56 protein-coding genes, 1 pseudogene and 1 riboswitch (2 of these 58 running past the window's edge) are annotated in these 57,671 nt (G+C 49.3%); of the genes and pseudogenes, 49 read left to right on the forward strand and 8 right to left on the reverse strand.

Going from position 1 to position 57,671, the window contains the following annotated elements; all coding sequences use genetic code 11:
• From ACFVRY_RS09040 to ACFVRY_RS09070, 7 genes are all read left to right on the forward strand, one after another.
• On the forward strand, positions 1–1,079 hold the 3' portion of the coding sequence (locus tag ACFVRY_RS09040; RefSeq protein ID WP_387499374.1) for a CocE/NonD family hydrolase. It extends 901 nt beyond the left edge of the window; 1,079 of the gene's 1,980 nt are visible here — the last part of the coding sequence; its start codon lies off the left edge, out of view; the stop codon is at positions 1,077–1,079.
• A 21-nt stretch (positions 1,080–1,100) separates the two neighbouring features.
• On the forward strand, positions 1,101–1,799 hold the full coding sequence (locus ACFVRY_RS09045; protein ID WP_387499376.1) for an HAD family hydrolase: 699 nt from the start codon (positions 1,101–1,103) through the stop codon (positions 1,797–1,799).
• A gap of 81 nt (positions 1,800–1,880) precedes the next feature.
• Positions 1,881–3,509, forward strand: a complete 1,629-nt coding sequence (locus ACFVRY_RS09050; protein ID WP_387499378.1) for an ABC transporter substrate-binding protein — start codon at positions 1,881–1,883, stop codon at positions 3,507–3,509.
• Positions 3,510–3,529: 20 nt separating this feature from the next.
• On the forward strand, positions 3,530–4,471 hold the full coding sequence (locus tag ACFVRY_RS09055; protein WP_387499380.1) for an ABC transporter permease: 942 nt from the start codon (positions 3,530–3,532) through the stop codon (positions 4,469–4,471).
• Between the two features lie 13 nt (positions 4,472–4,484).
• A complete protein-coding gene (locus ACFVRY_RS09060) occupies positions 4,485–5,303 on the forward strand; it encodes an ABC transporter permease (protein WP_387499382.1) in 819 nt (272 codons plus the stop codon).
• Positions 5,304–5,307: 4 nt separating this feature from the next.
• A complete protein-coding gene (locus tag ACFVRY_RS09065) occupies positions 5,308–6,420 on the forward strand; it encodes an ABC transporter ATP-binding protein (RefSeq protein WP_387499384.1) in 1,113 nt (370 codons plus the stop codon).
• Positions 6,323–7,342, forward strand: coding sequence for an ABC transporter ATP-binding protein (locus ACFVRY_RS09070; RefSeq protein WP_387499386.1), 1,020 nt, complete (start codon positions 6,323–6,325; stop codon positions 7,340–7,342). The genes ACFVRY_RS09065 and ACFVRY_RS09070 overlap by 98 nt, the downstream gene beginning before the upstream one ends.
• A gap of 217 nt (positions 7,343–7,559) precedes the next feature.
• Here ACFVRY_RS09070 and ACFVRY_RS09075 read toward each other — a convergent pair whose 3' ends face one another.
• Positions 7,560–8,120 carry a TetR/AcrR family transcriptional regulator gene (locus tag ACFVRY_RS09075; protein WP_387499388.1) on the reverse strand — a complete coding sequence of 187 codons (561 nt, stop codon included), beginning with the start codon at positions 8,118–8,120 and terminating at the stop codon, positions 7,560–7,562.
• A gap of 166 nt (positions 8,121–8,286) precedes the next feature.
• Here ACFVRY_RS09075 and ACFVRY_RS09080 point away from each other — a divergent pair, with 166 nt between their 5' ends.
• The 3 genes from ACFVRY_RS09080 to ACFVRY_RS09090 all read left to right on the forward strand — a co-directional run bounded on the left by ACFVRY_RS09080 (position 8,287) and on the right by ACFVRY_RS09090 (position 9,937).
• Positions 8,287–8,907: a GNAT family N-acetyltransferase gene (locus tag ACFVRY_RS09080; protein ID WP_387499390.1), complete on the forward strand. Its 621-nt coding sequence runs from the start codon at positions 8,287–8,289 to the stop codon at positions 8,905–8,907.
• Positions 8,908–8,922: 15 nt separating this feature from the next.
• Complete coding sequence (locus tag ACFVRY_RS09085) at positions 8,923–9,456, forward strand: GNAT family N-acetyltransferase (protein ID WP_387499392.1); 534 nt, start codon at positions 8,923–8,925, stop codon at positions 9,454–9,456.
• A gap of 130 nt (positions 9,457–9,586) precedes the next feature.
• Complete coding sequence (locus tag ACFVRY_RS09090; protein ID WP_387499394.1) at positions 9,587–9,937, forward strand: hypothetical protein; 351 nt, start codon at positions 9,587–9,589, stop codon at positions 9,935–9,937.
• A 338-nt stretch (positions 9,938–10,275) separates the two neighbouring features.
• Here ACFVRY_RS09090 and ACFVRY_RS09095 read toward each other — a convergent pair whose 3' ends face one another.
• Complete coding sequence (locus tag ACFVRY_RS09095) at positions 10,276–10,599, reverse strand: hypothetical protein (protein WP_387499396.1); 324 nt, start codon at positions 10,597–10,599, stop codon at positions 10,276–10,278.
• A 196-nt stretch (positions 10,600–10,795) separates the two neighbouring features.
• A riboswitch (guanidine-I (ykkC/yxkD leader) is annotated at positions 10,796–10,903 on the forward strand.
• Positions 10,904–10,989: 86 nt separating this feature from the next.
• Here ACFVRY_RS09095 and ACFVRY_RS09100 point away from each other — a divergent pair.
• The 7 genes from ACFVRY_RS09100 to ACFVRY_RS09130 all read left to right on the forward strand — a co-directional run bounded on the left by ACFVRY_RS09100 (position 10,990) and on the right by ACFVRY_RS09130 (position 18,337).
• The gene (locus tag ACFVRY_RS09100) at positions 10,990–11,334 is read left to right on the forward strand and encodes a DMT family transporter (protein ID WP_387499398.1); all 345 of its coding nucleotides are present in this window, start codon (positions 10,990–10,992) and stop codon (positions 11,332–11,334) included.
• Positions 11,335–11,649, forward strand: a complete 315-nt coding sequence (locus tag ACFVRY_RS09105) for a DMT family transporter (protein ID WP_387499400.1) — start codon at positions 11,335–11,337, stop codon at positions 11,647–11,649.
• Positions 11,650–11,757: 108 nt separating this feature from the next.
• Complete coding sequence (locus ACFVRY_RS09110) at positions 11,758–12,660, forward strand: aldo/keto reductase (protein ID WP_387499402.1); 903 nt, start codon at positions 11,758–11,760, stop codon at positions 12,658–12,660.
• A 438-nt stretch (positions 12,661–13,098) separates the two neighbouring features.
• Positions 13,099–14,562, forward strand: a complete 1,464-nt coding sequence (locus tag ACFVRY_RS09115) for a PTS mannitol transporter subunit IIBC (protein WP_387499404.1) — start codon at positions 13,099–13,101, stop codon at positions 14,560–14,562.
• A 109-nt stretch (positions 14,563–14,671) separates the two neighbouring features.
• Entirely contained in the window at positions 14,672–16,738 is a 2,067-nt protein-coding gene (locus ACFVRY_RS09120) for a BglG family transcription antiterminator (RefSeq protein ID WP_387499406.1), read from the forward strand.
• A 16-nt stretch (positions 16,739–16,754) separates the two neighbouring features.
• On the forward strand, positions 16,755–17,189 hold the full coding sequence (locus tag ACFVRY_RS09125) for a PTS mannitol transporter subunit IIA (protein WP_066373444.1): 435 nt from the start codon (positions 16,755–16,757) through the stop codon (positions 17,187–17,189).
• Positions 17,189–18,337, forward strand: a complete 1,149-nt coding sequence (locus ACFVRY_RS09130) for a mannitol-1-phosphate 5-dehydrogenase (RefSeq protein ID WP_387499408.1) — start codon at positions 17,189–17,191, stop codon at positions 18,335–18,337. Before ACFVRY_RS09125 ends, ACFVRY_RS09130 begins: the two co-directional genes overlap by 1 nt.
• A gap of 106 nt (positions 18,338–18,443) precedes the next feature.
• Here the strand turns inward: ACFVRY_RS09130 and ACFVRY_RS09135 are convergent, their stop codons facing one another.
• Entirely contained in the window at positions 18,444–19,517 is a 1,074-nt protein-coding gene (locus ACFVRY_RS09135) for a M42 family metallopeptidase (protein WP_387499410.1), read from the reverse strand.
• Positions 19,518–19,680: 163 nt separating this feature from the next.
• Here ACFVRY_RS09135 and ACFVRY_RS09140 point away from each other — a divergent pair, with 163 nt between their 5' ends.
• The 16 genes from ACFVRY_RS09140 to ACFVRY_RS09215 all read left to right on the forward strand — a co-directional run bounded on the left by ACFVRY_RS09140 (position 19,681) and on the right by ACFVRY_RS09215 (position 32,756).
• Positions 19,681–19,836, forward strand: coding sequence for a hypothetical protein (locus ACFVRY_RS09140; protein ID WP_387499412.1), 156 nt, complete (start codon positions 19,681–19,683; stop codon positions 19,834–19,836).
• 170 nt (positions 19,837–20,006) lie between these two features.
• Entirely contained in the window at positions 20,007–20,471 is a 465-nt protein-coding gene (gene spoVAC, locus ACFVRY_RS09145) for a stage V sporulation protein AC (protein ID WP_387499725.1), read from the forward strand.
• A 2-nt stretch (positions 20,472–20,473) separates the two neighbouring features.
• The gene (spoVAD, locus tag ACFVRY_RS09150; protein WP_387499414.1) at positions 20,474–21,508 is read left to right on the forward strand and encodes a stage V sporulation protein AD; all 1,035 of its coding nucleotides are present in this window, start codon (positions 20,474–20,476) and stop codon (positions 21,506–21,508) included.
• Complete coding sequence (gene spoVAE, locus ACFVRY_RS09155; protein WP_387499416.1) at positions 21,505–21,855, forward strand: stage V sporulation protein AE; 351 nt, start codon at positions 21,505–21,507, stop codon at positions 21,853–21,855. The genes spoVAD and spoVAE overlap by 4 nt, the downstream gene beginning before the upstream one ends.
• Before the next feature lie 193 nt (positions 21,856–22,048).
• Entirely contained in the window at positions 22,049–23,005 is a 957-nt protein-coding gene (locus ACFVRY_RS09160) for an AAA family ATPase (RefSeq protein WP_387499418.1), read from the forward strand.
• A gap of 1 nt (position 23,006) precedes the next feature.
• Entirely contained in the window at positions 23,007–24,251 is a 1,245-nt protein-coding gene (locus tag ACFVRY_RS09165) for a DUF58 domain-containing protein (protein ID WP_387499420.1), read from the forward strand.
• A 1-nt stretch (position 24,252) separates the two neighbouring features.
• A complete protein-coding gene (locus ACFVRY_RS09170; protein WP_387499422.1) occupies positions 24,253–26,484 on the forward strand; it encodes a DUF4129 domain-containing transglutaminase family protein in 2,232 nt (743 codons plus the stop codon).
• Positions 26,485–26,575: 91 nt separating this feature from the next.
• On the forward strand, positions 26,576–27,103 hold the full coding sequence (locus ACFVRY_RS09175; protein ID WP_387499727.1) for a YqeG family HAD IIIA-type phosphatase: 528 nt from the start codon (positions 26,576–26,578) through the stop codon (positions 27,101–27,103).
• On the forward strand, positions 27,100–28,227 hold the full coding sequence (yqeH, locus tag ACFVRY_RS09180; RefSeq protein ID WP_387499424.1) for a ribosome biogenesis GTPase YqeH: 1,128 nt from the start codon (positions 27,100–27,102) through the stop codon (positions 28,225–28,227). Before ACFVRY_RS09175 ends, yqeH begins: the two co-directional genes overlap by 4 nt.
• 17 nt (positions 28,228–28,244) lie before the next feature.
• Positions 28,245–29,114, forward strand: a complete 870-nt coding sequence (aroE, locus tag ACFVRY_RS09185) for a shikimate dehydrogenase (RefSeq protein ID WP_387499426.1) — start codon at positions 28,245–28,247, stop codon at positions 29,112–29,114.
• Positions 29,115–29,171: 57 nt separating this feature from the next.
• The gene (gene yhbY, locus ACFVRY_RS09190) at positions 29,172–29,465 is read left to right on the forward strand and encodes a ribosome assembly RNA-binding protein YhbY (protein ID WP_066373463.1); all 294 of its coding nucleotides are present in this window, start codon (positions 29,172–29,174) and stop codon (positions 29,463–29,465) included.
• 50 nt (positions 29,466–29,515) lie between these two features.
• Positions 29,516–30,106, forward strand: a complete 591-nt coding sequence (locus ACFVRY_RS09195) for a nicotinate-nucleotide adenylyltransferase (RefSeq protein WP_387499428.1) — start codon at positions 29,516–29,518, stop codon at positions 30,104–30,106.
• Positions 30,090–30,668, forward strand: coding sequence for a bis(5'-nucleosyl)-tetraphosphatase (symmetrical) YqeK (yqeK, locus tag ACFVRY_RS09200; protein ID WP_387499430.1), 579 nt, complete (start codon positions 30,090–30,092; stop codon positions 30,666–30,668). Before ACFVRY_RS09195 ends, yqeK begins: the two co-directional genes overlap by 17 nt.
• The gene (rsfS, locus tag ACFVRY_RS09205; RefSeq protein WP_387499432.1) at positions 30,665–31,012 is read left to right on the forward strand and encodes a ribosome silencing factor; all 348 of its coding nucleotides are present in this window, start codon (positions 30,665–30,667) and stop codon (positions 31,010–31,012) included. The genes yqeK and rsfS overlap by 4 nt, the downstream gene beginning before the upstream one ends.
• A complete protein-coding gene (locus tag ACFVRY_RS09210; RefSeq protein WP_387499434.1) occupies positions 31,009–31,956 on the forward strand; it encodes a CvfB family protein in 948 nt (315 codons plus the stop codon). Before rsfS ends, ACFVRY_RS09210 begins: the two co-directional genes overlap by 4 nt.
• A 29-nt stretch (positions 31,957–31,985) precedes the next feature.
• Positions 31,986–32,756 carry a class I SAM-dependent DNA methyltransferase gene (locus ACFVRY_RS09215; protein WP_387499728.1) on the forward strand — a complete coding sequence of 257 codons (771 nt, stop codon included), beginning with the start codon at positions 31,986–31,988 and terminating at the stop codon, positions 32,754–32,756.
• A 400-nt stretch (positions 32,757–33,156) separates the two neighbouring features.
• Here ACFVRY_RS09215 and ACFVRY_RS09220 read toward each other — a convergent pair whose 3' ends face one another.
• Together ACFVRY_RS09220 and ACFVRY_RS09225 are read right to left on the reverse strand one after the other, a co-directional pair.
• Positions 33,157–33,315, reverse strand: coding sequence for an asparagine synthase (locus ACFVRY_RS09220; protein WP_066373475.1), 159 nt, complete (start codon positions 33,313–33,315; stop codon positions 33,157–33,159).
• Positions 33,316–33,523: 208 nt separating this feature from the next.
• The gene (locus tag ACFVRY_RS09225) at positions 33,524–34,054 is read right to left on the reverse strand and encodes a hypothetical protein (protein ID WP_387499436.1); all 531 of its coding nucleotides are present in this window, start codon (positions 34,052–34,054) and stop codon (positions 33,524–33,526) included.
• Positions 34,055–34,275: 221 nt separating this feature from the next.
• Here ACFVRY_RS09225 and ACFVRY_RS09230 point away from each other — a divergent pair, with 221 nt between their 5' ends.
• Together ACFVRY_RS09230 and ACFVRY_RS09235 are read left to right on the forward strand one after the other, a co-directional pair.
• Complete coding sequence (locus ACFVRY_RS09230) at positions 34,276–36,951, forward strand: YhgE/Pip family protein (protein ID WP_387499438.1); 2,676 nt, start codon at positions 34,276–34,278, stop codon at positions 36,949–36,951.
• A gap of 148 nt (positions 36,952–37,099) precedes the next feature.
• A complete protein-coding gene (locus tag ACFVRY_RS09235; protein WP_387499440.1) occupies positions 37,100–38,497 on the forward strand; it encodes a helix-turn-helix domain-containing protein in 1,398 nt (465 codons plus the stop codon).
• A gap of 198 nt (positions 38,498–38,695) precedes the next feature.
• Here the strand turns inward: ACFVRY_RS09235 and ACFVRY_RS09240 are convergent, their stop codons facing one another.
• The gene (locus ACFVRY_RS09240; RefSeq protein WP_387499730.1) at positions 38,696–39,478 is read right to left on the reverse strand and encodes a DeoR/GlpR family DNA-binding transcription regulator; all 783 of its coding nucleotides are present in this window, start codon (positions 39,476–39,478) and stop codon (positions 38,696–38,698) included.
• Positions 39,479–39,733: 255 nt separating this feature from the next.
• Between ACFVRY_RS09240 and ACFVRY_RS09245 the strand changes: the two genes are divergently transcribed.
• The 14 genes and pseudogenes from ACFVRY_RS09245 to ACFVRY_RS09310 all read left to right on the forward strand — a co-directional run bounded on the left by ACFVRY_RS09245 (position 39,734) and on the right by ACFVRY_RS09310 (position 55,740).
• Positions 39,734–41,500 (forward strand): L-fucose isomerase, encoded by a 1,767-nt coding sequence (locus tag ACFVRY_RS09245; RefSeq protein WP_387499442.1) that lies wholly within the window; start codon positions 39,734–39,736, stop codon positions 41,498–41,500.
• A 27-nt stretch (positions 41,501–41,527) separates the two neighbouring features.
• Complete coding sequence (locus ACFVRY_RS09250; protein ID WP_387499444.1) at positions 41,528–42,979, forward strand: rhamnulokinase; 1,452 nt, start codon at positions 41,528–41,530, stop codon at positions 42,977–42,979.
• 80 nt (positions 42,980–43,059) lie between these two features.
• Positions 43,060–43,710, forward strand: a complete 651-nt coding sequence (locus ACFVRY_RS09255) for a class II aldolase/adducin family protein (protein ID WP_387428263.1) — start codon at positions 43,060–43,062, stop codon at positions 43,708–43,710.
• 19 nt (positions 43,711–43,729) lie between these two features.
• Complete coding sequence (gene fucU, locus ACFVRY_RS09260; protein ID WP_387499446.1) at positions 43,730–44,158, forward strand: L-fucose mutarotase; 429 nt, start codon at positions 43,730–43,732, stop codon at positions 44,156–44,158.
• A gap of 450 nt (positions 44,159–44,608) precedes the next feature.
• Positions 44,609–45,541 (forward strand): alpha/beta fold hydrolase, encoded by a 933-nt coding sequence (locus ACFVRY_RS09265; RefSeq protein ID WP_387499448.1) that lies wholly within the window; start codon positions 44,609–44,611, stop codon positions 45,539–45,541.
• Positions 45,507–45,955 (forward strand): annotated as a pseudogene (locus tag ACFVRY_RS09270) (GNAT family N-acetyltransferase). Before ACFVRY_RS09265 ends, ACFVRY_RS09270 begins: the two are co-directional and overlap by 35 nt.
• A 68-nt stretch (positions 45,956–46,023) precedes the next feature.
• The gene (locus tag ACFVRY_RS09275; RefSeq protein ID WP_387499732.1) at positions 46,024–46,410 is read left to right on the forward strand and encodes a histidine phosphatase family protein; all 387 of its coding nucleotides are present in this window, start codon (positions 46,024–46,026) and stop codon (positions 46,408–46,410) included.
• The gene (locus tag ACFVRY_RS09280) at positions 46,382–46,729 is read left to right on the forward strand and encodes a nuclear transport factor 2 family protein (protein WP_387499450.1); all 348 of its coding nucleotides are present in this window, start codon (positions 46,382–46,384) and stop codon (positions 46,727–46,729) included. Before ACFVRY_RS09275 ends, ACFVRY_RS09280 begins: the two co-directional genes overlap by 29 nt.
• 250 nt (positions 46,730–46,979) lie before the next feature.
• Positions 46,980–47,924 (forward strand): ABC transporter permease, encoded by a 945-nt coding sequence (locus ACFVRY_RS09285; RefSeq protein ID WP_387499734.1) that lies wholly within the window; start codon positions 46,980–46,982, stop codon positions 47,922–47,924.
• Between the two features lie 27 nt (positions 47,925–47,951).
• Entirely contained in the window at positions 47,952–48,839 is an 888-nt protein-coding gene (locus ACFVRY_RS09290) for a carbohydrate ABC transporter permease (protein ID WP_387499452.1), read from the forward strand.
• An 82-nt stretch (positions 48,840–48,921) separates the two neighbouring features.
• On the forward strand, positions 48,922–50,598 hold the full coding sequence (locus ACFVRY_RS09295; RefSeq protein WP_387499454.1) for a type 2 periplasmic-binding domain-containing protein: 1,677 nt from the start codon (positions 48,922–48,924) through the stop codon (positions 50,596–50,598).
• 100 nt (positions 50,599–50,698) lie between these two features.
• Positions 50,699–52,585 carry a sensor histidine kinase gene (locus tag ACFVRY_RS09300; RefSeq protein ID WP_387499456.1) on the forward strand — a complete coding sequence of 629 codons (1,887 nt, stop codon included), beginning with the start codon at positions 50,699–50,701 and terminating at the stop codon, positions 52,583–52,585.
• Positions 52,578–54,086 (forward strand): response regulator, encoded by a 1,509-nt coding sequence (locus ACFVRY_RS09305; protein ID WP_387499458.1) that lies wholly within the window; start codon positions 52,578–52,580, stop codon positions 54,084–54,086. Before ACFVRY_RS09300 ends, ACFVRY_RS09305 begins: the two co-directional genes overlap by 8 nt.
• A 25-nt stretch (positions 54,087–54,111) precedes the next feature.
• Positions 54,112–55,740, forward strand: a complete 1,629-nt coding sequence (locus ACFVRY_RS09310; RefSeq protein ID WP_387499460.1) for a glycoside hydrolase family 5 protein — start codon at positions 54,112–54,114, stop codon at positions 55,738–55,740.
• Positions 55,741–56,002: 262 nt separating this feature from the next.
• Here ACFVRY_RS09310 and ACFVRY_RS09315 read toward each other — a convergent pair whose 3' ends face one another.
• Positions 56,003–56,791 (reverse strand): ABC transporter permease subunit, encoded by a 789-nt coding sequence (locus ACFVRY_RS09315; RefSeq protein ID WP_387499462.1) that lies wholly within the window; start codon positions 56,789–56,791, stop codon positions 56,003–56,005.
• 20 nt (positions 56,792–56,811) lie between these two features.
• On the reverse strand, positions 56,812–57,671 hold the 3' portion of the coding sequence (locus tag ACFVRY_RS09320; RefSeq protein WP_387499464.1) for an ABC transporter ATP-binding protein. Its footprint extends 28 nt past the window's final position; the window shows 860 of its 888 coding nt (coding positions 29–888); its start codon lies beyond the right edge, outside the window — the gene reads right to left on this strand; the stop codon is at positions 56,812–56,814.

A 57,671-nucleotide genomic window follows, 5' to 3' on the forward strand; every position in this document is an offset into this window, starting at 1 on the left:
CGGAAGCGACGAACCGGATTGATGCGTTGCAGCTTCAGTGGTTCGACAGATGGCTGAAGGGCGAGGCGACGCAGGAGCATGATACAGTTGAAGTATTCGCGGCATCTGAAGCGTACGCGGTGCATGGGGTATCCAAAGCACTTAAGTCGCACGTAGTACCGATCGGGCATGAATCGTTCGAAGAGCATAAGTCACCCGTAGCACTCAACGGACATGAATCATCTGAAGCTCCTAAGCCGCATGTAACATCCAATGGACATGAATCTTCCGAAGCAACTAAGTCGCACATAGCATCGGGTGCGCATGAATCGTCCGTAGCACCTAATCCACCCGAGCCCTCCCAATCCCCCATACAGTTTTTCCTAATGGGGAGCAACAGCTGGCGGCAGGCGGAAGAATGGCCGTTGCCTGGGACACGAATTACGGAGTACTACTTACATAACACGCATAAAGCTAACTCCATCAATGGCGATGGGCGACTGGATACCCTACATCCAGCGGATGAGTACCCGGATGTGTATGTCTACCATCCTTCCATTCCGGTGCCTGCGCTTGGCGGGAGGTCGGGGGCCGTACCGGACCTTACGCCGATGGGGCCGAAGAATCAAATCCCGGTGGAATTGAGGAACGATGTGCTTGTTTATACCTCAGAGCCGCTGACCCGGGAATTGACCGTCATCGGAGAAATTGTCGTCGTGCTCTTCGTTTCCTCCAGTGCCGAGGATACCGATTTTGTCGCCAAACTGGTTGACGTTCACCCGGATGGTCGGGCGTTCAACGTTGCAGAAGGGATTCTGCGGGTCAGTTACCGGAACGGGCTGGAGCGGCGCGAGCCGATTGTTCCGGGTGAGGTGATGGAGCTTCATCTCTCGCTCGGGCCAACGGCGATCGTATTTTTGCCGGGGCATGCTATAAGGCTGGATGTGACCAGTTCGCTGTTCCCTACCTTTGACCGGAATCCGAACCGGTTGCTGAATCCCGGAGAGGTGACAGAAGGGGACTTCGTTACAGCGACACAGACACTTTTTCACGATAACAATTATCCATCGAGGCTCAAGTTGCCTATCATCGGAGAATGAAGAACAAAAGAGGTGCAGGGGATGACAGTAGCTTATATCTGGTTCGATCTTGGATACACGCTGGTTTATTTGGAAAGAGAGGCGGCGTACCGTGAATTTTTGCTCGAACAAGGCATAGAGAGGCCACTTTCCGACATTGAGGAAGCCTATCACCAAACCGACAAGCTGTTCATGCGCCAGTATCCGGGAGCGCTCGGCAGAGGCACGGAAACCTTCTATCCGTGGTACATCGGTGTCTTGAATTACGCGCTGAACGTGCATTTCGATCTGGTTCACCAATGCCGGAGGCTGCGGGAAATTGAGGCCAGACAACAGAGCGGGTGGCGTGCTTTTCCCGAGACGCTGGAGGTGCTGGGGCTGCTGAAGGAGCACTCCTACGGCATCGGATTAATTAGCAATTGGGACTTTACAGCTCGAACGGTACTGGAGGAGAACGGGCTGCTGCACTTCTTTGATCAGATCGTCATTTCTTCGGAGGTGGGTGTGGTAAAGCCGGATGAAGCGATTTTTAAGAAGGCTTTGAAGTTGGCGGGAGTTAGCGCCGGGCAAAGTCTGTATGTAGGCGACAATTATTATGATGATGTCATTGGCAGCCAGCGCGTGGGAATGGAAAGCTGTCTTATCAATCGGTTTGGCAGACTTGGGATTGAGGAGATTGGGCCGGTGCCGACGCTTTCATCCATTAAGGAGCTTCCGCAGCTGCTTGGCGCATCATCGTAGAAGACTTCACAAGGGCTAACGATTTTCATGATCTCAAGGGATTAACGATTGCACATTACTAAGATAAAGGTGGGGAAGAAGATGACGAATACGAAGATAACGAACTCAAAGAAGTCCTTATATGTCCTGTCTCTGATTACGGCTGTACTCATGGTGCTGGTGTTATCGGCATGCGGCAAAGATACAGCGAATACGAACACCTCACAGTCAAAGTCTCAGCCCACCAACAGTGCCGAAGCATCGCAGGCCCCTGAGCGTACAGAAGCACCGAGTGCTGAACCGAAGAGCGGAGGCAAAGTCGTCGTCATTATCCCGCAGGATCTGGATTATCTGGACCCCCATCTGGCGGTAGCGGCTGGAACGGCCGAGGTGCTGTTCAACGTGTTTGAAGGTCTGCTGAAACCGAATGACAAAGGCGAGCTGTATCCGGCTGTGGCTGAATCCTATGAGGTATCCCCGGACGGCTTGACCTACACCTTCAAAATTCGCAGCGGTGTAAAGTTCCATAACGGTAAAGCCGTTACTTCTGCAGATGTGAAGTATTCCTATGACCGCCTGGCGGGTACCGCCACAGGCAAGCCGCTGTCTACAGCGTATGAGAGTGTAGCCTCCATTGAGGCGCCAGATGCTTCAACGGTTGTTTTCAAGCTGAAGGAGAACAACTCTTCGTTCCTGACCTCCCTGACGGCGGCGAGCGGAGCGATCATTCCGGACGGTTATGAGGACAGCAACAAAACGCCTATTGGCACAGGCCCGTTCAAGTTCAAGGAGTATCTGCCCGGACAGCGTCTTGTCGTTGAAAAGAATTCCGATTATTACGTGAAGGATATCCCTTCGTTAGATCAGGTGGAATTCCGGATTATTACGGACAGCGAAGCTGCGCTGCTGGCTCTGAAATCAGGCGAGGCGGATATTTATCCGCGGATCGGGACAGAACGGCTTGAAGAGGTAGCCGATAAGTTCAATGCGGTCAGCGCTCCGCAAAATCTGGTGCAACTCGTGACCTTTAACATTGCCAAGAAGCCATTTGGTGATATCAAGGTGCGTCAGGCGATCAACTATGCTATTAACAAAGACGAGATTATTGCAGGGGTTGCACTGGGGAAAGGAACTAAGCTAGGTTCCAATATAAGCCCTGTACTCGCTAAATATTATCAGGAAGGTCTGGAGGATAAGTACGCCACTGATATTGAAAAGGCTAAGAGTCTGCTTGCCGAGGCCGGTTATCCGAATGGTTTTGAAACTACCTTGTCGGTGCCGTCCAACTATCAATTCCATGTTGACACTGCACAGGTCTTTGCCCAGCAGCTGGCGCAGATTGGTGTTAAGGTCAAGATCGAGCCTGTGGAATGGGCAGTCTGGCTGGAACGGATTTATAAAGGGCGCGATTACGATCTGACGATTATCGGGCTGGATGGCAAGCTGGACCCGTACTCCATTCTGAACAAGTATCTGTCGGATTCGCCGAACAACTTCTTCAATTATAAAAATCCGGAATACGATGAGACGCTGAAAGCTGCCGTCAAGGAAGTGGACGATGCTAAGCGGGTAGAGTTGTATAAAAAAGCCCAGACCATTCTGGCTGACGATGCCGCAGCTGTGTATATTATGGACCCTAACCTGAACGTAGCGATCAGCAAAAAGCTCACCGGATACAAGCAGTATCCGATCTATGTACAGGATCTGTCGACCGTGCATTTCACGGAGTAACCTGCGGGAGGATTCAAGGCATGAACTATTACGCACGCCGGTTAGTCACACTTTTCTTGACGGTATTGTTCGTCGTAGTATTGACGTTCACCGCCTTTCGCATCATCCCTGGTAATCCGGCGTTGGCCATTCTGGGCACGGAGGCGTCGAATGAGCAGATTGCCCTGCTTGAAGCGAAGCTCGGCACCGACCGTCCCCTTCTGGTCCAATTCGGTCATTGGCTTGGCAACGCGGCTCTGCTCGATTTTGGCGAATCACTGCGATTCTCGGAGCCGGTGCTGAAGCTGATCGTCAGCCGTGTTCCTGTCACGTTATCACTAGCGCTGCTCGCGCTAGTGATTTCCGTGTGCACGGCGGTGCCACTTGGTATTGTGGCAGCCAAATCGCACGGCAAGAAATGGGATGCTCTCATCTCGATTGGCACACAGTTCGGGTTAGCCATTCCATCTTTCTGGATGGGAATCATCCTGATTCTTGTGTTCGGACTAACGCTGAGGTGGTTCTCGGTCAGTAGCTATGTACCGTGGTCAGAGAGCCCAATCCTGGCGCTAAAGTCGATTGTGCTGCCTGCTGTTGCACTGGCGATTCCGCAGATTGCAGTGATTGTCCGGTATTTGCGTACTACAATGCTGGAGCAGTTAAATCTGGACTATGTTCGTACTGCCAGAAGCAAAGGTCTGTCTGAACGATCGATCCAATATATTCATGTGCTCAAAAATGCGCTGCTGCCGGTTATCACCATCGTTGGCATTAATTTTGGCGAACTGCTAGCCGGCAGTCTTGTCATTGAACAGGTCTTCACACTGCCGGGCTTCGGCAGCCTGTTGATTACCGCCATCGGCAACCGTGATTATCCGCTGGTGCAGGGTCTGGTGCTGCTAATCGCTGTTACGGTTATTATCATTAATTTTATTGTCGATCTGTCCTACCGTTGGTTGGACCCGAAAATTCGCTTAAAGTAGAGGGCTCTTAAGGATGAGGATAAATAAAAGCTTCAGTCTGGTGCTCGGCAGTCTGTTCGTAGGGCTGTTGCTTGTCATTATGATAATCAGCCTCTTCTATACCCCTTATGGGGAGAATGTCATGAGTATAACCGAACGCTTGCAGGCACCGGGCTCAGCGCATTGGCTGGGAACGGATAATTTCGGGCGGGATGTGCTTAGCCGCATTATGGTCGGGGCACAGACAGCTTTTCTGGTCGGTTCTATATCCGTTGCGATTGGCCTAACATGTGGCTTCATAGTAGGCACCTTAGCCGGGTATGTGGGAGGCTGGGTCGACGAGCTGTTGATGCGGGCTACGGATGCACTGCTGGCTTTTCCCGGCATTCTGCTTGCCCTGTTGTTGGTTTCGATCTTCAAGCCAAATATGTTCCAGACGATTATCGCTATAGGTGTGTTATCCGTCCCATCCTTTGCCCGGGTGATTCGTAGCGGTGTATTGCAGCACCGGGAAGCGGACTATGTGCGGGCCGCGAGGGGAATGGGCGCAGGGCATTTCAACGTCATTTTTATTCAGATCCTGCCTAATATTATTTCTTCTATTATAACAACGGCAGCACTCAGCTTCTCGACGGCGATTTTGGTGGAAGCCGCGCTTAGCTATCTGGGACTTGGCGTCCAGCCACCCGATCCGAGCTGGGGCAGGATGCTGAACGAAGCGCAAGGATATTTGAACAAAGCGCCTTGGTATGCGCTGGCACCGGGACTGCTGATCACCTTGTCGGTGCTTGGCTTTAACCTGCTCGGCGATGGCATCCGCGATTTGCGCGATAACGTGAACAGAGGGGGATGACTAAGTGGCTGAAAGGGAAGCAGGACGTCAGAAGATACTGGACATCCGCAATCTGCGAATAGAACTGAAAGGCAGACGGGAACGGCTGGCTGTGGTGGATGGAATCTCACTGTCGGTATCTCGGGGAGAGACATTGGGGATTGTCGGCGAATCGGGGTGTGGGAAGAGTGTGCTCTCCCTCTCGATGCTTGGACTGCTGCCTAAGGCGATGGAAATCAGCGGCGGAGAGATTTGGTACGGGGAGCGGGGAGGTGAGGCGCAGCCGTTACATCTTTTGAAACCAAAGGAACTGCGGAAAATCCGCGGCCGGGAAGTAGCCATGGTCTTCCAGGACCCGATGAGCTCACTGAATAACAGCTTGACGATAGGCTATCAGGTGACGGAAGGACTGCGCCTCCATCTGGGCTATTCCCGCCAGGAGGCTGCCGCACAAGCTATTGAGCTATTCCGTAAGGTGGGTCTGGCGCGGCCGGAAAAGCTGCTGAAGGAATATCCGCATCAGCTCTCGGGCGGCATGCGGCAGCGGGTGATGATTGCCATTGCTATCGCTTGCAATCCCGGGCTGTTGATCGCAGATGAACCGACCACTGCGCTGGATGTGACCATCCAGGCGCAAATTCTGGAGGTTATGCGGCAGATCCGTGATCAGGACGGGACATCGATCGTGCTGATCTCACATGATCTGGGTCTCATTGCCGAGATGTGCGACCGGATTGCCGTAATGTATGCGGGACGAATCGTAGAGGAGGGGACGGTGGCGGATATATTTGACCAGCCGCGCCATCCTTATACGATTGGGCTGCTGAATTCTATTCCGTCACCATCTTATAAAGGCCACAGGCTGTACTCCATCCCGGGTGTCGTTCCGGGTCTACATGAGCGCTCGGTCGGCTGTACTTTCGCTCCCCGCTGCCAGTATGCCATGGACCGCTGCCGCACAGAGCAGCCTAAGCTGTCGCCGGTTGGAATCGGACATTCAGCCAGCTGCCTTCTGATCGCAGAAGAGGGGGTGAAGAAGGGTGACAACCGAAATACCGCTGATCGAGCTGCGGGAACTGGAGAAGTATTATACGAAACGAGTGTGGCCGCAGAAGGGACAGGTGCTGCGAGCCGTTGACGGCGTCTCTGTTACGATACGTAAAGGAGAGACGCTGGGATTGGTCGGTGAGAGTGGCTGCGGCAAGTCGACATTAGGCCAGATAACGGCCCGGCTACTCGAGCCCACAGGCGGTGGTCTTTTCTACAAAGGGAAGGACATCTCCGGTTCAGGAAGCCGGAAGCAGCAGGATCTGCGGCGCCGGATTCAGTATGTGTTCCAGGACCCGTTCACCTCCCTGAATCCACGCTTCAAGATTGGACGGCTGCTGGAGGAACCGCTGAAGCTGAACCGTCTGGGTAAGGCAGAGTCACGGTGGAGTAAGGTTAATGACATGCTGGAGAGCATCGGTCTGGACGAGTCGTACTGGAACCGGTATGCCCATGAATTAAGCGGGGGGCAGCGTCAGCGGATCGGCATTGCCCGGGCACTTATGCTCAGCCCGGAGTTTCTCGTGCTCGACGAACCGGTGTCCGCACTGGATGTCTCTGTCCAAGCCCAAGTGCTCAATCTGTTAAAAGACCTTCAGCAGGAACTATCGCTAACCTATCTGTTCATCTCACATGATCTGAATGTCGTCCATTATATGAGTGACAGAGTGGCTGTCATGTATCTGGGCAAAATCGTCGAGATTGGCGAGATGGAGGAGGTGTACAGCCATCCCTTGCATCCATATACGCAGGCGCTGGTCTCCTCCATTCCGGCAGAGCGTGCCGCACAGAAGCGGGAACGAATCGTACTCCAGGGGGATCTGCCAGACCCTTCCGCGATTCCATCAGGCTGTGCGTTCCGCACGCGCTGCATGCACGCCCACGACAGATGCTTCTCGGAAGTCCCCGCGCTTGCGGATGTGAGGGAAGGTCATGCGGTCAGTTGTCATTTGTGGTCAGAGGATCGTTATAGTGCGAATGTGATTAGAGAAGTTAGAACTGCCTCCCTATAAAATCGGAAAGAAAGTCAGATTCTCCAAAGGGATCTATATATTTTTAGGAGAGCGATAAAAGGGCTGATTGCACATGTAATCATAGTGTGCCTATCAGCCATTTTTATTGTAATAACCTAGAAAATTCTGGTACAATTATTGGGATTTACATAGACTGACGGGGTGCATCCTACGGGAGATCGGCGTTGTGATGCAGGACCCTAATATTTTCAGCATGTCAATCTTCTATTTTCATTAAAATCAGATGAATTAGATGTGAGATCTGTTTCGGAGATTGTTCCATTCCCCTGCTTACCCATTTCTCCAGTACCCCAACTACGCCGCACACGGTAAACGTAGTCTCAACTTCATCATACTCGGAGATGGGATGATCGGTAGGCATGTTCGCCCGCAGTTCCTCAGAAATCTTGATATGAAAGAAGTCTTTAAACTTCTGTAAGGTTAGCAAATTCCTACCCGGGTGGAACAGTAGAGTGATTAGCAGCTTATTATCATAAATGTACTCTGTCGTTTTTTCCATAAATAATAATAGATCAACGGGGTCATTGCTTGGGAAGGAAGCATTATAGAATTGGCTGAGCTGTTCAAACAGGTCGTTCTCTATCTGCTCGTATAAATCATAAACGTCTTTATAGTGAAGATAGAAGGTACCTCGTCCCAAATCAGCGATCCGGGAGATCTCCGCTACTGTTATTTTGTTGATGTCCTTATCATTCAAGAGTTCGAGAAAAGCATTTCTAATGACCTTCTTCGTTCGGATGGAACGTCTATCCTTCATGGGTGAATCCTCCATTCATAAACAGATTGCTGTCAGCTGTTCATAAATGAACACCGCCGCCGGGATTGTTGATTGAAATTGTGATTATCGGAAATTATAGTATACACATGTTTATTAGTCGATTGGTGTTCATAACAATGCGGCTGTACGAAATGGAGGCATTACGATGGTTCGTTATAGATTAGCAGAAGAGCATGAATTAACACAAATAGCGGTACTGTTTGATGAAGCCTTTAAAGGATATCCACTCTTTAGCGTTATGGGAAGCAACAACAAGAGTGATGAGGATTTCTTTTATCAGCTGCATCTTGTAAATACAAAAGCATATTATCGTCAGCATTGCTGCCTGGTAGCGGTTGATGGAGAGCAAATCGTATCTGCAGCTTTATTGAAGCATCGTGATAAACCTGATGTTGGACTTTGGAACTTTGTGCTTGCTGGAGGCCTCAAGCTATTGTGGAGTGCGGGGATCTCGCGAATTCGGAATCTCTTGGAGGTGATGGATGAGGCCAAGCAAGCATTTGCCGATTTAAAAGCACCCTATTGGTATTTGGAGTCCTTTGCGGTAGCGCCACAGTATCAAAGCCAGCATTTGGGCAGCAAGATGATAGCAGACTGTATCCTCCCTTACATTGCGAAAAACGGCGGGGGCGACTTGACCTTAATTACCAATACGGATAGCAATCGAATATTTTATACTAAACGCGGGTTCTCGGAGTTCGGTGCATCTGTTATTAGCAGATATGGTCTTGAAGTAGGCAATTGGAGCTTTATCATAAAAGTTTAACCTCGGAGGGATACCATGCTTTTTCAAAGTGGTAGCTTAGCGGTGCGTACACTAGAGCAAATGGATAATGCCTTGTTAGCGAAATGGCTTTCTGACCCTACAGTTCTGGAATTTTATGCAGGAAGGGACGACCCTCATGACCTGAATAAGGTGAATGCAGCATTTTACGCCCAGGAAGACGATGAGGTTAGATGTATTATCGAGTATGATGCTAAAGCGATCGGATACATTCAATTTTATCCGCTAGATGACGAATCAAAAAGGGAATATGGCTACAAGGATAAGGATGAGAATATATACGGTATGGATCAATTTATAGGCGAAGTCGATTATTGGAATAGAGGCATCGGAACGCTGCTTGTTACATCTATGGTTAATTACTTAACAGCTGATAAACAAGCGGATATGGTAGTTATGGACCCACAGACAAGAAACGCCAGGGCTATCCGGTGTTATGAAAAATGCGGGTTTAGAAAGGTGAAACTCTTACCGCAAAGTGAGCTACACGAAGGGAAGTATCAGGATTGTTGGTTGATTGAGTACCGATAAGCCTTATGTTGTACCATAAAAAAGGTCGAAGCATCCAAGCCAAGCATCCGAATCTTGCATACACTATATCAAAATTCTTCCTGATATTTGATAGGGAGAACTTTTGAGATGTAGGAGAGGAGCAGACAAAATGGCAATTTTAACTACCGGCCCGATTGTGAATACTCCCGTCAACGGGGTAAGGCCGACGCAAACGGTAACAATCAAGATCGTGAACAACGATCCGGTGAACACTTCCACAGTGTTGCTAGAAGGCTATTATCTGAATGGTACAAGAACTTTATATGTACTTGAGGATTTTTCAGTAAGCCCTAATCAGGTCATCACCCACAATAATTACGCTAATTTTGACGGGTATGAGTTTTTGTTCTTCATCGATGATGATATTGCTCATCAGACTGAAATTTCGGTATGGGGCAAGAACGCTAACGGAGAACTGGTGGATGCACATCGACTGGTATCTTCTGAGGTGAAGTTCTAAGCTAAGTATGTTGTCAGTTTGATATCCATAGAGAAACAGCCCTGCGTTGTCTGATTCCGGTCAGAAGTGTGCAGGGCTGTTTTTCCTAAAACACTTTGAACCCATAGGGGGAAGGTTCAGCGAGAGAGAAGGTTATGTTTCTAACATATGAACAAATGCTTCTCTCTCTGTTATAGTATAACGCAAATTAGAACATTAGATATAAATAATAGGATATATTTATATAATATTCACATTTATCAAAATTTTGTATGTTGATTCATTCACAAAAAAACGCCCGGCACAATGATGGTGTCGGACGCTTGCAATAATCCCTGCAGCTGCAGGGTTTCTCTACATCAATCAACACTACTGCCCGAATCGCTTCCGCCGCAGTCAATCACCGAGTCGTTGCTTTCGCTGGAATCGACGTTGTTAGGGCTGTATCCATCATTCGACTCATGGCCGCCCGGGTAGGATGAGCCATCATGAACAGGACGGTCCTCCTCATGCGGCCTTGTGTAGTCCTGAAATAAATTTGGTTCGGAAGCCGCTATGAAGCCTGCAGAATCATTATTGCTGTATTTTGCTGATTTTCTGCTGGTTTTCTTGCTGTTATCTCGTAAAATGGTTTGCATAATGATAAACACCAGCACACCAATTGCTAAAATCCCAACGCCCATTCGATCGCTCCTTTTAAAAAGGACTCCAAGGTCTTCTTCAGAATTGTACCACATTCCCTGAAGCGTTGGAGCCGAAATGTGCAGAAAGGGCCATGCAGTGCTATATTTATCTGTACTTGGAAGTGCTGTGTAGGATGCGTGGTGAGGGCTTGCGTTCTAGCTCCCAATTTGCTAACATGTAATGTAACTTAATCATTGTTTGGTTTTCTAGGGTTCCGCAGCTTGTTCAAGCTGGTCAGGTCCGAGGGAAAACGCACGAATCAAGAGATTCGTGTTCACACGGAGGGATAAAAGCCCGGGAGGAATCGTCAGTTATTGACGAACGCCTCCCGGGCTTATTTTATTGTGGCGCAATGAGAAAGTTAACTACTAATTAAGGGGGAGTAACAGGTGAAGAATAATCTGGATTGGATCAAGGTTGTGGTCGCTGCCTGCTTTGAGGTGATCTGGGTCATCGGCCTGAAGCATGCCTCCGCTCCATGGGAGTGGCTGGTCACGATCATTGCGATCGTTGTTAGCTTCTATGGCATGATTTCGGCCAGTCAAAAGCTGCCTGTAGGTACGGTTTACTCTGTATTCGTCGGGCTTGGCACAGCGGGCACGATTATGGCGGAGATGATCTGGTTCGGAGAACCGTTCAAACTGCTGAAGCTGGTGCTCGTGCTGATTTTGCTGACGGGTGTTGTGGGGCTGAAGCTCGTTACCAAGGAAGAACCCAGCAAGGAGGTAGCTTAAATGGCGTGGTTATTTCTCGTAGTAGCCGGAATATTGGAAATGTTCGGTGTAACGATGATTAACAAATTGAACAAGGACCGCAACTGGCAGGCCTTGTGTCTACTGCTGCTTGGTTTTGGCGGAAGTTTTATTTTTCTGGCACTGGCGATGGAGAGTCTCCCCATGGGTACGGCCTATGCAGTCTGGACGGGAATCGGAGCTTCAGGGGGGGCCATTCTGGGCATGCTGCTGTACGGTGAGCCGAGAAACTGGAAGCGGATTGTCTTTATCGTGATGATTCTCGGTGCGGCGGTAGGTCTGAAGGCAATAGCGTAGTCTCGTTATCTTTAATATTATAAATTTAGACATGTTCCCCAGGTTTCGATCGTTCCTATGGGGTAAGTATAATAAATATACAACTCACTTATTAAGGGGACTTCAAACATGAACTGGCAGGTCAGTGAAGAAGAATTAGAAGCTATCCGGCAGGCCAACCGGAAAGGCCGTATCCTGCTTCCGGATGGCGCCTCGGTGCCCAGAATCGGACAGGGTACCTGGAATATGGGTGACTCGTCTTCATCAAGGGAAGAAGAGATTGCCGCGCTGAGGCTCGGCGTGGAACTGGGTCTGGATCTCATCGATACGGCCGAGATGTATGGCGACGGTAGATCGGAAGAGATGATTAGCAAGGCGATTAAAGGAATACGCGATAAGGTCTTTCTTGTCTCGAAGGTATATCCGCATAATGCCGGCAAGGAACGGCTTGCCCGGAGCTGCGAGGAAAGCCTGAAACGGCTAAACACGAACCACCTCGACCTTTACTTGCTACACTGGCGTGGGGAAATTCCGCTGGAGGAGACGGTGGAGGGCATGGAAGCCTTGGTAGCTGCCGGCAAGATTGCCAGATGGGGTGTATCCAACCTGGATCTTGAGGAGATGCAGGAACTCCAGCGCGTTGCGAAGGGAAGCCGCTGTGCGGTGAATCAGGTGTTGTATCATCTCGGCTCGCGGGGCATCGAGAATGATCTGCTGCCCTGGATGAGCGGGCACAAGATTCCGCTGATGGCCTACTCGCCGCTTGCGCAGGCGGGAGCTCTCCGCAAGGGGCTGGTAGAGAACGAGGTTGTCCGTGAGATTGCAGACCATCATCAGGCAACACCCCTTCAAGTGCTGCTGACTTGGAGTATCCGTGAGGATCTGGTCATGGCCATTCCTAAGGCGTCCTCGCGGAAGCATGTGATTGAGAATGCAGCAGCTGTAAGGATCAAGCTTAGTAATGACGAACTGTTGAAGCTCGATTTTGCGTTCCCGCAGCCTTCCTGGAAAGTGCCATTGGATATGGTTTGACTATCCATTAAAAGGAAGGATTGATTTCCAATCGGCCTGTAAGTGTCGCCCCTACTGGGTAGCGACACTTGCAGGCTGGTTTTGTTTGTGTAAGCCTTGCTTCAAGCTGGTATTCTGTTATTGGGGTGTATGATTTCCCCAGTGTTTGGAGAAATTAACGACAATCTTATGCTGCCAATAGCAGGGAGATCAGGTTGAGAACCGTGAATATCTGGAAGACTGCGGGTAGGGATATTCTGTGCAGTTCTACGGTTTTCGGGCCTTTGATGCCAAATGGCAGGAACTCTTAAATGTTGTCAACAATGTTCATGCCGAAACCGTGTTTTCAATTTGGTGACAAAGAAAGCGCTTTGATTTACGATGTGGTCATAGGGGATTTCCTTCACACAGAAGACGTGAAGGTGTTCTGCTTGAATAACTTTAAGGGGGCTTATTACAATGGCCACAGAAACAAAACAATCTTCATCCGGTGGTGCACGGGTGAAAGTCCAACAATTTGGCCGTACCCTTAGCGGTATGGTTATGCCGAATATCGGAGCATTCATCGCTTGGGGCTTGATTACGGCTTTATTCATTCCAACCGGCTGGTGGCCGAATGAGAAGCTGGCAACCTTGGTTGGCCCGATGATTACTTATCTACTGCCACTATTAATTGGTTACACTGGCGGAACGATGGTTCACGGCAAGCGCGGTGGCGTAATTGGCGCAATTGTCACTATGGGTGTCATCGTGGGAGCAACAATCCCAATGTTCCTTGGAGCAATGGTTGTTGGACCTTTGTCAGCCTGGGTACTTAAGCAGTTCGATAAGGCTGTGGAAGGTAAGATCAGAGCAGGCTTTGAGATGCTGGTCAACAACTTTTCGATTGGTATAATCGGTGGTATTCTGGCTATCGTGTCTTTCAAGGGGATTGGGCCGCTGATTGAAGCCTTGACGAACGCACTGTCCTCAGGTGTAGAATTTTTGGTGAACCATCACCTGCTGCCACTCGTTAACATTATTATCGAGCCAGCAAAAATCTTGTTCCTGAACAATGCTATCAACCATGGTATTCTTACACCAATTGCTGCTGAGGAATCCATAAGACTGGGAAAATCCATTCTCTACATGCTGGAATCCAACCCGGGTCCGGGCCTCGGTGTTCTGCTGGCCTACTGGCTGGTTGGACGCGGTTCCGCAAAGGCTTCCGCACCAGGCGCAGTTATCATTCATTTCCTGGGTGGTATTCATGAGATCTACTTCCCGTACATTCTGATGAATCCTCGCCTGATCCTTGCGGTTATCGGTGGTGGTGTGTCTGGTACGTTCACGTTCCAGATGCTCGGTGCTGGTCTGACAGGTGCAACTTCTCCAGGCAGTATCATTTCTTACATCGCCATGACGCCTAAAGGTGGTTACCTGCCGATGTTTGCCGGCGTCATTGTAGCAACGGTTGTATCCTTCCTTATCGCTTCTGTTCTTCTCAAGACAAGTAAGAAGAATAACGAAGAGACTGATATTGAAGAAGCGACAGCTAAAATGAGAGACATGAAAGCTGCCGGAACCACTGCAGCTCCAGTTTCAGCAGCTCCAGCAGCAGTGACTGCAAACGCAAGTGCGGCTAATGCAGGAAACGTTCGCCGCAAAGAAGATGTGAATAAGATCGTCTTCGCTTGTGACGCAGGTATGGGTTCCAGTGCTATGGGAGCCTCCGTGCTGAGAAAGAAATTGCAGACCGCAGGGGTTAACATTACAGTTGTGAACTCTGCAGTCAGTGAGATTCCGGCGGATGCTGATATTGTTGTCACTCAAAAAACGCTGACCGAACGCGCGATTGCCAGCAATCCGAAGGCGGAGCACATTTCTATCGACAACTTCCTGAAGAGTCCGAAGTACGATGAACTTGTCGAGCGTTTGAAGTAAGTGATAAATGTGTAAGATAATCAATCAAGAGTAGTTTAGGATTAAATAAGGGAGACGCTGGCGGCATTCATGCCAGCGTTTGTCTCCATGTAGGCGAGGGTTCCGGGAAATGAGGAAAATGACCGCCAGACAGCGACAAATGATAGGACTTCTCCTTGGGGTGAGCGAAGAGATCACCGCTGCCGAGATCGCTGCGGATACGGGTGTCAGTGTACGCACCGTTCACCGGGAGATGGAGGATATTGAGGGCATCCTGAAGGATTTCGGTCTCGATTTGAGCCGGAAATCCGGCAAAGGCATCCAGCTCAGCGGGCCAGAAGGTGGCCTTGAGGAGCTGCGGATTTACTTGCGGGAAGAGAAGCCGGCGGAATATTCCGGGGAGGATCGCAAGATCTATGAGCTGTGCTCCCTGCTGGAAGCTGAGGAGCCAGTGAAGCTCTTTGCGCTGGCCCATTCGCTGAAAGTCACCGTAGCAACCATTAGCTATGATCTAGATGAACTTGAGCCATGGGTCCGCAAATTTGGCCTGAAGCTCGTCCGAAGGCGTGGTTATGGCGTGGAAATTACCGGCACCGAAGTGGATAAACGCCGGGCCATCGGCCGACTGGCTGCTGAGCATCTGGACCAGTCGGATCTAGTTGGCCATATGCTGCCTGCACAAGGCAATCCGGTGTTTAATATGCTGCTATCCAGCGTGGGCAAGAATAAACTGATGGATGTAGAGAATACGCTCTGGGACATGGAGTGGAAATGGACAGCGGAGCTGCCGGAAATCGTGTATATGGAGCTGCTGCTGGGTCTGTCTGTATCTGTACGACGGATCTGTATCGGCAGGGAAATTGATCTCACGGAAGATGTGGGGTACCCGCGAATGTCCGACCATCGGAATATTGCTGCTTCGGAGCAATTCGTCCTACAACTGGGTCATACCCTGGGTATGACATTTCCGAGAACAGAAATTCTCTATATCGCGGGACTGTTCGACAGGGTGCAGGAGTCATTCTCTTCGACTGGTTTTGCTTACGGGGACATCGAGCTGGTGGAGATTGTCTACAGACTGACGGATAGCATCGCAAAGCGTACTGGGGTTCCATTCCTGCGCGACCGTTCCCTTCGGGAAGGCGTGATAGAGCATATCAATCCCGCTCTGAAGCGGATCCGTGAAGGAACCCGCATCCGCAATCCGCTACTGGGTCCGATTCGTAAGGATTACGAGTATTTGTTTCAGACCGTCCGCGATTCTGTAGAAGATTTGAACCTGGATCTTGTTATTCCCGACGAGGAGATTGGCTTTCTGGTGATGCACTTCGGCGCCTCCATGGAAAGACTGAATCAGCTCAGACGCAGTGTTCGGGCCATTCTGGTCTGTGCCAGCGGACTGAGCTCTTCACGGCTGCTGGCCACCAGGCTGAATAAGGAGTTGCCGCAGATTGAGGTCATGGGCAATGTCTCTTGGTATGAGGCAGCCCGTCTGCCGGAAGAAGATTATGACCTTATTATCTCCACTATTGATTTACCCCTGCCGGGTGATCGATATATCAAGATCAGCCCCCTGCTAACAGGGGAAGAAATAGAGAAGCTGCTGAGCTATATACAAAATACTGTGCCGAAAGAACGTGAAGAACCTCCTACAGGTGAATCAGGGACTGTTGTTCGGGAAGAAGCTGCTTTCGACCGAATGAAGAGTTATAGCGTCATTTTGGAAGAGATGATCAGTCTGATTGAACGCTTCCGTCTCTATTCGCTCGACAATAGCGGAATGAATCTACCGGCCACCTTGGCGGTCATGCTCGACATGATTGCTGATTTCGGTGTAATCGGCGACACGGGGCTGGTACTGGACCGGCTGCTGGAGCGGGAACGAATGGCCAGTCAGGTCATTCCAGATACCCGGCTGGCTCTGTTCCATACGCGGAGCAGCCATATTCATAAGTCTTCCCTGACCCTGTACCGGCTGGAACAGCCTGTACAGCTGGATGGCGAGACGGAAGTCAGGGTTATCCTGCTCATGCTTGCCCCGCGCAAGCTGTCCAAGGAAAGCTTGGAGGTCCTGAGCGAGATCAGTGCTATGCTACTCAATACAGAGCTGGTAAAGCTGCTGGAGGAACGGGCGGAGCCGGAAATCCGGCGGTATCTGTCGTCCGAACTTTTACGTTTTTTCGAAAATAAACTTTGAAAGTGAGAGAAACCATATGAGTATACTGTCTGAAAATAAAGTAATGATGAACGCCACTGCCAAGGATAAATATGAAGCGATTCGAATGGCCGGGCAGCTATTGGTAGATGCAGGTCATGTAACCGAAGAATACATCCCGAAAATGTTGGATCGCGAAGAGGTAGTCTCCACTTATATGGGTGAAGGCTTGGCTATTCCGCACGGCACGAAGGAAGGCAGACCATTTATCAAGTCCACTGGACTGTCGATTCTGCGCTTCCCGGATGGGGTGGACTTTGGCGGCGATGAGCCAGCATTTGTCGTAATTGGTATTGCCGCAGCCGGTGACGGACATATGGAGATCCTAACCAATGTGGCGATGATCTTCAGTGAAGATGATGCCATTGAGCGTGTCATGAGCGCAGCGACACCGGCCGACGTTCTTGCCATCTTCGAAGGAGGCCTCGAGTAATGAAGGCCGTACACTTTGGCGCAGGCAATATCGGTAGAGGGTTTATTGGCCTTCTGCTGTCCCAAGCAGGGTATGAGGTTACTTTCGTCGATGTGAATGAGGCGTTCGTCTCGCAGCTTCAGCAGCGTGGTGAATATCCTGTTACCTTGGCCAGTGAAGGTCAGGAGACAGTGATTGTTCGCAACGTTACTGCACTCAGTAGTGTCACACACGGTGATGAGGTAGCGGCAGCTATTGCCGATGCTGATCTGGTGACTACTGCTGTAGGTGTATCCATTCTGAAACATATTGCGGGTGCCGTTGCCGAAGGGATTACCCGGCGGCTGGCGGGTTCCTTCGCCCCTCTGAATGTCATCGCCTGTGAGAATGCTATTGGCGGCAGTGCACAGCTCAAGGAGCTGGTGTATGCCAAGCTGGACGAAGAGACCAGAACCAAAGCAGATGCTTCGGTTGCATTTCCGAATGCCGCTGTGGACCGGATTGTCCCACTGCAGCAGCATGAGGATATCCTGAAGGTGGTTGTCGAGCCGTTCTATGAATGGGTTGTGGATGCTTCGCAAATGATTCCGGGCTACAAACCTGTGAACGGGGTTCATTATGTAGATAACTTGGAGCCGTACATCGAACGTAAACTGTTTACAGTGAACACTGGTCACTGTTCTGCGGCGTACCTGGGATACTTGAAGGGCTACGAGACCATTCAGCAGGCGATGGCCGATGTTGAATTGACTGGACGCGTGCGGGAAGTGCTGGAGGAGACCGGAGCTGTTCTTGTGAACAAGCATGGGTTTGATAAGGCCGAGCATGGCAAGTATATTGATAAAATCCTGGAGCGCTTCCGTAATCCGGCGCTGACGGATGAAGTCTCTCGTGTCGGACGTTCCCCGATCCGCAAGCTGTCCCCGAACGATCGTCTCGTTTCTCCGGCGGTTCAGGCGTATGAAGCAGGGTTGTCTTTCTCAGCATTAACCCGTTCGATGGCAGCTGCGCTGCTGTTTGATGTTAAGGATGATCCAGAAGCAGTTGAGCTTCAGGCTTCCCTCGCAGATATCGGACTATCAGAGGCGGTGGCTAAATACACGGGTCTTGCCGCTGATCACAAGGTACATCAGTCGGTCTTGGCGGAGTATGATAAGTTAAAGGCCTAACTAAACTTGGCTCTGTCTGTGTATCAGGAAAATAAAGGGAAATAAACAAAGACGGCTGGGATATTCTCCCGGCCGTCTTTGTTTATTTCATATGTGTTTGTCCTGATTAGCTGTTCTCCAGGATGGTCTGCAAGGTGGTCCGGTCAAGTCCTTCTACTAGCTTGATCAACAGCTCCTTGGCTGCTGCGTAATCATCGCTGTGGATGACAGAGGAAGCCGTGTGGATATAACGGGAGCAGATTCCGATCACCGCAGAAGGAATTCCGATGCCGCTGACATGCACCTGACCTGCATCAGTTCCGCCTTGGGAGACAAAATACTGATATTTGATCCGATGAGTGTCGGCGGTATCCTGTACATACTCGATCAGGCCGCGGTGGGTGATCATGGTTGGATCGTAGATGCGCAGAAGCGCTCCTTGTCCAAGTTGGCCGAAGGCCTGGCGATCACCGGTCATGTCGGCAGCTGCGCTGGCGTCCAGACCGAAGAAAATATCCGGATTGAGCAGGTTGGCAGCTGTACGGGCGCCCCGCAGGCCGACTTCTTCCTGCACGGTGGCACCAGCGTACACGGTGTTCGGGAGTTTTTTGCCGGATAGCTCTTTGACAAGCTCCAGGGCCAGTCCAACACCGTAGCGGTTATCCCAGGCTTTAGCCAGGATCTTCTTAGGATTGGCCAGTGGAGTAAACGGGCAGATCGGGACGATCTGCTGACCTAGTGATACGCCGAAGCTTTGGGCCTCCTCACGGCTGTCTGCACCAATGTCGATGTACATTTTGCCGATATCGCTTGTCTTGGTGCGCTCCTCATTGCTCAGCAGGTGGATAGGGGTGCTCCCTACAACACCTGTCAGCGGACCCTTCGGTGTAATGATGTGCAGCCGCTGTGAAGACACCGCTGAGGAGAGCCATCCGCCTAGTGGCTGGAACTTGATCATTCCGTTGTCGGTGATGCCTGTAACCATAAAGCCGACTTCGTCGAAATGTCCGGCCACCATGATCTTAGGACCGTTCTCTTCGCCGCGCAGCACGCCGAACAGGCTGCCGAGGCGGTCCTGGACGAATTCGTCAGTATAAGGGGACATAGCCTCTTTGACATAGGCGCGCAGCTCACGCTCGAAGCCCGGGGCTGAAGGGAATTCGGTAAGTGTTTTGAACAAATCGAGTGTTTCTTGATTCATATGCAATCGCTCCTTTACTAACGTCTAGTATGAACATTTTGGAACCGCTTGTCCACGTCTCGCGGATAAAACGACACCGGGCGTCGTCTCCACGAATACTATGCAATAGTAGCCCTGATGGCAGGGGCTGAAAGAAAGGAAGCGATTGATAACGATGAGGGTTGTGGGAAGCAGGCCCCAGGGAAAGGTGCAGACCCGGGCTGTTAATGGATATGGTGTCCGGCGCAGATACGGCACGCGGTATGGTCCACCGAATGAAGCGGTGTTCATCCTGATTTTGTTTTTACTGCTTATTGTAATCCTGCTGTATTTTACCTGAGCATAGGAGGACATAAGGAGGGACCAGATAGCGAACAATAAGGAAAAACTTCTAAGCGAAGACAGTTCTGGAGCCTGTACAAGCGGGAACCTGACTGCTACAGGCTCCTCTTCGCCAAACCATAGGAGGTGTGCTCATTGCCGGTTAAAACAAAGCGTTCAGGGGTTAAGCTGAAGCTCGATTCCTTGACCCCGGAGTCCTATGAGAAATTGTCCAAGCCTTATGTTCCTTCGCGTCCTGTCGGAAAAAACTGTATCCGCGCCTTTCTAGCTGGCGGTCTGATTTGTCTGATTGGACAAGGCATCCAGGAAGCCTATATGGCGATCTTCGGAATGAGTTCCAAGGTAGCGGCAAGTCCTACTGTAGCCACACTGATTCTCATTTCCGTCATCCTGACCTGCTTCGGTGTCTACGACAAGCTGGCGCAATGGGCTGGAGCGGGTACGGCGGTGCCGGTAACGGGCTTTGCTAACAGCATGTGTTCCGCTGCGCTGGAGCATCGGGCCGAAGGGCTTGTGCTTGGTGTAGGTGGCAATATGTTTAAGCTGGCAGGTTCAGTTATCGTGTTCGGAACCGTGGCAGCATTCATCATTGGTGTAATTTATGCCTTGATGGGCTGGGGAGGTGCACATTAAATATGAAGCAGCTTGGCAGCCAGACCTGGGAGTTCACTTCAAGACCTGTCATTTTGGGCGCCTCCTCCGTTGTGGGTCCAGAGGAAGGAGAGGGGCCGCTGGCCTCGGATTTTGATTTTATTTATGACTCGCTGAAGATGGGTGAGAAGACTTGGGAAAAGGCAGAGCGGGCGCTGTTCGAGAAAGCCTCTCAGTTAGCACTTATAAATGCCGGTGTGAAGCAGGAGGACCTGGATTTCTTTGTTGGGGGCGACCTGATGAATCAGATTATCAGCAGCTCTTTTGCAGCCCGTAAGCTTGGAGTTCCCTATCTTGGGGTATTCGGTGCCTGTTCTACGTCTATGGAGAGTCTGGCCCTTGCGTCAATGATTGTGGATACAGGCGGGGCCAAGCTTGCGCTGGCCGGAACTGCCAGTCATAACTGTACAGTGGAGAAGCAGTTCCGTTTTCCAACAGAGTACGGATCGCAGAAGCCGCCTACCGCGCAATATACTGTTACAGGCTCGGGCTGTGCAATTGTTGGCCGTAATGATGGTTCTGGAAAAGGACCGGTAGTCACGCATGCCACAATTGGACGAGTAATGGATTTAGGAGTTACCGACCCCTTTAATATGGGGAATGCCATGGCCCCAGCTGCAGCAGATACCATTACGGCTCATTTTCGCGACACCACCCTTTCCCCTGGACATTATGATCTTATTGTAACTGGAGATTTGGCCTCCGTAGGCCTGCCGATCGCCAAGACACTGCTGGCTAAGGAAGGGATACCAATGGAACAGACCCGGTTCGATGATTGCGGTCTGCTCATTTATGATCTAGAGAAGCAGAAGTATGTCATTGCAGGAGGAAGCGGCTGTGGCTGTTCCGCAGTGGTGACTTATGGACATATTTTGAAGCGCCTGAGAAAAGGTGAGCTGAAAAGAGTACTAGTGGTCGCTACAGGTGCATTACTGTCCCCGATATCCTATCAACAAGGGGAGAGCATTCCTTGCGTTGCGCATGCAGTTTCCCTGGAGAGTGGAGGTGAAGGAGCATGATTTATTTGTGGGCCTTTCTGGTCGGCGGAGCGATCTGTGTTATTGGACAGCTAATGTTCGACGTGCTGAAGCTGACGCCGGCGCATACCATGAGTACACTCGTCGTAGCGGGCGCAATTGCCGATGCCTTCGGTCTGTATGATCCGTTGGTTAAGTTCGCCGGTGCCGGCGCTTCTGTACCTATAACGAGCTTTGGTAATTCCCTGGTGCACGGGGCGCTGACCGAGCTGGAGCGGGATGGATGGATCGGCGTAGTGACTGGGATCTTCGATATCACAAGCGCTGGGATTTCATCCGCTATTGTGTTCTCGTTTCTGGCTGCTCTTCTGGTCAGACCGAGGGGATAAGATGTACTTAACAAGCAGGCTTGGGATGATGTCCCGGCTTGCTTTTGCTGTGCGCAGAGACAAGTGATTTTTTTTACATACATAGAAACAGCATTATCTATAATTCAGTTGCTTCCATAATGTACTTTGGGTCCCCTAATCATGTAAAATAACATTAATACTGCTTCATTCTGACATAGGAGGTTTACCATTCATGCCCGTACGTCAAGAATCTATGCATATCATGAACACTGTACGCCACAACCTTGAATCCTGCATCCTTGGAAAATCATTCGAAATACAGCTCCTGCTGACGGCAATGCTCGCTGGAGGCCACGTCCTCATTGAGGATGTGCCGGGTACGGGTAAAACCCAACTGATTCGTGCACTGTCCAGATCCATGTCCGGCGAGTACCGCCGCATCCAGTGCAATCCTGACATTCTGCCGAGTGATATTACCGGTGTATCTGTTTATCATCCGAAGGACGAAATGTTCCATTTCCGCCCGGGACCGGTGATGACGAATATTCTGCTCGCAGATGAAATTAACCGTGCAACGACCAAGACTCAATCAGCGCTTCTTGAAGTGATGGAGGAACGTAATGTCACCGTTGACGGCGAGACGTATACGCTTCCACATCCGTTTATGCTCTGCGCGACCCAGAACCCTATTGATTTTGAGGGGACATATACATTGCCTGAAGCCCAATTGGACCGCTTCATGCTGCGAATCAGTCTGGGTTATCCTGATGCCGAGACAGAGAAAAAGCTGCTGCTTACCCATCAGGACGGCCAGCCGGTGGACAAGCTTACGCCGGTCACCAGTATGAAGGAGATTGCTGCCATTCAGGAAGAGATCCGTGAGGTCTTCATCAGCGAGCCTGTACTGAACTATCTGCTGGATGTGGTGCGGATGACCCGTGAGCATCCACTGGTGCTGCTAGGTGCAAGCCCGCGTGCCTCTCTGTCCTTCATGATGGCCTGCAAAGCCTTTGCCTTCTTGCAAGAGCGTGATTATGTGTTACCTGATGATGTCAAAACTCTTACCCCTTATGCACTCTCACACCGGATTCTGCTGCGTCCGGAATCGCGCCTGGATAATATTAGTGTAGATTCCCTGCTGCAAAAGCTCCTGCAAAATATCCATGTGCCTGTCACGATGAGGCAATAACATGAGACGTTATCTGTCTGCGGCGGCCGCTGTCATCCAGCCGGCGAAGCTCGCCGGCATCCTCGCAATTTGGGGCATCACACTGCTGTACGTATTGTTTCAGGGCGGAAAAACATCGATTATGCTGTTTATTATGGTTTCTGTTCTCATCCTTTATTTAATTATTGGAGGGCTCGGCGGTGTTCGCCGGGCTACTGGCTCCCGCAGCTTCTATTCTGAGCAGGAGAAGCCCGATCTGCTGTCCGCAGGCGGACATCTTCGAGTGCAGCTTAACGTAACGATCCCCGGATTTCTGCCGCTGCCCTATGTTGTTGTGCGTGAGGTCATGAAACGGCATAACGGTGAGAGCTGGGTATTCGAAGATAGCTTGATTACGAATCTCAAGGGTCAGGGGGAATTACGTTTTCAGACGCCGTCAATGGAACGCGGCAGCTATACTTTCGGGGAGACGGATATTCTCAGTGAGGACATCTTCGGGCTTGTGGAACACAAAGGTTCATTTGCGGCCGGGGGACAGTTCCGCGTTCTTCCCCGGGCGATATTTATTCCACGCTGGCAGCTGTATGAGCGCAAATCAAGGCTGGCTGGTCCACAGGTCTCTCTGGCCCAGTCCAGACGCGAGACCACGCAAATCAACGGTGTTCGCGATTATGAGTACGGTGATCGTCTGACCCGCATTCACTGGAACGCTACCGCTAAGACTGGAGCTTGGAAGTCTAAGGAATTCGAACATGAATCGATCCCTAAGACAATGATTGTCCTGGACGGAGGCTCGGGAGCATATGATACGGCTGCGCAGTTGGAACTGGCGATTTCGATAACGGCTTCACTGCTTGGCTTTGGTATCCGTGAACGGATTGGCATTGGCTTATGCTGTCTGGATAAGACTACCAAGGTCTTCTCTCCAGCTGAAAGTGGGGCAGAGCGGCAGAAGATGGTGCATTATCTGATAGATATCAACGCCGAGGGTCGAGGCTCTATTGTGGCCCGGCTGGAGAAGGCACACCGAATGTTCCCCAAGGGCGCTTATTTCGTGCTGGTCAGCCCGCTGAGTGGACAGCCTGTGCTGGAGACCTTGCGCTGGGCGGAAAGCCGTGGCATGACCCCTTCCCATCTACATGTGCAGAATTCTGCAGGGATGAATCGCAGCGGGAGCTGGCTGGAAATTTTGAAGGCACGCGGGGTTACTGGCTACAGCATTGATTCGCTTCAGGATCTTCCTGCTGTATTGGGAGGGGAGTCCTGAGATGAAAAGCTGGCTCAATCTAATGAAATCAAACTGGCATTATGCGTTTAGTCTCTTATGGGCGACCATCATTGCCCTGCAATGGCTTTCTTATACTGATCCGGTTTGGCTGCGAGAGACGACAGCCTCCGTAATGATTGTTCTTGTTGCTGTAGCCATTATAGAAATACTATTGCCCATTCAGCGGGTATATCGCCTGCTCATCGAAGCCTGTGCAGTGCTGTATCTCCTGTACCGTACGCTTCAGCATTTTGGAATTTATGATACAGATATGATTTATGAGACCAAAGGAGAATGGCTGACGGATATAGCAGCTCAGTCTGCACCGTATCTGGCTTTTGTCCTTGGAGCGTGGGCGCTGTTGCTGCTGTCCTCCTGTTGGGTCAATACAAAGGCGCGCATTCTGATGTTTATCGGGATGAACATTGCTGCCTTCGGGGCTCTGGATTCCTTCACATCCTCGGTGTTGTGGCAGGAGGTTGCGTGGACAGTGTTTGCAGGGATGGGCTGGCTGGTCAGTCAGCATCTGCGCAGCTTTCAGGTTCGCTATCCGCACGGCTGGTCCTATTTGCTGGATTATCCCTTGAAAGCCATTGTGAATATCGCCATTATTTTTTCACTGGTCATTCTTACAGGTATCAACATGCCGGAGGTTCGGCCTACATTGACCGACCCTTATACGGCTTGGAAAGAATGGAGTGGCGATGGCCCTGGTACCGGTGGCGGCATCTCAAGCTCAACTGACACAAGCGGTGGGAAGAATTCCGCCAATAAAACCTCATCCGGGTACAGTCTGGATGATAACAAGCTGGGCGGTGGTTTCAATTTTGATTATGCGCCCGTGATGAGCGTTATATCCGATCTGCGCACATATATGCGTGGAGAGACCCGAACCGTATATTCGGGGAAAGGCTGGAGTGATGATGATCGGCTGACCAGAGGTCCGCTTCGGCATACAGAGGTTGGCGCAGCTCTGGACGCTATCCCTTCGAAGGTACAGACTCGTGAGTTACAGCAAACGGTAAGGATGCTGAACACCTATGAGTATCCGGTAATCTTCGGGGGCTACTCTATTGCAACAGTAGATACTGTCAACGAAGAAGCTCAGAGCGATGGCCTGTTCTGGCGGAACCGGGATAGTGAGTTGCTATGGGATGCGGATGGGAAGAAGCGGCCCTACCCTCAGACTTATGAAGTGACTTCTGCGGTTCCAATCATTCCTGTTCAGGAGCTCAGCAAGATTAGTTTTGATCAATTGTACGGCGGAAAAGAGATTGATCCGGCGCTATTGAAGTTACCAGGGGCTTTCCCGGATCGTGTAAAGGAGTTGGCCAAGGAGATTACGGCCGATGCCAGCACTCCGTATGAAAAGATAGCGCTATTGCAACAATATTTACAGTTGAACTTTCCATACACCAATCAGCCAGACCTCTCGCGTGCCAAAAGTTCTGACTTTGTGGATAGCTTCTTGTTTGAAATTAAGGAAGGTTATTGCGATTACTACTCTACCGCACTTGTCACGATGGCTCGTTCCCTGAATATTCCTGCCCGCTGGGTGAAGGGCTATGCGCCGGGAGAGCAACCCGAGCTGCCGGATAATCTGGGAATGCGTCCGGGTGGAGCAGCCAATAACAATTATACGATTACAGATGCGGATGCCCATTCCTGGGCCGAGGTGTATTTTGGAGACTATGGTTGGATTCCTGTCGAGGCGACGCCAGGCTTCAATGCTCCGTTATTAGTACAGAATGAGACTCCAGACCGTGATACTCCATCGGATCAAGAGAACCAGGAGAAACAAGAAGAAGCCAAAGCTGCAGCGTCAGACCAAAAGGGATTTCGTATAGGAACCTGGGCAGTGGTATTAGCTGCGGCTGTACTGTTGCTGTGGGCTGGGTTCCAGCTTTGGAACCACCGGCTCAAGCTGCGTTTTCTGCTGCAGCGCCTCAAAGGCGGAGGTCCTTTGACCCCCGATCAGAAAGTGCTAATTGAGACCGGACGGTGGGTCAAATATATGCGACGCAGAGGCATGAGTAAAGAAAGCCATGAAACGCTGCGTGAATCAGTGGCTCGTTGGAGCAAGGAACGGCCTGTGGCAGCTGAAAATTTATCGGTTCTGCTCGGCATGTTCGAACAGGCGAAATACAGTCCGGATGTTATAGAAGACAAAGACTGGCGCACAGTGTATACTGAAGCTTTGCGGCTGCGGAAAAGCATGAAAGCCGGGAAATGAAGCCCCGAGGCAGATGAAATTCTGCCTTGGCTTTGTTTGCGAAGGCCATAGAGTATGATATAGTTTTTTGTATGAAATCGAGGTGAACGTATTGTTTGAAAAGTTGGTCCCGAAGCTCCGGGTGAATACGGTGTTCGATATTGCTCTGGAAGAGCTGTATCAGCAAGGCTACCGGGGCATCATTACGGATCTGGATAATACGCTGGTCGGTGCAAAGGCACCGTTAGCGACTCCTGAACTGCTGGTATGGTTCCAGAAGGTGAAGGAACTGGGTTTCAAGCTGATTATTGTATCCAATAATAATATGGACCGGGTCTCGCGTTTTGCCACACCGCTGGGCATTGAATTTGTACATCAGGCCCGCAAACCAATCAATGCGCCCTTCCATAAGGCCATGAAGCTGATGGATCTGTCACCTAATCAAACGATTGTGGTGGGCGATCAAATGCTGACCGATGTGTATGGAGGCAACCGGCTTGGTTTGTATACGGTGCTTGTGTTACCCATTTCCATTAAGGATGAGGGAATCGGCACAAGGTTCAACCGTCGGGTAGAGCGGATTGCCCAAAGCAGGCTCCGCAAAAAAGGATTGTGGCACGAGGAGGAAAAACCCCAATGAATCAACACAGTGAAACACAGCGCCCTGTTAAATGTAGCGGCTGCGGCATTAAGCTTCAGACCGAGGACAGAGAGCTTCCAGGCTTCATCCCCGAGTCGGCTTTTAATCGGGAGCCTGTGATCTGTCAGCGCTGTTTCCGTATCAAGAACTATAATGAGGCTTCTTCCGTATCGGTAGATCAGGATGAGTTCCTGCATCTGCTGAGCGGAGTAGGCGAGAAGAATGCCCTTGTCATTCATATCGTCGATTTGTTCGACTTTGAAGGCAGTTTGATTTCGGGTCTGCAGCGCTTTGTCGGCAACAACCCTGTCATTCTCGCAGTGAACAAAAGTGATTTGCTGCCTAAGGTTACGAACTGGAATAAAGTTCGCAACTGGGTGCAACAACGCTGCAAAGAGCATGGATTGCGTACAGCAGAGATTGTGCTCTGCAGCGCAAAGCGCAATCAAGGCTTTGACCGACTGCTGGAATCGGTCTCTGAACTGCGCGGTCAACGCGATGTCTATGTCGTGGGTGCGACCAATGTCGGCAAATCCACTCTGATTAACCGTCTGATCTCAGACTATAGCGATCTGGATCAGGAATTGACGACTTCACGCTATCCGGGCACAACTTTGGATACAGTGAAGATTCCACTGGATGATGGTCATTACATTATTGATACTCCAGGGATTGTCTATCCTTGGCGTTACAGTGAGTTGGTGCACCGCCGTGATCTGGATGCGGTTATGCCTGTAAATCCACTGAAGCCGGCCGTGTATCAGTTGAATGCAGGACAGTCGCTCTTCTTTGGCGGACTGGGACGATTTGATTTTGTGCAAGGAGAACGTCAGTCGTTTACCTGTTTTATTAGTGGAACACTGAACATTCATCGCACGAAGCTTGAGCGTGCTGACGAGCTATACGCGAATCATCGCGGCGTCATGCTGTCACCTCCGGCAGCAGATATTATGGATGAGCTGCCGCAGTGGCAGCGTCATGAATTCCGTATTGGCCGGAACAGCCTCAGCGATCTATATATTTCGGGTCTGGGCTGGATTAAAATCAATGGAACGGAAGGTGCGGTTGTGGCCGTTCACGTTCCACGCGGCGTGAAGGTGCTTACACGCCCTTCGCTGATTTAGAGAGGGGGACGGCCAGTATGGGATCTACTGCCGTGAAGTACAAGAACGGTGATATCCTGCTGGGTGTAATGGGAGACCCGATCGGACATACCAAGTCCCCGCTGATGCACGGTGCCGCTTTGAAAGCTATGGGCATTCCTGGGGCTTACGTGCCCCTGCATGTGAAGCCTGAGGATCTCGGCGAGGCCGTGCACGCGATTCGGACACTGGGCTTTCGCGGGGTCAATGTCACGATTCCCCACAAGGTAGCAGTCATGGAATATCTGGATCGACTAGATGAGAGTGCGCTTGCTATCGGCGCTGTGAATACCATTGTCAATGATGATGGTGTGCTCACAGGCTACAATACAGACGGCATCGGGTATGTGCGTTCCTTGAAGGCGGAGGCGGTATCTGATCTTTCCGGTGCCCGGATCATGGTGATTGGGGCAGGTGGAGCAGCTAAAGGAATTGTGGCTGCCCTGCTTCAGGAAGCACCTGCTTCCATCGTCATTGCGAACCGCACAGCGGACAAAGCTCAGGATCTGGCGGCAGAATGGAGCGGATCGGGAAGCCTGACCGGAATCTCCCTGGATGACATGGCGGAGCATTTGAAGGATATCGATGTGCTGATCAACACCACATCTGTCGGGATGTATCCCCATATCGACGGGCTACCGGTAAATCCGGCACTGCTGCACCCCGGAATGGTGGTCAGCGACTTAATCTATAACCCGCTGCACACGCGGCTGCTTACGGAGAGCCTTGAAAGAGGCTGTATCATTCACGGGGGGCTGGGGATGTTCGTCTATCAAGGAGCCTATGCTCTTGAATACTGGACAGGTCAGACTGCTCCTGTGGATATTATGCGCCAAACCATTGAGGAAAGTCTCGGCGGTGGGGCATAAGCAATGAATTTACTGGTTTAGGGTAATAATATGTTAATTAAGGAGTTTTGTTCATTTATGTTAACTGGAAAACAAAAACGGTACCTGCGCTCGCTGGCACATCATCTTGATTCTGTATTTCAAGTCGGCAAAGGCGGGGTGAACGATCATCTGGTCCGTCATATCGAGGAAGCCATCGAAAAACGGGAACTGATGAAGATCAGTGTGCTGAATAACAATATTGAAGATCCAAAGGAAATCGGTGCTGCACTGGCTGAGCAATCAGGTTCAGAGCTAGTACAGGTTATTGGGAAGACCATCGTTCTGTACAAAGAATCCCGTGACAACAAGACGATTGAACTTCCGCGTTAACATAGCAGGCATTTAACGGGAATCGAAAAGGAAACGGGGAGGCGAACCTCTTGAAGATTGGAATCATGGGAGGGACTTTCGATCCTCCCCATATCGGTCATATGTTGGCGGCGGAATCGGCAAGGGATACCTACGGTCTTGATGAGGTCTGGTTCATGCCTTCACATATACCCCCTCATAAGCATGAAGCAGGTGTATCCGGAGAAGATAGACTGGCCATGGTACAGGAGGCGGTGAAGGATCATCCCTCTTTCCGTACACTGGACCTGGAGGTCCTTAGAGGCGGAGTCTCCTACACCATTGATACGATCAGGGAACTGCAGAGCGAACATCCGAAGTCGGAGTTTTATTTTATAATCGGTGCCGACATGGTGCAGTACCTGCCCAAATGGCAGTCTATCGATGAGCTGGTGCAGCGCCTGACCTTTATCGGTGTGGGCAGACCCGGGACGCCGCTGGATCTGGAGGCGCTGCCTGAACATATTGCCGGCCGGGTTACACTTGCGGATATGCCACAGGTGGATATATCATCGACGATGCTGCGGCAACGGGCGGCTGAAGGCAGGTCGATCCGATATATGGTACCGGATGGTGTTTATGAATATGTACAAAGGGGTGGACTATATGACATACAGTCGTGAAGCGCTTATTGAGGCAGTCTCTGCGCAGATGCCCGACAAGCGATGGAAGCATACGCTGGGCGTCATGGAGTCCTCCGTCAAGCTGGCGGAGACCTATGGAGCTGACCCTGTTCGCGCAGAAACTGCAGCCATTCTGCACGATGTAGCTAAATATTGGCCTGTGGAACGTATGCGGGACATTATGGAGCAGAATGGTTTGTCCAAAGAGCTGTTGTCGCATGACAAGCAGCTTTGGCATGCAGAGGTGGGAGCTTTTGTCGCAGAACATGATTATGGCATTACCGATTCCGAGGTGCTGGATGCCATAAGGTATCATACCTCAGGCCGTGAGGGTATGGGAATATTGGAGAAGGTCGTTTGCCTCGCCGATTATATAGAGCCAGGACGCGACTTTCCGGGTGTGAATCACATCCGCAAGCAGGCGAAAGTCAGTCTTGAAGACGGGCTAGTCGCCGGTTTCGATTCTACCATCAGCCTGCTGCTCGAGAAACGCCGAATTGTGTTTCCGCTAACCGTACTGGCCCGAAATGATTTAGTCAGAATATTGGAGGAAAAAGAATGAGTCCAACACCTAGTAAGTTATTGCAGCTGGCGCTTAAAGCTGCTGAAGATAAAAAAGCAATGAATGTCGTTGCGCTGGATTTGCGCAATATTTCACCGATCAGTGATTACTTTGTCATCTGTCATGGTAATTCCGATATCCAGGTGCAAGCTATCGCTACCGAGATTCGTAAAGTCGTACATGAAGCAGGCGGTGTCATCCGTGGTATCGAAGGGATGGACTCTGCGCGTTGGGTGCTGATGGATCTGGGAGATGTAGTTGTCCATGTCTTCCACCGCGATGAGCGCGAATATTACAATATTGAGCGTCTATGGTCCGATGCCAAGGTTGTGGAGACTGTATGAACCTGATTGCTGGAACTACAGTTACCTTAACGGTAGCGCGTGAAGTATCTCCTTACGGTTATTTTTTGACCAACGGTGACGAAGAGGTCATGCTTCACTATACGGAGCTGGCTAATAAAAGCAAACCTAAAGCGGGCGACAAGCTGGAAGTGTTCATCTTCTTTGACACTGAAGACCGCCTTGCCGCTACCTTGAATAAGCCTTACCTGCAACTTGGCGAATTGGCGCTGCTTGAAGTAGCTGACATCCATCCCCGGTTGGGCTGCTTTCTGGAAATGGGACTTGGCCGTCAACTGCTGCTTCCCATCCGTGAGTTGCCTGATCTGAACGAGCTTAAGCCTCAGATTGGCGATAAGGTGTTTGTTCTTATGGAACACGATAAACAGGGCCGTCTGCGTGCGAAACTAGCTGGGGAACAGGAGTTAGCTCCGCTCGCGGTGGCAGCACCAGAGTCTTGGAAGGGCCAGACCGTCTCCGCCAGAGTGTACAAGCCGCTGCAAATGGGGACATTCGTCCTTGTGGATGCCGGTGTACTGGGCTTTGGCATCATCGGCATGGTTCATTCCTCTGAACGCAGCCGCCTGCTTCGCCTGGGCGAACAGGTCGGGGCGCGGATATCGCATATCCGCGAGGATGGCCGGGTCAATCTTACGATGAGTCAGCGCAAGGAAGTCGGTCGTGATGTGGATTCCACGACACTGTTGGAATTCCTGAAATCCCGTCCTGGCGGCTCGATGCCTTATTCGGATGCAACGCCTGCGGACATTATCAAGCAGCGTTTTGGCATCAGCAAATCAGCTTTCAAACGGGCGCTTGGCAAACTCATGAAGGAAGGCCTGGTCACCCAGAAGGAAAACTGGACTTACCTGGCCAGTTCGCAGGAGGATGGTGCCAATGAAGGAAAAGGTGCCAACGAGGGCGAATCCAGCCAAGACGGACAATAAGCCTGATTATAGAAAGTGCGGTGAACGCAGTGCCTTCCTACGGGAAATTTGCTTATGTATACGATGAGCTGATGGCGGACATGCCCTATCCAGACTGGATTACATTTGCCGAGACGGCCTGGAGCAAATACGGCAAGCCGCTGACGGTGGCGGAGTTAGGCTGCGGAACGGGGACAATCACGATTCCGCTGGCAGGGGCTGGCTACCGGATGACGGGCATTGATCTCTCTGAGGACATGCTAGCTGTTGCTCAGCGCAAGATGGAGGATCATCCTCAAGGACGGCGTTTTCTCAGAGAGGGAAGCGTTCGTTGGGTCAATCAGAATATGAAAGCCTGGGAACTGCCCGAGCCGGTGGATTCTGTAATTTCATTCTGTGATTGCTTGAACTATGTCGTGGAAGAGGAAGATATTCGCGCAGTCTTCGCCCGTACTTATGCTGGGTTGAAGCCAGGAGGAACATTCCTGTTCGACGTTCATCACCCGAATACGCTGATCCGCTATGAGGAAGAACAGCCTTTTATTCTGGATGAGGAATCAGTATCCTATATCTGGACTTGTGAGCTTGACGTGCCACGACGCGAGATTGAGCATCATCTGTCCATATTCGCCCGTGAAGAAAGAGGCAACGGTTTGTACCGGCGTTTCGAGGAGACTCACATCCAGCGCGCTTACGAACCGGAATGGTTAAAAGCGGAGCTGCTCAAGGCGGGTTTCTCCAGCGTGGAGACGTTCGCCGATTTTGAATGGGTTAAGGCGGATGACGATGCTCAGCGGTTGTTTTATATTTGTGTAAAATGATGGTTTGGGTGGCTCACTGATTTAGACTAGGGGCGGGGGTTCGCTGAACTGGAGCCGCTGCGGGCCGGAGGTTTCTTCCGATCGCTGTTAAAGTCCGATTTCTGATTGTAATAAGAGATTATAGGGTGAAATCGGACTTTAAAGGCGAACACTATCGTTTCTCCAGAATTCCTCCGGCCCTTCGCTCTTGTTCGAGCGGAAAGCACCGCCCCTAATCTCAAGCATGAGCCTTAGGCGGCAGCAGGTTGTGCGATTTTCGCAGGCGGCCGCCTTTGAAAATCTCAATAGTATATTAAATGGTCCACCTGTGAAGGGGGGCCATTTTTGGTATGGAAGAGACTGCAAAAAAAACCGGACCACCGTGCTTTGGGCACGAGCGGTCCGGTATCCTTCAACCCAATTACCGATGCTCAAACAGATCAATGGCGCCGAGCACAATATGCGCCAGACCAAATCCAAGTACGCCGGTTGCAGCCATCTTATACCTGCTGCCAAGAAAAGCGGCGCTAGAAGCAGTAACTACGGTTCCAAGAACGGTTGGTATCAGACCTTCACGCATATGAAACACTCCTTCTCGGTGGTTTGAAAGACATGTTTAGTGTGGGTAGAGGGAGTGACAATTATACAGCTTCTTCACTGGGGATGAATGGAGAGAGAAGAATAAGGAGGATCAGAAGGTTGAGAAGAAGGACCTAAAAAGGCTGTGCCTGCTTGAAGGGGATAATACCGTCCTTCCAAGCGGGCCCAGCCTATTTGAATTTTCAGAGTTAAGGGATATATTGCTGAACGATCGATGTGATAACGCCGTCTTTGATCGTGAGGTGGTAAGGGAACTGGCTCAGATCCAGATTGTGATTCTTGGCAAACTGATGCGTGAATTCCTCCAGGCTTATTTTCTCGTTCCAGTGAACATCAATATCCTCCAGCTTGCCGGTACGATCATAAATTTGCATAGTCACGGTTGCGTCAGGGGCTATCTTGTAGGTAGTGAGTGTCTGACTGTCGTTCACTATATAATATCCATCAGGCGTTCCGCCCAGCTCTGCTGCGGCTTCCGGCTCTCTTTGGGCAAAAATTTTGTCTGCTTCGACACCTTGGTACCATTCAATCTCATCCGTGCTTGCCGACAAGACACCTTTACTTGAATAAAGAGAATGAATATACACGGTTGCATGCTGAACGGTGTCACCGCGGCCTTCCGCACTGGCGAGGGTTCCGACTGTGCTTGCCGATGTAATGAGGGACAGGAATAACAGGACGACAACGGGCAGGACATAAGCTGACTTTTTCTTGAACAATGAAATCTCCCCCTTGGCATTGTGATACACAGTATAAGATTAATTACCCTTTGGGTTGTTAATCAAACGAGTATTGTACTACTAATAACGATGAAATGCTGGAAAGGTTGCAACTATTTTTGGACTGCTGCAAAAAAAGTGAATAGTCGCCATTCATAGTAAACGAAGGCTGCTCCGGGCATATTAGAATATCCAAACTTGAGGCTGGGAGTGACTGGGAAATGGCTGGAATTATCCGTATCTACCGAAGTGATTGGCACAACGTGTTCAAGGTCCCGACGGCAGTTCTGCTCATTGCTGCGCTAGTTGTGCTGCCTTCCATCTATGATTGGGTGAACGTGGCGGCCGTGTGGGACCCCTACAGCAACACTTCAGGGATCAAGATTGCAGTAGCCAGTCTCGATGAGGGGGCTTCCGTGGATAACAAGAGTTTCAACATCGGCGAGGAGGTCCTGGAAAGCCTGCATCATAATACAAGTCTGGGCTGGACCTTTGTGGATGCAGAGCAGGCCAGGCATGGGGTACAACGCGGGGATTATTATGCCAGTGTCGTCATCTCTAAGGATTTTTCCAGCAAAATGTCCGGTATTCTGGAAGGTAGGCTGAATAAGCCGGAAATCGAATACACCGTGAATGAGAAGATTAATGCGATTGCACCTAAAATTACGGCCAAGGGTGCGTCATCCATCACGTCCCAGATTAGCGAGCATTTTACCGCTACCCTCAGTGAGACGGTGCTGACCGCCCTTGGCAGGATCGACCGCCAGTTTCAGTCTGAGTTGCCTGTGATCCGCAGAGTGGAGAAGGGATTATTCCTATTGGAGGACAACCTGCCAGAGATTGAAGCCGCTGGGAAAACAGTGCTGAAAATCCATCAGGAGTGGCCGCAAATTCACCAGTCGGCAGAGCGACTGGCGACGCTGGAACAGAAGCTGCCAGAGGTCGAAAAGGCAGGGACGGCACTAGAAACGGTCGATGACCACTGGCCGGAGATTCGTGAAGCGGCAGGGCATTTGACAGACCTAGAGTCCAAACTGCCGGAGCTTGAGCGGGCAGCGAAGCTCGTCAGCGGACTGGATGAGCATTTTGATGACGTGGCCGGGGTGTTAGACAAGGCGGGGTTGGACCTGGAAAATGGGCGAAAAATCGTGGATGCAGCAATTAAGGCGTTGCCACAGGCTGACAAGATTGCCGCTGCCGGAAGTGCCTTTGGTCAGCAATTGCAGCAGTTTATCGAGAAGAACAATGCGGCCCTCGCTGCAATTCCCCCTGTGATCAAGCAGAATCTGTACTTGCTGGAGCAGACGGAGAATGCTGTCTCTCAGCTTGCAGATGGATTGAAGGCGGGTACACTGGAGAGAGCGGCTGCGCTGAGCGCGCTTAATAGTAATCTAACCCGGCTTGCCGCTGGAAAAAATGTACTGGACCGCACGATCTCGTTATTGACTTCGCTCGATGAGCTGTCGTCCGGAAATGCGCTTGCGGCCGAAATCCAGGCTCTGGATGGGGTCCGGGACCAATTCGCCGATCAATCCGCGCTAGCCGGAAGTCTTGCCTCGGCCTTGGAAGCCGGTGGCGAACCGGACGATGGCAAGCTGCAGCAGCTTAGCACTGGAGCGGGACAGGGATCAACGGCACTTGGCCGGCTGATCTCCCGCTTCGAGACCCATGCGCTGCCGGCCATTCAAAGCGCACTGCAGCCACTGACTGCGGCTGCACAGGATGCTGCGACCCGGCTCCAGCAGGTGCCGGAGCGCCTGCCCGCGCTGGCCGCCATCCTGCAGGATGCAGCGGCGGCCATACAATACGGGCAGGAGGGCTTAGCGGCGCTGCAGAAGGATCTGCCCGCCATCAGGGCGGCCGTCCATACCTCGGCCGCAGGGATTGCGGACAAGCTGCAGCGCTTCAGCACTTTTGTCCGCGATGTCTTGCCGCGGATCCAGCAGGGGCTTCCCGCCGCGGGGCAGCGAATCCACGAAGCGGCGGATTTTGCCCGCCACGACCTGCCGGCGGTAGAGCAGAAGGTCCGCAAGGCAGCGGACCTGATCCGTACCGGGCTGCCGAAGGCGGACAAGGGGGTCGAGCGCGCCGCAGAGCTGGTGCGGGATGACCTGCCGCTGCTGGAGGCCGCCATCCGCAAAGCCGCGGCGACGATCCGCCAGATCAAACAAGAGGTGAATCTGGAGCAGATTGCAGATCTGCTTGGGGGCGACATCAAGTCCAAAAGTGATTTTTTGGCCAATCCCGTAATCCTCAAGGAGAATAAGCTGTATCCAATCCCGAACTACGGGTCAGCCATGACACCTTTTTACGTGGTGCTCTCTATATGGGTGGGCGGAACGCTGTTGATCTCGTTGCTACGCACCTCTGTGGAGACAGGGGGCATAGTCTATAAGTCGTATCAGCTCTACTTCGGACGACTGCTTACTTTTCTCACCGTAGGCATTTTACAGGCGCTGGTGGCCGCACTGGGCAATATTTTTATCTTGAACTGTTATGTGGCCGACAAGTGGTGGTTCATCCTATTCGCGATGCTGATCAGTATCGTATTCGTGACGATCGTCTTCACTTTCGTTTCTGTGTTCGGCAACATCGGTAAAGGGATTGCCATCGTATTCATGGTGCTGCAGTTTTCCAGCTCTGGAGGGACTTTTCCCATCAGCACTACCGGTCCTTTTTTCCAGGCGCTGAATCCGTTCATGCCTTTCACCTATGCGATTAGTCTGCTGCGGGAAGCGGTTGGCGGTATATTGCCGGAGGTGGCCATTCGGGATGCTCTGTATCTAGTTGGATTTGGTTTGATTGCTCTGTTGATAGCGTTGACACTTAAGAAGCCGCTGGAGCGGTTCATTCACAAGGCCGCAGAACAGGCGGAAAAATCAAAGCTGATTTCCTGAAAATATGGCGAAACAAGAAAAAGTTCTCAATATCCTAAAGATATCTTTGAAAACTCAACCATTTTATTGACCTGTGTATTATTTACATCTAATATATAGGTATAAATGTTCTTTAATTCTAATATATGGGTTTGGAGGTGGTGTTTGTTTGAATCCAGAGACCACAATCCGGGCGGAGTTGGACAAGTATCTGAGAGATAATAACCTAACGGTGAGCCAATTCTCCAAAATTTCCGGGATTCATTCCGGCACGCTCAGCAGACTTGTCAGCGGTAACCGTCCGATTGCCATGCAGCAGCTTGAGCGCATCACCTCGGGGATGGGACTTGCGGAAGGCGCCTTGTATGATTTGTATGTTGATGAATGCTTCGTGCATTCTGCCCCCAACTGGCGGCGATTGGGCCCCTTCCTTCAACGTTGTGCCGACTTGAACAGGCTGGAGTGTATCCGAAGGATAGCCGCTAATTTGATGGATAATCTGATGTATGCCCAGGTTCTGTTTGAGACGGCTGAAGACTTTTTTAATGATGACAAATATGAAGCTGCTGCGATTCTGTACGAAAGCGTTGCCGAAAGTGAGAAGTATCAGCATTCCGAGCGACTGGCTCTATGTCAGTACCGACTGTTCAAGATCGCATTAGGGTATGATCAGGATGCCAATCTGCGGGCTGCGGTGTATTTCGAGTATTTTGTCGAGCGGTTGGATGAAAGTGATCAACTGGATGCGCTGCGGGATTTGGCGAATATCTACACTTCGCTTCATCGCTGGAACAATGTAGATTCCCTGGCTAAGCGAATGGGAGAAAAGGCATTCATTCAATATGAAAACAAATATAAGAGGTATATTAACCGCTCCTTGCAAAAGGAACCCGAAAAGCCGCTTTGCTTTTATATTTTATATTCCTATCTATTAAGAGCATCGGTCAGTCATGAGAACGGCGATTATGAGCAGGCCATAAGGTATGCAACCTTATATTCCGATTCTAGCTGGATATGTGAAGACAGTGATGAAGCCAAGTGGATCATGGAACAGTTCAAGGAATGGGCTGTGGCCAATACATATCTGCATCGTCTGATGAATGGGGAAGTTGAAATCCTTTCAGAATACGTAGCGTATATAAAAACTAGAGAAAATGAAGTCCTACCAGCTTTTATCAAAATCATGCAAGCAGCGAATCGTATTGGGTTCAATGCAGATGAGGTTATCACACAGTTCCAATCTCATTTAATGTATAAGGAACACCGGAGTAAATTGGGGAAACTTAGTATGCAGGTCATGTCAGACAAATATACTAATCTTCTATGCGAACTGGCTACCTACTATATGCGAACCAATAAATATAAAAAAAGTGTCTATTATATATTAAAAAGTTTGGAACTTTCTGTTAAAATAAATAATGACAGCTGTGTGATTCAATGTGTCGGGTTATTTGAAGAAATCCGGCATCTAACAACTAGAGAAAATCAAGAGAAGTACAAAAAATTAATTAGTGAGGTGCAAAGACTGAATGAAAAGAAAACTGAGTACGTTGCTGGTTGTTTTTAGCGTGGCTCTGACCGTTGCGGTCCCTGCCTATGCTGCGGATGTTACTACTAGCCAACCATCTATCAAAATTTTGATTCATGGAACGGGTAGCTAAGACTCTATACTTACTTATAGAAGATAATGGCTATACTTCTAAAATGAAGAAAGAATCTCTATTTAACGTAGAGATTCTTTTTTTGTTCCTTTTCTATGACAGGGTTACTCTTCATTCGAATAGATCAGAGATACTTGATGCTTCTTCAAGAACTCAACCCATTCTTCGGAAGGCTTCTGGTCGGTAACAATATAATCGATTTTATCAAAGCTCAGCAGCTTGATGAACGCAATTCGATCAAATTTGGCATGGTCCACGAGTAGGACCACTTTATTAGCCTGCTGCTGCATCAGCACCTTCAGTTCGCTTTCCGCTTCATTGGAATCACTGACTCCGCCGGTCATAGACAATGCCTTGCAGCTGAAAATGGCCACATCCACGTTGTATTTCTGAATGGTATGCGAAGCATTTGGGCCAACGAAGGAACTGGTCTCGGGGCCTAGTGTACCGCCAGTGGAGATCAGCTTTTGCCCGGAATGCTGAAATTCTGACAACACCACCAGCGAGTTGGTGATGATCGTCAGATTGCTCTTCACTTCGATGATCCGGCGTAACGCCTCAAAGGCTGTCGAACTGGTATCTGTCATCAGGCTATCGCCATCGTTGATGAGGTCCAGCACGTTGTTTGCGATCAGCCGCTTGGCCTCAATGTTGACCTGATGCCGGCTGGCATAGGAGGGGTCTTCATTGGTATGGGCGTTCAGGATGGCACCGCCGTAGTTTTTCTTGGCCAGACCGTCCCGGTCTAGCTTGTCCAGATCGCGTCGAATCGTTTCCTCTGACACCTGAAACTTCTGTGCCAAGTCCGCAACATGGACTTTTCTGTTCCGGTACAGCTCTGTAATAATCAGGTCCCGCCGTTCAAATGCCTTCATCCGTTCACTCACCTTTTTCAATATCTCTATCTCCTAGTTTACTACAAGGATTATAAATGCAAAAGAAATCTAATCAAATGAAAAACCACACTTAATAAATATAATATCACATAATACCACATTAACATTCAATTAATTGTGGTTTTTATGTTGACTTAAGCGTTTACACCTTTTATGATGAAAAAGAAATGATTGTTGGCTGAAGTTGAAATTATATAAATTAGATTATTTAAACCAAACTTAATGTAATGCTGAGGAGGAAGTACAGTGGCAGTTAAATATCCGAAGATTGGGATTCGTCCGACCATTGATGGCAGAAGACGCGGGGTACGTGAATCGCTGGAAGTACAGACCATGGGAATGGCGGAGCGGGTGGCTGAGTTTCTACAACAGAACTTGAAATATCCCGACGGCTCACCTGTAGAGTGCGTAATTGCTGATTCAACAATCGGTGGGGTTAAGGAAGCGGCAAACGCCCGCGATAAATTTGCCGGAGCCAATGTAGGGGTGTCGATTACTGTGACGCCTTGCTGGTGTTATGGCTCGGAAACGATGGATATGGATGCCACCATTCCGCATGCGGTGTGGGGCTTTAATGGTACGGAACGTCCAGGAGCCGTGTACTTGGCAGCAGTACTGTCTGCTTACGCACAGAAAGGAATTCCGGCCTTCGGTATTTACGGCGAAGATGTACAGGAATCCGACAGCGAACTTATCCCTGATGATGTGCAGAGCAAACTGCTGCAGTTTGCGAGATCTGCGCTTGCCGTTGCTATCATGAAAGGCCAATCGTATCTTTCCTTGGGTTCGGTATCCATGGGGATTGCCGGTTCGATCGTGAATGAGCAGTTCTTCCAGGATTACCTTGGCATGCGTAATGAATATGTGGATATGTCCGAATTTGTGCGCCGCATGGAAGAGGGCATTTATGATAAGCAGGAATTTGAGCGTGCACTGGCTTGGGTGAAGGAGAGCTGCGCTGAGGGTGCAGACAACAACCCGGCACATCTCCAGATCAGCCGTGAGCAGAAGGATAGCCAGTGGGAAACTGTTGTGAAAATGACGCTGATTGCCCGTGATCTCATGGTCGGCAATCCGGAGCTTGAGAAGCTTGGCTTCGCGGAAGAAGCGAACGGTCATAATGCAATTGCTGCTGGATTCCAGGGCCAACGGCACTGGACGGATCACTTTCCGAATGGCGACTTTATGGAGACGATTCTTAACTCGTCCTTTGACTGGAACGGCAGACGGGCGCCTTATCTTCTCGCGACAGAGAATGACAGCCTAAACGGCGTAACCATGCTGTTCAACTATCTGCTGACGAATACGGCACAAATCTTTGCCGATGTCCGCACTTACTGGAGTCCATCAGCTGTGGAACGCGTGACCGGTCACAAGTTGGAAGGCGAAGCGGCTGGCGGCATCCTGCATCTGATCAATTCAGGTTCTGCAGCACTGGATGGCACTGGAGAACAGACTATTGATGGCCAGCCGGCAATCAAGCCGTTCTGGGAGATCACGGATGAGGAAGCAAAGACCTGTCTGGAGAAGACCGAATTCCGTCCGGCTTCGCAGGAGTATTTCCGCGGGGGCGGTTTCTCGACTGATTATTTGACCAAGGGTGGCATGCCAGTAACGATGGCGCGTCTGAATCTGGTGAAGGGTCTTGGACCGGTTCTCCAGCTTGTTGAGGGTTATACGATAGATCTGCCGGAGGATGTGCATCACACGCTGGATCAGCGGACCGACCCGACTTGGCCGACTACTTGGTTCGCACCGAAACTGACGGACCAGGGTTCGTTCAAATCGGTGTACGATGTGATGAATAACTGGGGAGCCAATCATGGCGCTATCAGCTATGGTCATATCGGTGCAGACCTGCTCACGCTGGCTTCTATTCTCCGTATTCCGGTTAGCATGCACAACGTAGAGGAAGAACGGATCTTCAGACCACGTGTCTGGTCGCTCTTCGGTACAGAGGATCTGGAAAGTGCAGATTACAGAGCCTGCCAGAACTTTGGACCACTCTATTAAAATTTGGAGTAGGCAGGGGGAAGGAAGATGAGCGAGACCCACAAACTCCTTGCCATAGACCTTGGCGCCAGCTCAGGCCGGGTCATGTTAGGAAGTTATGACGGTTCCACGATTCAGGTCGAGGAGATTCACCGTTTTGACAATATACCAGTACAGGTTCAAGGGCATTTGCACTGGGATGTGCTGAGACTATTTCACGAGATCAAGCAAGGCGTGCGCGAGGCCGCACGATTGCATGGGAAGCTGCTGTCGCTGAGTGTGGATACGTGGGGCGTGGATTACGGGTTCATTGATCACAGGGGACAGTTGCTCTATGCACCGCACCATTACCGTGATCAGCGGACAGAGCCCCACCGTTCCGGTCTGGAAGAACGGATTCCACCCCGTGAACAGTTCAAGTTGACCGGCAATCAGCCGGCGCTGATTAACACCGTCTATCAGCTCTACGCTGATTTGCAGGACCACCCCTCCCTTGCGGAATCAGCCAAAACAATGCTGCTGACGCCCGATTTGTTTCACTATCTGTTCTCCGGCGTAGCGGCTGCGGAAAAGTCGATCTGGAGTACTAGCGGGTTGGCCGACGCGGTAACCGGTGAACCTTCGGATGAAGTCTTTAAGCGTCTGGACCTGCCCATCTCGCTGATTCCTGAACTTGTCGTCGCGTCTGGAACCGTGCTGGGTGAGGTGACACCGGCTATTCAGGAAGAGCTGGGTCTGGAAGCTATGAAGGTGATCGCTGGCGCTTCCCATGATACGGCTTCGGCTTTAGCTTCTATTCCTTATGTCGATAAGGATGGGGCTGCGTTCATCAGCTGTGGTACCTGGTCTTTAGTGGGTAGAGAGAGTGAAGGGCCTGTGATCACAGACCAGAGCTATGCGTATGGCTTCACGAATGAGGGCTGTTATGGCGGTACGAATCGGGTACTGAAAAACATCACCGGATTGTGGATTCTGCAGGAATCTCAGCGTCACTGGGCCGCGTCGGGTCTGCGTATCGGTCACGCCGAGCTAGCAAAGCTGGCTGCAGCAGCTGGTCCGGCCGTCGCGATTATCAATCCCGACGATCCGCTGTTCGCGACCCCGGGCGATATGCCGCAGCGAATCGCTGAATACTGCCGGAGAACAGGGCAGCCGGAGCCGCGTACCCCTGGGGAGACGGCTCGTATTATTGTGGAGAGTCTCGCCCATGCTTACAGCGTCGCAATAGATGAGCTGGAGGAAATCACTGGTGAACCGGTACGTGTCATTCATATGGTCGGCGGGGGAATTCAGAACCGGCTTCTCTGTCAGCTCACGGCTGACCGGACCGGCCGAGAAGTCGTAGCCGGGCCCGTAGAGGCCAGCGCGATCGGAAATATAGTGACTGGGCTGCTAGCACTAGATTTGATAGAACGGGCTGCGGTGAGCGAACTCATTGCCCATTCCAGTTCGCTGATTATCTACCAGCCCAGTCATCGTACGAACCCTTCACGCTTGTAGCGCCTGCGGATACGTAGAGGCCAAGCAACGATTTTGGTGTTGAACATATATATTACATGGATAAGAGGAGAGATTACCGTATGGAGAATCATGAACAGAAGTTGCGTCGCCTGATTTGTGAGATTGGGAAGAACCTGTTTAATAAGGATTTTGTAGCCGCTAATGACGGCAATATCTCGGCCCGCCTGTCGGCCACCGAAGTGCTAGCTTCTCCAACGGGCGTCAGCAAAGGTTATCTGGAGCCTCACATGCTGGTCAAAGTGAATCTGCAGGGGGACATTCTGGAGGCAGCCGAAGGCTACCGTCCTTCTACGGAAGTAAAGATGCACCTGAAGATTTACAATGAGCTGCCGGAGATGAACGGGGTTGTGCATGCTCACCCGCCATATTCCACTGCCTTTGCTATCAAGGGGGAAGCACTGGATAAGATGCTAATGCCGGAATCCGTCATTGCGATGGGGGATATACCTATTGCTAAGTACGGTACGCCTTCCACCAATGAAATTCCAGACTCGCTGGAGCCTTTCCTGGGCAAGAAAACGGCTGTACTGCTGGAGAGCCATGGTGCGCTGACTTGGGGCAAGGATGTCATGAGTGCGTACATGAACATGGAGCGATTGGAGTTCACTGCGAAGCTGACCTATCTGGCCCGTATGCTTGATGGAGAGCGGGAATTGCCACAGCATCGTATTGAAGAATTGGTCGCATTGCGGTCATTCTACGGCATGTAGTCTCGGAGGAGGGATTCCGATGTTGAAAAAGATTCCTAAATTGCTGTCGCCTGAACTGGTCGCTGTGTTGATGGAAATGGGCCATGGTGATGAAATTGTGCTGGCGGACGCCAACTTTCCAGGTCATTCTCATCATTCCCGGGTTATTCGGTACGATGGGATCGGTATTCCGGAACTGCTGGATGCGATTCTGGAGCTGTTCCCGCTGGATCATTATGCTGAGCATCAAGCAGCATTCATGTCTGTGGTGCCTGGGGACCCTACAGTCCCGGTGGTCTGGGAGACGTATAAGGAGATTCTGGCGAAGCATGATGCTGAAGCAGTGATCGGACATGAATCCCGGTTCGACTTTTACGACCGCTCGAAGCAGAGCTATGCCGTTGTAGTCACTGGAGAAGAGGCGCTGTATGGCAATGTAATTTTGAAAAAAGGGGTTATCCGCTCCTAAGCTAAGGACATAAGGATAACGTATAGAAGAAACCGTTCCTTGCAGGAGAGGCTGGCGTACAAAGCTACAGCTTGCCTACCGATAGGTACGGTTTCTTTTTTGTGGACAAAGCGGACTTGCCGCTTATATTATTCCTATTTAAGTGTATTTTATATAACTGTTCTTCTCGCTTTTTTGAGCTTGATTGCCATCGTAAAGTTCATTTCAGAACGCTTCTATTCTTCCATTTATGGTAAAGTAGCGATGGTATTCACGGGAATAAATACGGCCTCTGAAACACAGAGTCCTTTGTTGATACACTCCGATCAGAAGCGAAGTATCCCGGTGATATGTATCTTTATCCTCCTTCTCTATTCAAAATAGGCAATCCTTGACGAAAAGTTTCTCTTTTTCTCTACAGCCGATTCTTTATACTGACCGTATAACAAGAACTCGGAAGAGGTGAGAGGATTGTCAACGATCCCTAAGCTGGACAACTATCTTCGTTACACGATTGCCGCTGCTTTTTTTCCGTTAACATGTACACAGGCGTTGTGGACGCAATATGATAGATTTCGATATAAGCCTGCAGGAAAGCACATCAGCATCGGCTCCCGTGAGCTTCATGCGCATGTCACCGGGAGCGGCAGAACGACGATCGTCTTGGAAGCCGAGATGGGCGGAAATCTACTGGATTGGTCATTGGTGCAGCCGGATCTGTCTCGAGATGCTACGGTTGTAGCCTATGATCGCGCCGGACTAGGCTGGAGCAAGGGCTCGGGCAAGCCTGCAACCTGCAAACAGTATGTTGAAGATCTACGTAGCCTGCTGGCTGCCTTGGAGCTGCAACCCCCGTACGTGCTTGTAGGTCATTCTTTTGGCGGAATGGTGATGAGGCTGTTTGCAGCAGAGTACCCGGATGAAGTGAAGGGTTTGATTCTGGTGGATGCCGTCCATGAGGGACGTTATCTTGTATCGGACATGTCTGAGCAGGGAAGACGCCACAAGGATAGCTTGAATCAATTGAGACTAGGCTATCTACTGTCTCCGGCTGCGATTCCCAGGCTGACTGGCCGTCATATCGGTTCAAAGCGTCTACCATCTCCTATGCTAGAGCAGGTTAAGGCCGCCGGATATAGGAGCAGTGCATACAAGACGCTCTATGCTGAACTGCTGGATGCACATGAAAGTGCCTTGCAGTTGGCTACGGCCGAGCGTTTGCGTGAAGATTTGCCGATCGTTGTGCTAAGTGCAGGCCAGCAGGACAAAGAGTGGCATAGGGAGCAGCTTCGGCTGGCAGAGCTCACATCCTGTACCCAGCATATTGTAGTAAGGGATAGCTGGCACTCTATTCAGATTTACCGGCCGGATGTCGTTATTGACGCCATACGGAGCCTATCATAGTATGGCAGAGGAGGCGCAAATTGTCCGGCGCAAGCTAATTGAATTCAATGCCAGGCAGGTGCCGGAGTCCTTGAGCTCCCGGTACGAGGAAATTCATCTGACGGTAAAGGACGAGCAGGGGCGAATTGTCGGCGGCATGCTGGCGGTCCTCTGTTGGAACTGGGTCGAGGTAGAGATTCTTTGGGTGGAGGAAGAGCTACGTGGACAAGGCTATGGTACGAAGTTGCTAGAGAGAATTGAGGAGATTGCGCGCGAGCAAGGCTGCACCTTCATCCAGTTGAACACTTTCAGCTTTCAGGCGCCGGACTTCTATCCCCAGTATGGATACAAGGAAATTGCTGTGACTTTGAGGATGCGCCGCTGGGCAACCGGCACCATTATTTCATCAAGACGATTGCTGAGAGGGAAAACTAATTAGGTGGTGAGGTTATGGGGATATACTTTCTCCGCCATGGAGCGGATGAGGAAGAATACCGCGGTGGATTGCGGGCAAGCTCGCACTGGAGATCGAACAGAGCATCGATTGGAGAGAAACCAATAATGGTGTACTGGCAGGGATGCCTAATGAAGCCGCTGGAAAATTATATCCTGGACTATATTTTTCAAGTTTGCAATGGGATCAAAGGTATCCTGACGGTGAGAGTCCTAAGGAGAATTTCACCCGTGTTGAGGAAGCTTTCCAGCAGTTATGCGCCGCATCCATCGCTCAAAGTGACATAGAAAATATTTTAGTTGTGACGCATGGCGGTGTGATCAATATTATCTATCATATTTTAAAGCGTCTGGCGTGGAGCAATACAAACAAGTTCTTCCCGGCAGACAATACTAGTCTTCAATACGATGGCTACATTAAAAGCGCATCTACTTGAACTGGAAGAAAGGTTGCTGCAACCAGCGGTTCGTACATCGGTCGAAGAGCTCTCAACATTGCTGTGTGATGATTTTTTCGAATTTGGCAGTTCAGGAAACGTGTGGTACAGGCAAGAGGGTCTCCACGACGAGGGGATTGGTATAGTAAATATGACTTTGAGCCATTTTGAGATTCATCCCTTGTCCAAGGATACGACGTTAACAACCTACAGGATATTTAATGAGGACAAGCAGCAGTATTCCTTACGCAGTTCCATCTGGAAATACAGAGATGGCAGATGGCAGATGTTCTTCCATCAAGGGACCCCAGTTACTTAAATATATTATGCGCAGCAAGTCTATAAATTGTATTAGCAGCTAAGCGAGTCGCTTGAACCTTCTTTCTGAAGGTTTGAGCGGCTTTTTGCTATGTCCATTACTTCTACGCGAAAGGACCTTACCTGAAAATTAGTAACTCTACCTTGAATGCGGTGCCTAGTTTCAAAAAAATGAACCGTTTACAATTAATAACGTAAAGAGGTTTTTTTGGAGGTGCATAAGTGATATGAAAGCCAGTTCACAAATGACTATGAAATCAAGTACGCCTAATGCGAGAAGGGAAGGGTGGAGAGCGATATTCAGAAAAATTTATAGGCAGCGGTACCTTCAGGTTATGGCTTTGCTTGGTATAGCGTGGATGATCGTATTCAATTATATCCCTATGTATGGAATTATCATCGCGTTTAAGGAATATGACATCATTTCCACAATTTCAGAGGCTCCGTGGGTTGGTTTGGATCATTTCAAAGAATTTTTGCGAGACGATGCACTAATCGAGGTCATTCGCAACACGCTTGGTATCAGTTTAATCAAACTGATTGTTGGTTTTCCTTTACCCATCGTATTTGCTTTATTGCTAAATGAAGTTCGGTCTGTTTTCTTTAAAAAATCAGTTCAGACCATTACCTATCTCCCTCACTTTCTGAGTTGGGTTGTTCTAGGAGGAATTTTGGCCACTTGGCTGTCTGATGTAGGTGTGATTAATAAAATATTAATGGCTATGAATGTTATAGATGCCCCGATAAGTTATCTGGCGGAAGCTAAATACTTTTGGACAATAATCATTGCATCTGACATTTGGAAAGAACTCGGATGGTCAGCCATTATATATCTTGCAGCGATTAGCGGTGTTTCCACTGAGCTGTATGAAGCTGCAACTATAGACGGTGCAGGGAGATTTCAAAAAATCCTTAATATTACGCTTCCGTCTATCATGGGTACCATTTCCATCTTATTTATATTAGCTGTTGGTGGTGTATTGAACTCCAATTTCGATCAAATTCTGGTGCTCCGCAATCAGCTTAATGCAAGCGCAAGTAATGTTGTCGATATCTATGTTTATCAAACGGGGTTGAATGAAGGACGTTACTCGTATTCGACAGCCGTTGGTCTACTGAAGAACGTTATTGCTCTTACTCTTTTAATCGGAGCTAACTCTGTAACCAAAAAACTTAATAATACTTCACTATTCTAGTATTTTGACATGAAAAGAGGAATGCACATGATTTCAATGAAGAGGCAGACGAAAGGCGAATTCACTTTCGAGATTATAAATGGCATTTTGATGCTTGCCATCTGCTTCATCACCCTTTACCCCATTTGGTATGTTGTCGTAAATGCCTTCAATGATGCTAACGATGCAATGCGGGGAGGGATCTATTGGTGGCCTCGGGAGTTTAGCTTAGAAAGTTTCAAGGCTGTATTTAATAGTAAGGGTATCATGACGGCTATGGGCGTTACTGTTGCGAAAACGGTCTTGGGTGTTCTGGTTCACGTTCTGTTTACTTCTATGGTAGCGTATGCGTTTAGTCGCGAAGAATTATATGGGCGTAAATTATATATGATTATCGGGACCATTACGATGTTTTTTGGCGGAGGTTTAATTCCAACCTATCTTTTAATCCGGAATCTTCATCTACTTGATAATTTCATGGTTTATATCATTCCGGCAGCTTTTAGTTTTTTCGATCTGATCATCTTTATGAGCTTCTTTCGTGAGATCCCGGCAGGTTTGGAAGAGGCGGCCAAAATTGATGGTGCAAATGACTTTAAAATATTCCTGAGGGTTATTATCCCTGTATCTATGCCAGTAGTAGCAACCATAGCTCTCTTTCATGGTGTCTATCAATGGAATGATTATTTTACAGGCATGATCTATATCAATAATCCCAATCTGCAGCCTATTCAAACCTTCTTGTACCGGGTGGTTGCCCAGTCGAGTTCCAATCAGATGATCTCGGCAATGCCTACCGGAGTATCCAAGAATATAACTTCGCAGTCACTGAAGCTTGCCACCATGATTGTGACGACTGCACCTATTGTAGTAGTATATCCTTTCCTGCAAAAATATTTTGTTAAAGGGTTTATGATCGGTTCCATTAAAGGATGAAACAGCACTCTGATGACAATTGTCCGTCCACTTTTAAGAGCTGGATTGATGATAAATTAAGAATTAGAAAAGGGGAAGAGCAATGGGGAATTCTTTACGAAAGACTACTTCAGGACTACTAGCACTGATTATGGCTTTTTCGGTTACTGCATGTTCTGGCGGGAATAACAATGCCAATGGTTCTGCAGAGAAGACTAACAACACACCGTCAACAGATACAACCGCAGAGGCAAGCGCAGCTCCTTCATCGGATGAACCAACCTGGAAGCAGGATACTTCACCGATTACGTTCGACTGGTATCTCAATTTCAGTTGGGCTGATGTCAAGTGGGGAGATAACGTGGTTACAGATTATATCACCAAAAAAACCGGTGTTGATGTGAATTTTATTATTCCTGCCGGGAATGAGAATGAAAAGCTTAATACGATGATGGCTTCCGGCTCCATGCCTGATTTCATTACTCTGGGCTGGTATGAAGAAGCGATCAAAAAGATGATTAAAGGTGATCTGGTACTGCCGCTCAACGATTTGGCAGAGCAATACGATCCGTACTTCTTAAAGGTGGCTGACCCGGCCAAACTTGGCTGGTACACGCAACCTAATGGAAATGTGTATGGATATCCCAATGCGTCTTCCTCTCCTGCGGATTATAAAAAATATGGAGAGCAGTTTACTTCCAATCAAACATTCGTAGTACGTAAAGATATGTATGAAGCGCTGGGTAAACCGGATATGAGCACTCCAGAGGGTTTCTTGAATGCGCTTAAGCTAGCCAAAGAAAAATATCCAGAAGTGAACGGCCAGCCACTGATTCCGCTCGGACTTCATGAGTTTACAGAAACAGGAAACTACTCGCTTGAAGGTTATCTGCAGAATTTCCTGGCGATTCCTCAAGAGAAAGACGGCAAATTATACGACAGACGCCAAGATGCTGAATATCTGAATTGGTTGAAAGTTTTCCGCCAAGCCAATCAGGACGGACTGCTAGCCAAGGATGTCTTTATTGACAAACGGGCTCAAATGGAAGAAAAAATTGCTCAAGGACGTTACTTTGCAATGCTGTATCAACGCACGGACTTTGAACCAATTAATACAACTTTGTACCAAAAAGACCCTAACTCCGTTTATATAGCTGTAGATGGACCAGCCAACAGTGCTAAGGATGCTCCTACGCTTTCTGGTCCGGGAATTTCTGGCTGGACGGTGACTTTGATTTCCAAGAACGTCAAAGATAAAAAACGGGCGATTGCCTTTATGAGTTATCTGCTCAGTGAAGAAGGAAATAAAGACTTGTTCCTAGGTGAAAAAGGTGTTACTTATGACACTATTGATGGTAAGGATCAATTCCTGCCTGACGTGCTAAATCTATTGAATACGGATCGTACGACATTTGATCAAAAGTATGGTGCTTCATTCAGATATTGGATGCTTATGGATACTAATATGAACTTGGCGTGGAACCCACCAGGAGCAGAACCTAACAGTCAAATGGCGGATTGGACCAAAGGTAAAGCTATCAGCATGGCCCAATATGATAATCTTGATCCGGATGCGACAAGTAAGGAAGGTATTTCCAATAGCAAGAACACTCGTTTATGGGGCAAGGCGCTTCCGAAAATGTTAATGTCGAGCTCAGATGCAGAATTCGATAAGGTGTTCAATGACTACTTGAAAAACCGTGGCGAGCAAGATGCTATTGATGCATACCGTCAAAATGCTTATGAGTCTAATATTAATAAGTTAAGTTCCTTTGAATAAATTTTTCATTCATTAATAAGCAAGCCTGAATATTCACTCTGTAATTTCGAATGAATATAACCGGGCTTGCTTCTATCATTATGCAGGACGTGAGGGATATTTGAAGATTAAGAATATTAAAATGCTAGTGTATATCCAAAAATTTATGCGCAGTCTTTCGCTTCAAGCTAAGTTGATCCTCTCGTTTATGATTTTGATTTTTATTCCGGTACTGATTTTCTCGTCTTATAGCTTTTCTCATGAAAGTTCTAAATCTATGGACGAACTGATCAGAAATAATGAAACGATCCTGGATATTGAGAAAACAAATATAGAAAACAATATCGAACTTATGGAGTGGACCGCTCAGCTTGCACTTTCTAACCGGGAGATGAACGATTTTCTGCAATCCCAGAAAGATTTTAACACGGAAGAATTGCTCGAAATCAAAACAAAATTAATAAGTGATTTTCAATATTTTCTTTTTAACAATCCGAGAGTATCCAAAGTCAGATTATTCACAAGCAACCCTAATGTGCAAGAGTTTTGGCCTGTACTTCTTCAGGAGTCGCGCATTCAAAATAAATATTGGTATAGGGATGTACTGGGGCAAGAAGGCAGTAGTTATTGGGTAATGGGAGAGCAGGAGGGTGTATTGGTTGGTGCACCTTCAGAACCTGTGAGGTTCGAAGCATCGTTACTCAAGGAGTTTAAATTTCTCGATGATACTACGCATAACGGCATATTAGAGATAAGTATGAGCATGCAGAATTTTTTTCTGAAAACCTTCAGTAAAGTTCAAGATCCCGGTTCTCAATTGGTTATTGTCACTCGGGATCATAAAGTATTTAGTTTGGATTCTTCGGTCATGTTTAATAATGTCTCCGCCGAGCAATTCATTGAAAGCGTTGTACTGAGCAATAAGCCGAGCAACGAAGTAGCTGAATTTTATACCGCGGGACAACCTTATTTGGCTATTCAGAGCTATATACAATCTATTGATGTCCATCTTGTAAATATTGTGAGTCTGGCAGATACCATGGCTGATATCAAAGAAAGACGAAGCAAATTAATAATAATCATTATCTTTTTAATGGCATTCTTAAGCTTATTATCTTATTTCATGCAGTCGATGATTCTTAAACGTCTTAGAGTTCTGAAAGATTCAATGAAAAAAGTGAGAGGCGGCAACTTTAACGTGGATCTTCCGATAACCGGAACGGATGAAATTGGGGAGCTCGGACATCATTATCGGAAATTGCTTAGTAAAATTAATGAACTCATTGAGGAGCAGGCAAATAGGCAGGCGGCAGGTAAAGAAGCTGAGCTGAAAGCGCTCAAGAACCAAATTGATTCGCATTTTCTGTATAACACTTTGGAAAATCTGAAGATGCTAGCGGAGATGGAAGGGCAATATGTTATTTCGGACACACTCACCTCGCTAGGAGGGATGATGCGTTATACACTGCAGTGGACACGAGAACATGTAAAGCTAGCGGAAGAGCTGAATCATGTTCATCATTATATTGACATTATGAATATCCGTTACAAGGGTAAAATTGAACTGGGTGTAGTCATTGATCCTGCATTATTAAATCAGGAGTCACTAAAGATGTCTTTGCAGCCAATTGTAGAAAATGCAGTTAAACATGGGATGAAGCAGATGAACTCAAAATCTGGGAGCTTCATCATCTCTATTACCGCTATGGTCCAGAAGGATACTTGTTTCATTGAAATTATGGATAATGGTTGCGGCATTCCCGAAGAGAAAATCCGTACGCTATCCAACTTACTGCACATGGAGGAAAGGGATTATCAGGAATTACGGGGAAAGGTTCAAAACGAAGGGGGCAGCGGCATCGGTCTGCGAAATGTGGATCAACGCCTGATTATGAGCTATGGACTTAACTACGGTATACGCATAGAGAGTATGTTAGGTAGTTATACTCGTGTTGTAATGAGCATGCCCCTTCTTAATTTTGAAGGGAGGAAGGACATCCATGATTAAATTAATGATTGTTGACGATGAGTATAATATTCGGATGGGACTACAGTCCATGATCGAAAGGAAGTTCCCTGAGGTTTACTCTTTCCGATTCGCAGAGGACGGAAGAGAGGCCTTGGAACAGCTGGAACAGGATCCGGCAGACATCATCATAACGGACATTCGAATGCCCATAATGGATGGAATCACATTATTATCCCATATTCAGCAGTTCCCGTATAAACCGGAGGTTTTATTGCTTAGCGGGTACGATGATTTTCAATATGCGCAAAAAGCGATACGATATCAGGTTAGAGACTATTTGCTCAAGCCCGTCGTACGCGAAGAATTATATTCATTTTTGGAGAGGATTAGGGTTGAGATAATGGATCGAAAGAAGCAGAATGAATTGTTAACCGTGTCTTCTCCTTCGGATTGGATCGCCAATATTCTTAATTCCAATAGCAACGATTCTAGTGAAACCTTCACCGATTTGCTAAATGCAGGATATGATTGGCTGGAGGGCCAATACATATTGGGGATTATATGTGTAGGGCAGAATGATCTCATACCTGTGCTGCTGTCTGAAATGCAGGATATTATTATTAGCAACGATAAAGAAGGAAATATAATAATTATAGCTCAAAATAAGCATGAATTTATCCAACTATCAGAAGAGCTGAAGAAATCAGGTGAGCGGGAATGCCGAATTGCTCTCAGTTCTAGTACGGAGGGTATTCAGCAATTGCGCAAAGCGTATAGCGAAGCCAAACAGACGATGAAATATTTTCTGGTTAACAACAGCGAAGTACTGTTCTATGACCATATTATAAAGCGGAGTTCAAATTGCGAATTACCTCTAGAGACTATCCACCGATTATCCAATCTGCTTGGTAACGATCGTCTGCCAGAGGTTAAGCAACTCCTTCAACAGATATTGAATATCCAGGTGATTAGCCACTGTGAGATTGGATATTTGGAGCGTATCAGTGTCATCATGAATGAAGAAATCTTTGATAAGGTTTACCGATATTATGGTCAAGAATCCATTCATATTCTGCGGCTATACAGTCAGGTGGGCCACATTGGGAATTTTCAGCGCTTTGTAGATTATTATAATAAGGTTGAAGAACTGCTAGAGCGTTTAGATGCCTTTGTGAAAGTGGCCAGAGAGCAAAGTAGTCAGGAGAACAAGAGTATGCAGAAGGCCATTAATTACGTCCATAAGCATTTTGCCGAAGACTTGAACATGGCTGTGGTCTCGAATCAATTGTCACTTAACTATACTTACTTCAGTCACGCATTTAAAGAATATACAGGAACAAGTTTTTCTTCTTATCTAAGAAATTTTAGACTGGAGAAGGCCAAGGCGCTCCTTGCGGGTTCTGATCTAAAAGTATACGAAATAAGTCAACAGGTGGGCTTCGATAATGTGAAACATTTCATCCGGATTTTTAAAGAATTAGAGGGAATAACGGCTCTGGAGTATCGGAATCAGAACCAGCAACCAGTCGCTTTAAAGTAAGGCGTTGAAAGGGGACAGGGCACATATGTTTGAACATACGGACCGAAGTTTGGTCAAAGGGTTCCTGCGATCACTGGGGACAGATGTTGTTAACGGAGAAGGAGACAAAATTATACTAACCGGTTGGGGTCTGGGGAACTGGTTACTGCCTGAAGGATATATGTGGTTATCTCGTTCGGAAAGATTCGACCGACCGCGAAGGATGGAACAGGTAATCCGCGAACTGACAGGTAGCCAGTATTCTGAAAGCTTCTGGACCCGTTTTCGTGAAAATTATGTTACCCGCGAGGATATTCGCATGATGGCTGAACTGGGCTATAACTCCGTGAGGATTCCGATTGGCTGGCGGGTGCTTATGAAGGATGAGCCGGGAACGTCCTGGAACGAAGATGGCTTTGCTTTGCTGGACCGATGTCTGGATTGGTGCGAGGAATTTAAGCTGTATGCCTTTTTAGATCTGCATGGTGCTCCTGGTGGACAGACGGGTGCGAATATCGACGATTCGGTGGATGACTCCCCGCGGCTGTTCACCGATTCTGAAAGCTGGAGTAAGGGCATCGAACTGTGGAAGGAATTGGCCCGCCGTTATAAGGACCGCTGGATTGTAGGTGGTTATGACCTGCTGAATGAGCCTCTGCGTCCAGGATTGAATGAAGGTTACCACCAGTATTATCTTCTGCAAAAGCTGGCAGATTTCTATGATGAGGCTATCCGCGAGATCCGCGCTATTGATCCAGTGCATATGTTATCTATAGAGGGTCATCATTGGTCTACAGATGTTTCCGTGTTCTACAAACGTTACGATGACAACATGGTCATTCATTTCCATCGGTACGCCTGTATGCCCGGAATCGAAGCCTTGCAGGAGTTTCTGGATACCTCGAAGCGTCTGAATCAGCCTTTGTGGCTCGGTGAGACGGGAGAAAATTATCCGGAATGGTTCGCTGCTATGTATCCTTTAGCGGTTTCTATGGGAATCGGTTACAATCTGTGGCCGTGGAAAAAAATGGAGTGCACCAATTCTCCGTTTTCTATCGCTCAACCTAAGGGGTGGAAAGAATTCCTCGCGTACTCCGAAAGTGGCCCTCGTCCAGAGGAAAAGGATGTACAAAGGACGTTGGATGCTTTCCTTGAGAATATGAAGCTGGAGAATTGCCTTGCAAATCCGTTGGTAACGGATTCGGCATTCCGACGTCCGGGCTGCCGCGTACGTGCAACAGATTTCGATGAACTGCCTGGTAAAGGGCAAAGCTTCAGCGGCCTGCGGGATGAGGGGAATATTTACCGCTATCGGTCCAGGGCAGGGATGAAGCTGATCTCGTTATCCGATAAGCTGGAGAAGAAGCGTTTTGGTTTTGACAGCGGCTGGGACCTGTTAGGACTTGAACTCGGGGAGCAGGAGTTTGCTTGCTACACTTTCAGCGAAATTAATGACGGCGGTTATGCGCAGTTGGAGTTGAAATGCACAGAAGATGCTCAATTAACAGTAGAGCAAGATGACAAAGAGATTCAGGTAGTCAATGTGAAGAGTGACGGTGAGAAAACTCATGTCCGTGTAGGTCCGTTTAAGCAATCTCAGGAATCGGTATTAAAAGTAGCTCTTCAGCAAGGGACTATAGAACTGCTGTCCATAGAACTCGAACGTTTAACTTGACGATATAACCTCTCTTCAATGCTTGTGGGAGTGCCTCCCGTTTTTGGTACAGAGTTCAAAAAAGTTTGCAAGTTTAAATAGCCAGTCTCCGGAAATCTACCGGGGCTGGCTATTTAGGTGGGCCTGGTAAGGTGTCAATTCTAGGGTGAAATTCCCAAATGAGGCTTACCGCCCACTCCTACTTGATTTCTACGGATGACATTTTACGGTGTCCCGTCGTGAGTCTGTTAGGTCGACCATCAGATCAAAGTCATTGCCTGCCCTAGAGGGGCAGGTCACGCCGTCGGAACAGGGCGATGCCAAGGCTGAAGGCGGCCAGGCCTATGAGCAGTAGGATGGCCGAGATCAGGCCGACCTGTGCACCGCCCTTCACAATCTCGCCAGGGCGATAGAGTGTGAACAGGGTCAATATCTTCACCCAGCTCAGCTGGTCGCTGATTTTGCTCAGCAGATCCAGAGTGAAGAAGCCGAAGGTGATTGCGCTTGAAATGCCGAGCGCTTTCTTCTCGTCATTGGAAAGACAGGAGACGAGAAAAGAGATCCCGCCGATGGCAAAGAAGAGCAGGAAGGCAACGGTGTTGAGCGTAAGGAAGCGGCCAACGTTGAAGTCGTAGCTATTCCCGAGGAACCAGAAGACGCCCAGGAACCCGGCACCAGTTGTAGCAGCCATGATGACCAGCAGGGCCGTAGTCAGGACAAGTGCCTGCGTTAATGCCACCTTGCTTCGGGTCGTCGGTGTGGACAATAGGTAGGCCATGGAACCGCGGTCCACGAGTCTAGCCATGAGCCCAGTGGACATTTGTACACAGACGATGGATAGCAGCAGGACAAGAATAAGGCCGTAATACTCCCCAGAGATGAAGGCTTCGGCGCTGGAAAAGCCGCTGTTTAGCCCAAAGGCGTTACCTACGCTCTCTGGCATGGCACTGACTAGATCATTTATGGCCTTCATATTGTTCGCTAAGGCCGGATAGAGCCAGATAATCAGCAGAATGTAGAAGGCAGAACCGAAGGCGTAATTCAAGATTCCTTTCAGGTTAACTTTTATCATTTCTTTATATAATGGAAGGTTCATCGCGCTTGCCCCTTCCGTTCATAATAATTCATGAAGATATCCTCCAGATTCTGGGTGAATATATCTAAGCTGCGGATACTGTATTTCGCCGTTTCACGGATGAACTGATCATAATTCCCCTGCACCGCCACCCTTACTCGGTTCCCGTCACGGGACTCCACGTACAGACTTCCGGTACTGAAGCTATCCGCATCCTCTCTATGTTCAAACACTACATCAAACAGCTTCCGCTGCATGGATTGCAGTTCATGAACATCCTTGACGGTGATCAGGCGTCCGTCTTTGATAATCGCGGCACGATCACAGGTGCGTTCAATCTCCTGAAAGCTGTGCGAAGACATCAGGAAGGTGGTTCCAGCGGCTTTTTCCTCCAATACGAGCTCTATAAATACCTTCTGCATCAGCGGGTCGAGGCCCGAAGTCGGCTCATCCAGAATCATGACTTCTGGACTGTGCATGAACGCGGCGACGATACCGACCTTCTGTTTCATTCCTTTGGACATTTTGCGGATGGGTGTCGCTGCATCGAATTGCAGCCGTTCGATTAGGGTAGAGCGCTTCGCGGTGTCCTTCAAGCCCTGCATTTTCGCCATAACATCAAGAAAGCCCTTGCCAGTCATACCGTCTATAAAAGCGATCTCTCCGGGCAGATAGCCGATATGCTTCTGAACACTTCCTTGTGCCTTCCAGACATCCAGACCGGCTACGGTTACAGTCCCCCGGTCAGGCTTCATAAAGCCCATAATATGCCGGATAGTTGTAGATTTACCTGCGCCATTCGGTCCCAAAAAACCGAAGACCTCCCCTTTTCTGACGGAGAACGATACATCTGTTATTCCCTTGCCATTGGCGAACT

Origin of the sequence: Paenibacillus sp. NPDC057934 (assembly GCF_042887565.1) — a bacterium.
GTDB lineage: Bacteria > Bacillota > Bacilli > Paenibacillales > Paenibacillaceae > Paenibacillus_AQ.

Excerpts from the sequence above, each read along its gene's own strand:
- ACFVRY_RS09305 (WP_387499458.1), top strand. The coding sequence starts at position 52,578 with ATGATTAAATTAATGATTGTTGACGATGAGTATAATATTCGGATGGGA.
- yhbY (WP_066373463.1), top strand. The coding sequence starts at position 29,172 with ATGTTAACTGGAAAACAAAAACGGTACCTGCGCTCGCTGGCACATCAT.
- ACFVRY_RS09060 (WP_387499382.1), top strand. The coding sequence starts at position 4,485 with ATGAGGATAAATAAAAGCTTCAGTCTGGTGCTCGGCAGTCTGTTCGTA.
- ACFVRY_RS09095 (WP_387499396.1), bottom strand. The coding sequence starts at position 10,599 with ATGGGCGTTGGGATTTTAGCAATTGGTGTGCTGGTGTTTATCATTATG.
- ACFVRY_RS09290 (WP_387499452.1), top strand. The coding sequence starts at position 47,952 with ATGATTTCAATGAAGAGGCAGACGAAAGGCGAATTCACTTTCGAGATT.
- ACFVRY_RS09160 (WP_387499418.1), top strand. The coding sequence starts at position 22,049 with ATGCCCGTACGTCAAGAATCTATGCATATCATGAACACTGTACGCCAC.
- ACFVRY_RS09315 (WP_387499462.1), bottom strand. The coding sequence starts at position 56,791 with ATGATAAAAGTTAACCTGAAAGGAATCTTGAATTACGCCTTCGGTTCT.
- ACFVRY_RS09120 (WP_387499406.1), top strand. The coding sequence starts at position 14,672 with ATGAGGAAAATGACCGCCAGACAGCGACAAATGATAGGACTTCTCCTT.
- ACFVRY_RS09125 (WP_066373444.1), top strand. The coding sequence starts at position 16,755 with ATGAGTATACTGTCTGAAAATAAAGTAATGATGAACGCCACTGCCAAG.
- ACFVRY_RS09050 (WP_387499378.1), top strand. The coding sequence starts at position 1,881 with ATGACGAATACGAAGATAACGAACTCAAAGAAGTCCTTATATGTCCTG.
- ACFVRY_RS09210 (WP_387499434.1), top strand. The coding sequence starts at position 31,009 with ATGAACCTGATTGCTGGAACTACAGTTACCTTAACGGTAGCGCGTGAA.
- spoVAE (WP_387499416.1), top strand. The coding sequence starts at position 21,505 with ATGATTTATTTGTGGGCCTTTCTGGTCGGCGGAGCGATCTGTGTTATT.
- yqeH (WP_387499424.1), top strand. The coding sequence starts at position 27,100 with ATGAATCAACACAGTGAAACACAGCGCCCTGTTAAATGTAGCGGCTGC.
- aroE (WP_387499426.1), top strand. The coding sequence starts at position 28,245 with ATGGGATCTACTGCCGTGAAGTACAAGAACGGTGATATCCTGCTGGGT.
- yqeK (WP_387499430.1), top strand. The coding sequence starts at position 30,090 with ATGACATACAGTCGTGAAGCGCTTATTGAGGCAGTCTCTGCGCAGATG.
- ACFVRY_RS09165 (WP_387499420.1), top strand. The coding sequence starts at position 23,007 with ATGAGACGTTATCTGTCTGCGGCGGCCGCTGTCATCCAGCCGGCGAAG.
- ACFVRY_RS09280 (WP_387499450.1), top strand. The coding sequence starts at position 46,382 with ATGGCTACATTAAAAGCGCATCTACTTGAACTGGAAGAAAGGTTGCTG.
- ACFVRY_RS09285 (WP_387499734.1), top strand. The coding sequence starts at position 46,980 with ATGAAATCAAGTACGCCTAATGCGAGAAGGGAAGGGTGGAGAGCGATA.
- ACFVRY_RS09255 (WP_387428263.1), top strand. The coding sequence starts at position 43,060 with ATGGAGAATCATGAACAGAAGTTGCGTCGCCTGATTTGTGAGATTGGG.
- ACFVRY_RS09295 (WP_387499454.1), top strand. The coding sequence starts at position 48,922 with ATGGGGAATTCTTTACGAAAGACTACTTCAGGACTACTAGCACTGATT.
- ACFVRY_RS09170 (WP_387499422.1), top strand. The coding sequence starts at position 24,253 with ATGAAAAGCTGGCTCAATCTAATGAAATCAAACTGGCATTATGCGTTT.
- ACFVRY_RS09055 (WP_387499380.1), top strand. The coding sequence starts at position 3,530 with ATGAACTATTACGCACGCCGGTTAGTCACACTTTTCTTGACGGTATTG.
- ACFVRY_RS09250 (WP_387499444.1), top strand. The coding sequence starts at position 41,528 with ATGAGCGAGACCCACAAACTCCTTGCCATAGACCTTGGCGCCAGCTCA.
- ACFVRY_RS09310 (WP_387499460.1), top strand. The coding sequence starts at position 54,112 with ATGTTTGAACATACGGACCGAAGTTTGGTCAAAGGGTTCCTGCGATCA.
- ACFVRY_RS09110 (WP_387499402.1), top strand. The coding sequence starts at position 11,758 with ATGAACTGGCAGGTCAGTGAAGAAGAATTAGAAGCTATCCGGCAGGCC.
- ACFVRY_RS09085 (WP_387499392.1), top strand. The coding sequence starts at position 8,923 with ATGCTTTTTCAAAGTGGTAGCTTAGCGGTGCGTACACTAGAGCAAATG.
- ACFVRY_RS09130 (WP_387499408.1), top strand. The coding sequence starts at position 17,189 with ATGAAGGCCGTACACTTTGGCGCAGGCAATATCGGTAGAGGGTTTATT.
- ACFVRY_RS09105 (WP_387499400.1), top strand. The coding sequence starts at position 11,335 with ATGGCGTGGTTATTTCTCGTAGTAGCCGGAATATTGGAAATGTTCGGT.
- ACFVRY_RS09090 (WP_387499394.1), top strand. The coding sequence starts at position 9,587 with ATGGCAATTTTAACTACCGGCCCGATTGTGAATACTCCCGTCAACGGG.
- ACFVRY_RS09115 (WP_387499404.1), top strand. The coding sequence starts at position 13,099 with ATGGCCACAGAAACAAAACAATCTTCATCCGGTGGTGCACGGGTGAAA.
- ACFVRY_RS09080 (WP_387499390.1), top strand. The coding sequence starts at position 8,287 with ATGGTTCGTTATAGATTAGCAGAAGAGCATGAATTAACACAAATAGCG.
- ACFVRY_RS09045 (WP_387499376.1), top strand. The coding sequence starts at position 1,101 with ATGACAGTAGCTTATATCTGGTTCGATCTTGGATACACGCTGGTTTAT.
- fucU (WP_387499446.1), top strand. The coding sequence starts at position 43,730 with ATGTTGAAAAAGATTCCTAAATTGCTGTCGCCTGAACTGGTCGCTGTG.
- ACFVRY_RS09135 (WP_387499410.1), bottom strand. The coding sequence starts at position 19,517 with ATGAATCAAGAAACACTCGATTTGTTCAAAACACTTACCGAATTCCCT.
- spoVAD (WP_387499414.1), top strand. The coding sequence starts at position 20,474 with ATGAAGCAGCTTGGCAGCCAGACCTGGGAGTTCACTTCAAGACCTGTC.
- ACFVRY_RS09230 (WP_387499438.1), top strand. The coding sequence starts at position 34,276 with ATGGCTGGAATTATCCGTATCTACCGAAGTGATTGGCACAACGTGTTC.
- ACFVRY_RS09075 (WP_387499388.1), bottom strand. The coding sequence starts at position 8,120 with ATGAAGGATAGACGTTCCATCCGAACGAAGAAGGTCATTAGAAATGCT.
- ACFVRY_RS09220 (WP_066373475.1), bottom strand. The coding sequence starts at position 33,315 with ATGCGTGAAGGTCTGATACCAACCGTTCTTGGAACCGTAGTTACTGCT.
- rsfS (WP_387499432.1), top strand. The coding sequence starts at position 30,665 with ATGAGTCCAACACCTAGTAAGTTATTGCAGCTGGCGCTTAAAGCTGCT.